At 71.6% G+C, this 57,671-nt stretch carries 48 protein-coding genes and 2 pseudogenes (2 of these 50 only partly in view); 32 read left to right on the plus strand and 18 right to left on the minus strand.

The window, feature by feature from the left end; genetic code table 11:
• Positions 1–665 carry the 5' portion of an HAD family hydrolase gene (locus NLX94_RS06660; protein WP_254381649.1) on the minus strand. 13 nt of this gene lie to the left of the window's left edge, so the window shows 665 of its 678 coding nt (coding positions 1–665); it begins with the start codon at positions 663–665; the stop codon falls past the left edge of the window.
• Between the two features lie 15 nt (positions 666–680).
• Positions 681–839: a hypothetical protein gene (locus NLX94_RS06665; protein WP_254381650.1), complete on the minus strand. Its 159-nt coding sequence runs from the start codon at positions 837–839 to the stop codon at positions 681–683.
• Positions 840–1,294: 455 nt separating this feature from the next.
• Here NLX94_RS06665 and NLX94_RS06670 point away from each other — a divergent pair, with 455 nt between their 5' ends.
• The 3 genes from NLX94_RS06670 to NLX94_RS06680 are packed head-to-tail and all read left to right on the plus strand — an operon-like array spanning position 1,295 to position 2,939.
• On the plus strand, positions 1,295–1,960 hold the full coding sequence (locus NLX94_RS06670; protein ID WP_254381651.1) for a nucleotidyltransferase family protein: 666 nt from the start codon (positions 1,295–1,297) through the stop codon (positions 1,958–1,960).
• A complete protein-coding gene (locus NLX94_RS06675; RefSeq protein ID WP_254381652.1) occupies positions 1,957–2,211 on the plus strand; it encodes a hypothetical protein in 255 nt (84 codons plus the stop codon). Before NLX94_RS06670 ends, NLX94_RS06675 begins: the two co-directional genes overlap by 4 nt.
• On the plus strand, positions 2,208–2,939 hold the full coding sequence (locus NLX94_RS06680; RefSeq protein WP_254381653.1) for a metallophosphoesterase: 732 nt from the start codon (positions 2,208–2,210) through the stop codon (positions 2,937–2,939). Before NLX94_RS06675 ends, NLX94_RS06680 begins: the two co-directional genes overlap by 4 nt.
• Positions 2,940–2,996: 57 nt before the next feature.
• Here NLX94_RS06680 and katG read toward each other — a convergent pair whose 3' ends face one another.
• Entirely contained in the window at positions 2,997–5,186 is a 2,190-nt protein-coding gene (gene katG, locus NLX94_RS06685; protein WP_254381654.1) for a catalase/peroxidase HPI, read from the minus strand.
• Positions 5,187–5,430: 244 nt separating this feature from the next.
• On the opposite strand from katG, the gene NLX94_RS06690 reads away from it, so the two are divergent.
• The 6 genes and pseudogenes from NLX94_RS06690 to NLX94_RS06720 all read left to right on the plus strand — a co-directional run bounded on the left by NLX94_RS06690 (position 5,431) and on the right by NLX94_RS06720 (position 10,056).
• Positions 5,431–5,880: a Fur family transcriptional regulator gene (locus NLX94_RS06690; RefSeq protein ID WP_254381655.1), complete on the plus strand. Its 450-nt coding sequence runs from the start codon at positions 5,431–5,433 to the stop codon at positions 5,878–5,880.
• Between the two features lie 305 nt (positions 5,881–6,185).
• Positions 6,186–6,413: a DUF6479 family protein gene (locus NLX94_RS06700; protein ID WP_254381656.1), complete on the plus strand. Its 228-nt coding sequence runs from the start codon at positions 6,186–6,188 to the stop codon at positions 6,411–6,413.
• A 14-nt stretch (positions 6,414–6,427) separates the two neighbouring features.
• Positions 6,428–6,783, plus strand: a pseudogene (locus NLX94_RS06705) (methyltransferase); the annotation flags it as partial.
• Positions 6,784–6,834: 51 nt separating this feature from the next.
• Complete coding sequence (locus tag NLX94_RS06710) at positions 6,835–7,863, plus strand: iron-containing redox enzyme family protein (protein WP_254381880.1); 1,029 nt, start codon at positions 6,835–6,837, stop codon at positions 7,861–7,863.
• Positions 7,864–8,028: 165 nt separating this feature from the next.
• Complete coding sequence (locus NLX94_RS06715) at positions 8,029–8,451, plus strand: CBS domain-containing protein (RefSeq protein WP_254381657.1); 423 nt, start codon at positions 8,029–8,031, stop codon at positions 8,449–8,451.
• A gap of 54 nt (positions 8,452–8,505) precedes the next feature.
• Positions 8,506–10,056 carry a CYTH and CHAD domain-containing protein gene (locus tag NLX94_RS06720; RefSeq protein WP_254381658.1) on the plus strand — a complete coding sequence of 517 codons (1,551 nt, stop codon included), beginning with the start codon at positions 8,506–8,508 and terminating at the stop codon, positions 10,054–10,056.
• Positions 10,057–10,099: 43 nt separating this feature from the next.
• Here NLX94_RS06720 and NLX94_RS06725 read toward each other — a convergent pair.
• Positions 10,100–10,233: pseudogene (locus NLX94_RS06725) on the minus strand (polyphosphate kinase 2); the annotation flags it as partial.
• On the opposite strand from NLX94_RS06725, the gene NLX94_RS06730 reads away from it, so the two are divergent.
• The 3 genes from NLX94_RS06730 (at position 10,187) to NLX94_RS06740 (ending at position 11,325) form a co-directional block, all read left to right on the plus strand.
• A complete protein-coding gene (locus NLX94_RS06730; RefSeq protein WP_254381899.1) occupies positions 10,187–10,342 on the plus strand; it encodes a hypothetical protein in 156 nt (51 codons plus the stop codon). The pseudogene NLX94_RS06725 and the gene NLX94_RS06730 sit on opposite strands and share 47 nt — an antisense overlap.
• A 95-nt stretch (positions 10,343–10,437) precedes the next feature.
• Complete coding sequence (locus NLX94_RS06735; RefSeq protein WP_254381659.1) at positions 10,438–10,812, plus strand: PRC-barrel domain-containing protein; 375 nt, start codon at positions 10,438–10,440, stop codon at positions 10,810–10,812.
• Between the two features lie 216 nt (positions 10,813–11,028).
• Positions 11,029–11,325: a WhiB family transcriptional regulator gene (locus tag NLX94_RS06740; protein WP_254381660.1), complete on the plus strand. Its 297-nt coding sequence runs from the start codon at positions 11,029–11,031 to the stop codon at positions 11,323–11,325.
• Between the two features lie 217 nt (positions 11,326–11,542).
• Here NLX94_RS06740 and NLX94_RS06745 read toward each other — a convergent pair whose 3' ends face one another.
• Positions 11,543–13,228: a SpoIIE family protein phosphatase gene (locus NLX94_RS06745; RefSeq protein ID WP_254381661.1), complete on the minus strand. Its 1,686-nt coding sequence runs from the start codon at positions 13,226–13,228 to the stop codon at positions 11,543–11,545.
• A gap of 266 nt (positions 13,229–13,494) precedes the next feature.
• Between NLX94_RS06745 and NLX94_RS06750 the strand changes: the two genes are divergently transcribed.
• From NLX94_RS06750 to NLX94_RS06760, 3 genes are all read left to right on the plus strand, one after another.
• The gene (locus tag NLX94_RS06750; RefSeq protein WP_254381662.1) at positions 13,495–14,595 is read left to right on the plus strand and encodes an LLM class flavin-dependent oxidoreductase; all 1,101 of its coding nucleotides are present in this window, start codon (positions 13,495–13,497) and stop codon (positions 14,593–14,595) included.
• Entirely contained in the window at positions 14,592–15,233 is a 642-nt protein-coding gene (locus tag NLX94_RS06755) for a CE1759 family FMN reductase (RefSeq protein ID WP_254381663.1), read from the plus strand. Before NLX94_RS06750 ends, NLX94_RS06755 begins: the two co-directional genes overlap by 4 nt.
• 145 nt (positions 15,234–15,378) lie before the next feature.
• Positions 15,379–16,407, plus strand: a complete 1,029-nt coding sequence (locus NLX94_RS06760; protein ID WP_254381664.1) for a polyprenyl synthetase family protein — start codon at positions 15,379–15,381, stop codon at positions 16,405–16,407.
• Here the strand turns inward: NLX94_RS06760 and NLX94_RS06765 are convergent, their stop codons facing one another.
• The 3 genes from NLX94_RS06765 to NLX94_RS06775 all read right to left on the minus strand — a co-directional run bounded on the left by NLX94_RS06765 (position 16,408) and on the right by NLX94_RS06775 (position 20,062).
• Positions 16,408–18,159 carry an FAD-dependent oxidoreductase gene (locus NLX94_RS06765; protein ID WP_254381665.1) on the minus strand — a complete coding sequence of 584 codons (1,752 nt, stop codon included), beginning with the start codon at positions 18,157–18,159 and terminating at the stop codon, positions 16,408–16,410.
• A gap of 126 nt (positions 18,160–18,285) precedes the next feature.
• Positions 18,286–19,380, minus strand: a complete 1,095-nt coding sequence (locus NLX94_RS06770) for a glutamate--cysteine ligase (protein ID WP_254381666.1) — start codon at positions 19,378–19,380, stop codon at positions 18,286–18,288.
• A 250-nt stretch (positions 19,381–19,630) separates the two neighbouring features.
• A complete protein-coding gene (locus NLX94_RS06775; protein WP_254381667.1) occupies positions 19,631–20,062 on the minus strand; it encodes a hypothetical protein in 432 nt (143 codons plus the stop codon).
• Positions 20,063–20,500: 438 nt separating this feature from the next.
• Between NLX94_RS06775 and NLX94_RS06780 the strand changes: the two genes are divergently transcribed.
• From NLX94_RS06780 to NLX94_RS06795, 4 genes are all read left to right on the plus strand, one after another.
• The gene (locus NLX94_RS06780) at positions 20,501–21,538 is read left to right on the plus strand and encodes a terpene synthase family protein (RefSeq protein ID WP_254381668.1); all 1,038 of its coding nucleotides are present in this window, start codon (positions 20,501–20,503) and stop codon (positions 21,536–21,538) included.
• 14 nt (positions 21,539–21,552) lie between these two features.
• Positions 21,553–22,956, plus strand: a complete 1,404-nt coding sequence (locus NLX94_RS06785) for a cytochrome P450 (RefSeq protein ID WP_254381669.1) — start codon at positions 21,553–21,555, stop codon at positions 22,954–22,956.
• A gap of 69 nt (positions 22,957–23,025) precedes the next feature.
• Entirely contained in the window at positions 23,026–25,926 is a 2,901-nt protein-coding gene (locus NLX94_RS06790) for an AAA family ATPase (RefSeq protein WP_254381670.1), read from the plus strand.
• Between the two features lie 96 nt (positions 25,927–26,022).
• Positions 26,023–27,408 carry a DUF5685 family protein gene (locus NLX94_RS06795; protein WP_254381671.1) on the plus strand — a complete coding sequence of 462 codons (1,386 nt, stop codon included), beginning with the start codon at positions 26,023–26,025 and terminating at the stop codon, positions 27,406–27,408.
• A gap of 30 nt (positions 27,409–27,438) precedes the next feature.
• On the opposite strand, the gene NLX94_RS06800 is transcribed toward NLX94_RS06795, so the two are convergent.
• From NLX94_RS06800 to NLX94_RS06830, 7 genes are all read right to left on the minus strand, one after another.
• Entirely contained in the window at positions 27,439–27,678 is a 240-nt protein-coding gene (locus NLX94_RS06800; protein WP_254381672.1) for a Trm112 family protein, read from the minus strand.
• Entirely contained in the window at positions 27,662–28,603 is a 942-nt protein-coding gene (locus tag NLX94_RS06805) for a hypothetical protein (RefSeq protein ID WP_254381673.1), read from the minus strand. The genes NLX94_RS06800 and NLX94_RS06805 overlap by 17 nt, the downstream gene beginning before the upstream one ends.
• Positions 28,600–29,946 (minus strand): condensation protein, encoded by a 1,347-nt coding sequence (locus NLX94_RS06810; protein WP_254381674.1) that lies wholly within the window; start codon positions 29,944–29,946, stop codon positions 28,600–28,602. Before NLX94_RS06810 ends, NLX94_RS06805 begins: the two co-directional genes overlap by 4 nt.
• Before the next feature lie 71 nt (positions 29,947–30,017).
• Positions 30,018–34,124 carry an alpha-(1->3)-arabinofuranosyltransferase family protein gene (locus NLX94_RS06815; RefSeq protein ID WP_254381675.1) on the minus strand — a complete coding sequence of 1,369 codons (4,107 nt, stop codon included), beginning with the start codon at positions 34,122–34,124 and terminating at the stop codon, positions 30,018–30,020.
• Positions 34,121–34,852, minus strand: a complete 732-nt coding sequence (locus tag NLX94_RS06820; RefSeq protein ID WP_254381676.1) for a class I SAM-dependent methyltransferase — start codon at positions 34,850–34,852, stop codon at positions 34,121–34,123. Before NLX94_RS06820 ends, NLX94_RS06815 begins: the two co-directional genes overlap by 4 nt.
• The gene (locus tag NLX94_RS06825; protein WP_254381881.1) at positions 34,849–36,078 is read right to left on the minus strand and encodes a glycosyltransferase family 4 protein; all 1,230 of its coding nucleotides are present in this window, start codon (positions 36,076–36,078) and stop codon (positions 34,849–34,851) included. The genes NLX94_RS06820 and NLX94_RS06825 overlap by 4 nt, the downstream gene beginning before the upstream one ends.
• 321 nt (positions 36,079–36,399) lie before the next feature.
• Positions 36,400–37,395, minus strand: a complete 996-nt coding sequence (locus NLX94_RS06830; RefSeq protein ID WP_254381677.1) for a DUF3068 domain-containing protein — start codon at positions 37,393–37,395, stop codon at positions 36,400–36,402.
• 260 nt (positions 37,396–37,655) lie between these two features.
• Between NLX94_RS06830 and NLX94_RS06835 the strand changes: the two genes are divergently transcribed.
• The 3 genes from NLX94_RS06835 (at position 37,656) to NLX94_RS06845 (ending at position 40,322) form a co-directional block, all read left to right on the plus strand.
• Positions 37,656–37,802, plus strand: a complete 147-nt coding sequence (locus NLX94_RS06835) for a hypothetical protein (protein ID WP_254381678.1) — start codon at positions 37,656–37,658, stop codon at positions 37,800–37,802.
• Positions 37,803–37,832: 30 nt separating this feature from the next.
• A complete protein-coding gene (locus NLX94_RS06840) occupies positions 37,833–39,095 on the plus strand; it encodes a helix-turn-helix domain-containing protein (protein WP_254381679.1) in 1,263 nt (420 codons plus the stop codon).
• A 114-nt stretch (positions 39,096–39,209) separates the two neighbouring features.
• Complete coding sequence (locus NLX94_RS06845) at positions 39,210–40,322, plus strand: AI-2E family transporter (RefSeq protein ID WP_254381680.1); 1,113 nt, start codon at positions 39,210–39,212, stop codon at positions 40,320–40,322.
• 44 nt (positions 40,323–40,366) lie between these two features.
• Here the strand turns inward: NLX94_RS06845 and NLX94_RS06850 are convergent, their stop codons facing one another.
• Positions 40,367–41,233, minus strand: coding sequence for a GNAT family N-acetyltransferase (locus NLX94_RS06850; RefSeq protein ID WP_254381681.1), 867 nt, complete (start codon positions 41,231–41,233; stop codon positions 40,367–40,369).
• A gap of 183 nt (positions 41,234–41,416) precedes the next feature.
• Between NLX94_RS06850 and NLX94_RS06855 the strand changes: the two genes are divergently transcribed.
• Positions 41,417–42,274: a (d)CMP kinase gene (locus NLX94_RS06855; protein ID WP_254381682.1), complete on the plus strand. Its 858-nt coding sequence runs from the start codon at positions 41,417–41,419 to the stop codon at positions 42,272–42,274.
• Between the two features lie 139 nt (positions 42,275–42,413).
• Here the strand turns inward: NLX94_RS06855 and NLX94_RS06865 are convergent, their stop codons facing one another.
• Positions 42,414–42,950 (minus strand): histidine phosphatase family protein, encoded by a 537-nt coding sequence (locus tag NLX94_RS06865; protein ID WP_254381683.1) that lies wholly within the window; start codon positions 42,948–42,950, stop codon positions 42,414–42,416.
• A gap of 252 nt (positions 42,951–43,202) precedes the next feature.
• Here NLX94_RS06865 and NLX94_RS06870 point away from each other — a divergent pair, with 252 nt between their 5' ends.
• Positions 43,203–43,967 carry a phytanoyl-CoA dioxygenase family protein gene (locus tag NLX94_RS06870; RefSeq protein WP_254381684.1) on the plus strand — a complete coding sequence of 255 codons (765 nt, stop codon included), beginning with the start codon at positions 43,203–43,205 and terminating at the stop codon, positions 43,965–43,967.
• Positions 43,964–44,869, plus strand: a complete 906-nt coding sequence (locus NLX94_RS06875; RefSeq protein ID WP_254381685.1) for an AraC family transcriptional regulator — start codon at positions 43,964–43,966, stop codon at positions 44,867–44,869. Before NLX94_RS06870 ends, NLX94_RS06875 begins: the two co-directional genes overlap by 4 nt.
• A gap of 35 nt (positions 44,870–44,904) precedes the next feature.
• Here NLX94_RS06875 and NLX94_RS06880 read toward each other — a convergent pair whose 3' ends face one another.
• Entirely contained in the window at positions 44,905–47,022 is a 2,118-nt protein-coding gene (locus NLX94_RS06880; RefSeq protein WP_254381686.1) for an alpha-galactosidase, read from the minus strand.
• 190 nt (positions 47,023–47,212) lie between these two features.
• Between NLX94_RS06880 and NLX94_RS06885 the strand changes: the two genes are divergently transcribed.
• The 7 genes from NLX94_RS06885 to NLX94_RS06915 all read left to right on the plus strand — a co-directional run.
• Positions 47,213–48,346, plus strand: coding sequence for an ROK family transcriptional regulator (locus NLX94_RS06885; protein WP_254381687.1), 1,134 nt, complete (start codon positions 47,213–47,215; stop codon positions 48,344–48,346).
• 180 nt (positions 48,347–48,526) lie between these two features.
• A complete protein-coding gene (locus NLX94_RS06890) occupies positions 48,527–49,798 on the plus strand; it encodes an ABC transporter substrate-binding protein (RefSeq protein ID WP_254381688.1) in 1,272 nt (423 codons plus the stop codon).
• Positions 49,795–50,787 carry a carbohydrate ABC transporter permease gene (locus tag NLX94_RS06895; RefSeq protein ID WP_374683920.1) on the plus strand — a complete coding sequence of 331 codons (993 nt, stop codon included), beginning with the start codon at positions 49,795–49,797 and terminating at the stop codon, positions 50,785–50,787. Before NLX94_RS06890 ends, NLX94_RS06895 begins: the two co-directional genes overlap by 4 nt.
• Before the next feature lie 5 nt (positions 50,788–50,792).
• Positions 50,793–51,638: a carbohydrate ABC transporter permease gene (locus tag NLX94_RS06900; protein WP_254381690.1), complete on the plus strand. Its 846-nt coding sequence runs from the start codon at positions 50,793–50,795 to the stop codon at positions 51,636–51,638.
• A gap of 85 nt (positions 51,639–51,723) precedes the next feature.
• Entirely contained in the window at positions 51,724–53,694 is a 1,971-nt protein-coding gene (locus NLX94_RS06905; protein WP_254381691.1) for a glycoside hydrolase family 5 protein, read from the plus strand.
• 91 nt (positions 53,695–53,785) lie between these two features.
• On the plus strand, positions 53,786–55,543 hold the full coding sequence (locus NLX94_RS06910; protein ID WP_254381692.1) for a beta-galactosidase: 1,758 nt from the start codon (positions 53,786–53,788) through the stop codon (positions 55,541–55,543).
• Positions 55,544–55,601: 58 nt separating this feature from the next.
• A protein-coding gene (locus NLX94_RS06915) for a glycoside hydrolase family 38 C-terminal domain-containing protein (protein ID WP_254381693.1) crosses the window boundary here: on the plus strand, positions 55,602–57,671 show its 5' portion. The gene runs 1,035 nt beyond the window's last position; 2,070 of the gene's 3,105 nt are visible here — the first part of the coding sequence; its start codon is at positions 55,602–55,604; the stop codon falls past the right edge of the window.

Here is a 57,671-nt window from a genome sequence, read left to right on the forward strand (position 1 = left end):
CCGGCCGTGTCGGCGAACGGGCTGTCGCCGAGGTGAGCGAGGAGATCGGCGGGATTCCGGTACACGGCCTGCGCCCCGGCCTCTTCGAGGTCGCCGCGGGGAATGCCACCGCTCAGCACCCCTACGCAGGTGACGTCGGCGCGGCTTCCTGCCCGCATGTCCCAGACCGTGTCCCCGACGAAGACGGACCCGTGCGCGGGTGCGCCGGCGAGGTCGAGGGCGTGGCGGACCGGGTCGGGTGCGGGCTTGCCCTCCTCCACGTCGTCGGCGCTGGCTGTGGCGGTGATGGCGTCGTCGGCGTCGACCGCACGCCGCAGGGCGTCGAGTTCCGCCTGCTGGGCGGAGGTGACGAGGACGACGCGCCAGCCGCGCCGGTCCAGCTCGCGCAGGAGGTCGGCTGCCGCGTCCAGGGACGGCAAGCGGTCGAAGTACGTGCCGTAGAGGGTGTCGTGCGCGGCGGTCAGTGTGTCGTCCTGGTCGGTGTCGCGCTCCTCGCCCAACAGATGCGCGAGGAGATCCTCACCCGGCAGGCCGATGGCGCGGTGGATGTTGTGCATGGCGACGTGGTGGCCACCCTGTCGCAGGGCCTCCCACCAGCACGTGACGTGCAGGTGGTTGGTGTCGGCGAGGGTGCCGTCCACGTCGAACAGCGCGGCCCGGTTCATGCATGCTCCCGGTGTTCAGCGGCCGAGCTCGTGCTCCGGGTCGGCCTGGTTCATGGAGTTCATGGAGTTCATGGAGGAGGGGCCGTGCAGGTTGCGGCGCTTGGCCTCCGCGTGGAGCTGGTCCTTGATGTGCTCGTACTGCCGTTCACGCTTCGGACTGGCTCCTCGGGGCATGACGGACTCCTCTGCTGGATGTGGGCGGCCTGCAGTACGCAACCACCGCTGCCGGCCGCGTCCGGAGGCAACGGATCGGGCCACCGGCTCCTGCTCCGGACCAACGGGATCACATCGTGCGCCTACCCTCCGCCCGCCTTCGCACTCCTCGCGCCCAGACGCCGGGCGGGCGGAGGCTCCGTGTTGCTCCAGGCCGCAAGGGGCGCGGTATCCATGCCCGCCTCCTGCCTCACAGGCCGTCGAGGAACTCCCCGACGGCCTCGAGCGCCGTATGCCGGGGCGCAAGCAGGCCTGGCGGGCGGCGCCCCTCGGAACGTGCGACGGCCTGCCCGATTGGCGCGCGTGGTCGCGGATGCCCCCCTGGAGCGCGAGGCATGAGCGAGCGCTTCATGGGTACCGGCCAAAGTGTGGGCGGATGCACTTGGCGCCCCCGGGCAGAGGAGGAGGTGCCGGCCGTGATCGCCGAGACGTACCGAGGTGACGGACCCACCCTGCCCCTTGCCCCCGACGATGTGGAGCCGCAAGCGGAGTCCCTTCCGCACGACCACACGCAGGCCATCTTGGAAACCACGAAGCGTGTCGCGGGGCTGTTGAAGGCCTCCGGACAGCGGTTCGCGCTCGCCGGGAGCGTGGCGGCGTTCGCCCACGGCCTGCCGGCCAGTTTCCAGCACGACACGGACTTCTGCGTCCGCCGCGAGAATGCCGATGCGGTGATCGAGGCTCTGGAGAGCGGCGGAATATCCATGCGCAGGGCGCCTGAGGACTGGCTGGTCAAAGGTCATTCCGATGGGGAGGAGATCGACTTGATCTTCGAGCTCGCCCGGCGTCCGGTCAGCACGGAACTGCTCGACCGGGCTCAGGTCAGGGCGGTGGATTCGGTCTGGATGCCGGTCCTGGCCCCCACCGACCTGATGGACAGCAGGCTTGCCGCGCTGTGCGAGCACTACTGCGACTTCGGTGATCTGCTGCCGATGGCCCGGATGCTGCGGGAGCAGATCGACTGGGACCGGATGTACCTGGATCACCGGGACGCGCCGCTGTCCGATGCGTTCCTCTACCTCCTGGAACGGCTCCGCGTCGTGGAGCCGCGGGAGCGGGAGCGGGAACGGGAGGAGCCATGACGGCGGGCGGTCACATCGAGTACCGCATCCAGCACCTGAGGGACAGGCTGGCCCGCGAGGACATCGCCGAGCTCGGAGTACGTGTGGAGACCCGCGGGCCCACCGCGCACGTCTGGGGCAGTGTCACCAGCCCGGATTGCCGCGCGGCGGTCCTGCGCATCGCCGAGGAGGAACTCGCGGGCCTTCCCTGGCACGACGACCTCACCGTGAGCTGCCACAACCCGCCGGACCACCCCGAGGAGCTGTCGTGATCCGCGTGGCGGCCGTGGGGGACATCCATCTCGCCCCGGGCGACGAGGGCACCCTGCGCCCCGCCTTCGAGACGCTGGGGGGATGCGCCGATCTCCTGCTGCTGGCGGGCGACCTGACCCGGCACGGCACTCCGCGCGAGGCGCAGGTGGTCGCCGGGGAGGTGGCGGGACTGCCCGTGCCCGTGGTTGCCGTGCTCGGGAACCACGACTACCAGACCGACCAGGAGGCGGCCGTCACCCGGGAACTGCTCCGGTCCGGCGTGCACGTGCTGGAGGGGAACGGCGTACTGCTCGACGTGGACGGTGCACGGGTCGGCGTCGCGGGGACCAAGGGGTTCGGCGGCGGCTTCGCCGGACGCTGCGCCAGCGAGTTCGGCGAGCCCGAGATGAAGTCCTTCGTGCGCTACACGCGGCGGTGCGCGGACAACCTCGGTCGCGCGCTCGGTGAACTCCGGGAAGCGGGAAGCACCGTCCTGATCGCGCTCACGCACTTCTCGCCCGTACCGGACACCCTGGCGGGTGAGCCGCTGGAGATCTATCCGTTCCTCGGGAGCTACCTGCTCGCCGAGGCAATGGACCAGGGCGGCGCCGACTTCGCTGTCCACGGCCATGCGCACATGGGCACCGAGCACGGGATGACGGCCGGCGGGGTGCGGGTGCGCAACGTGGCGATGCCGGTCATCGACCGGGCCTTCGCCGTGTACCACCTCGGGTCAGGCGCCGTGTGAGTGCAGCGGTGTCCCGGTCGCCCGTGGGCGGCCGACCGGGACACCGGGATGCCGGGTTCAGCCGAGGTCGAACCGGTCCAGGTTCATGACCTTGTTCCACGCCGTCACGAAATCGCGTGCGAACTTGTCTCCCGCGTCGTGGGACGCGTAGACCTCCGCGAGGGCTCGGAGCTGGGAGTGCGATCCGAAGACGAGGTCGACGGCGGTGGCGGTCCACTTGACCTCGCCCGTGGCACGGTCCCGGGCCTCGAACACGTTCTCGGCCGAGGTCGAGGCGGCCCACTCCGTCCGCATGTCCAGCAGGTTGACGAAGAAGTCGTTGGTCAGCGTCCCCGGCCGGTCCGTGAAGGCACCGTGCGGAGATCCGTCGAAGCCGGTGCCGAGGGCCCGCATGCCGCCGACCAGGACCGTCATCTCGGGTGCGGTCAGCGTCAGCATGTTGGCGCGGTCCAGGAGGAGCGTCTCCGGCGGCAGCTTCTCCCCGGCCCGGAGGTAGTTGCGAAACCCGTCCGCACCGGGTTCCAGTACGGCGAACGCCTCCACGTCGGTCTGCTCCTGCGAGGCGTCCGTACGCCCCGGCGCGAACGGGACCGAGACGTCGTGCCCGGCGTTCTTCGCGGCCTGCTCGACGGCCGCGCACCCGCCCAGGACGATCAGGTCCGCGAGCGAGATCTTCGTCGCGCCGTTCTGCGCGGCGTTGAAGTCCTGCCGGATCCGGTCCAGGGCAGCCACGGCCTCGGCGACCTCCGGCACGGCGTTGACCTCCCAGTCCTTCTGAGGTGCCAGCCGGATCCGTGCTCCGTTGGCCCCGCCGCGCTTGTCGGTGCCGCGGAAGCTCGCCGCCGACGCCCACGCGGTGGTGACCAGCTGGGAGACGGACAGGCCCGAGGCCAGGATCCGGCCCTTGAGGTCGGCGATCTCCGCCTCCCCGACCAGCGCGTGGTCGACCGCCGGTACGGGGTCCTGCCACAGCTGCGGCTCGGGGATCCACGGGCCGAGGTAACGCGTGAGAGGGCCCATGTCGCGGTGCAACAGCTTGTACCAGGCCTTGGCGAACGCCTCCGCGAGCCTGTCCGGGTTCTCGTGGAAGCCCTTCGCGATCGGCGCGTAGACCGGATCCAGCTTCAGCGAGAGGTCCGTCGTCAGCATCATGGGCGCGTGCCGCTTCGACGGATCATGAGCATCGGGAACGGTGCCCTGGGCCGAGGGGTCCGTGGGCGTCCACTGATGCGCACCGGCCGGGCTCGTCCTCAGTTCCCAGTCGTACGTGAACAGGTTGTCCAGGTATCCGTTGTCCCACTTGGTCGGCTCGGTGGTCCACGCGCCCTCGAGCCCACTGGTGAGCGCGTCGACGCCCGCGCCGCTGCCGTGGGTGTTCTTCCAGCCGATCCCCTGCTGCTCGATCGGGCAGGCCTCGGGTTCCGGACCGATGTACTCGGCACCGACCGCGCCGTGGCATTTGCCGAAGGTGTGGCCGCCGATGATGAGCGCGGCCGTCTCCTCGTCGTTCATCGCCATCCGCGCGAAGGTCTCCCGGATGTCCGCGGCGGCTGCGATGGGGTCCGGGTTGCTGTTGGGCCCCTCGGGATTGACGTAGATCAGTCCCATCTGCACGGCGCCGAGAGGGCCGGAGAGTTCCCGGTCGCCGCTGTAGCGCTCGTCTCCGAGCCAGGTGTCCTCGGGTCCCCAGAAGATTTCCTCGGGCTCCCAGATGTCCTCGCGGCCGAAGCCGAATCCGAAGGTCTTGAACCCCATCGATTCCATGGCGCAGTTTCCGGCGAATACCAGAAGGTCGGCCCATGAGATCTTCCGGCCGTACTTCTGTTTGACCGGCCAGAGCAAGCGGCGCGCCTTGTCGAGGCTCGCATTGTCCGGCCAGCTGTTGAGGGGGGCGAAGCGCTGGGCGCCCGAGCCGCCGCCGCCCCTGCCGTCCGCGATGCGGTACGTGCCTGCGGCGTGCCAGCTCATCCGGATGAAGAGCGGTCCGTAGTGGCCGTAGTCGGCGGGCCACCACTCCTGCGAGGCCGTCATGACCTCGAAGACGTCCCGCTTCAGTGCGTCGAGGTCCAGGGTCCTGAACTCTTCCGCGTAGTCGAAGTCCTCGCCCATCGGGTTGGACCGGGGCGAGTGCTGGTGGAGAACCTGAAGGTCCAGCTGGTTCGGCCACCAGTCCCCGTTCGCCCTCGGGCGCGCCGGTGCGGGGGTCGGGGAGGGGATTGCGGGGTTCTCGCTTTCACTGCCGGACACGTCCGTTCCTCTTTCCGTCTCGGTGCTGCATATCCTCAGGAACGATGCCGATAATCGAGTGCGTTTCGGCGTCCGTATGGTCGCGCACCTCGGGCCATGCCGCCACGAGAACACGCAGGGGTGGTTCGTGCAACAAGCGGTAGAAAGAGAAAGTCTGCAGGTGTGGGAGGTGTTTACATATTCCGACCTGAAAGTATGAAAATGAATTCCAGCCATCGCGATGAGTCTGAACAGGTGAGCCGAAATGAATGACCTGCTGGAGAGACTGAGGCTGCGAGGGCGCGGCTGGCGCATGACCTCCCAGCGACGTGTCGTCGCGGAGACCCTTGCCGGCGAGCACGTGCACCTCACGGCAGACGAGGTGCACGCCCGAGCCGTGCGCAGGCTGCCCGAGATCTCCCGGGCGACCGTCTACAGCACGCTGGGCGAACTGGTCCTGCTCGGTGAGGTGCTGGAAGTGTCCGCCCAGGGGCGCGTGAAGCGCTACGACCCCAACGCGCACGACTCGCACCACCACCTGGTGTGCTCCGGCTGTGGTCTGATCCGTGACGTCCACCCGACCGGCGATCCGATGGCGGAACTCCCGGCGGAGGAGCGATTCGGCTTCACGGTGTCGAGTGCCGAGGTCATCTACCGCGGCCTGTGCCCGTCGTGTGCTGCCGGTCCGCCGCCGGCAGGCACATCCGGTGCCTGAGGTCCGGCAATCCTTCGCCCAGGCCCTGCACAGTGAGCTGCGGGGGACCGGCGTGACGGTCACCGCCCTGATGCCCGGTGCGATCGACACCAGTTTCTTCGTGCGGGCGGGCCTGCTGGACACCCGTGTCGGGCGGTCGACCTGTAGAGCACGGAGTGCTCCCGCCGGCCCGGCGGCATCCCGAGGCGTCTGTCCATCCCCGAGGGGGAGCGTGCAGTCAGAGGGAGGAAGGACCGCGTCGGCTTCCTTGGAGCGGTGATTGCGTACGGATCCGTAGATCCGCCGATCGCGGGTAGGCGCCACCCATGATTCCTACTGAAAGTCTTGCTGCCGAAGGCCAGGGAGCGCTCTTCCTCGTGATCGCCGGCGTGGTGGTGGTCGTGCTTCTGATCGGCGCGTTCTGGTACGGCAGCCGACGGAGCGCACGGCGCCGGGCTCCAGTCCGGCCGGCCGAGCAGAATCCCGCGGCACGGCAGCGTGAGGACTCCTGGCAGACACCGGACGATGACGCCGGCCCCGGTCCCCGGGTTTGAGCACGCCCGGCGTGATCGGTACGGGCACCGGAGCCCTGGCGCTGCAGACCGCGGCCACGGGAGCCCGGGTCACGGCCGTCGATGTCTCCTGGCCCGCCGTGGTCACGGCTCGGTTGAACTCATTGCGCCGGCGCTTGCCCGCCGCACGTTCCCGCCCCGGAGGCTCGGCTCCCGTCGCGCGGTCCGCAGAGGTCCTGGGACGCCGGCCCCGACGGGCGCGCCGTCCTCGACCGGATCTGCGCGAGGGCCCCGGTCCTGCTGCGTCCCGGGGGGCGTCCTGCTCCTGGTGCACTCGGAGATGTGCCGGGCCGCGGAGGTCACGGCGAAGGTCTCCGTGCCATGGGGTCCCGTACGGCGTTCGCGACGGCAGCCACCGACACCGCGAGCGACCCGCCGCGCCACCCGAGGACAGGAACCCCTCATGACCCTTCCCAGCCCGACCACGACGTCGGCCACCGCCGGCCCCCGGCTGGTCGGGGGCCGCGGTGAGCTGTCCCGGGCCGTGACCCAGGCCCTGCGCTACGGCGGCCCGCCGGTCTACGCCCCCAAGGCGATACTGAAAGCCGACCCGGCGGGCGAGGACCTCCAGCTCGCGCTCTACCTGCTCTACGAACTGCACTACCGCGGCTTCGAAGGCGTGGACGACGAGCGGGAATGGGACCCCGACCTGCTCAGGCTGCGCCAAGCCATGGAGACCCGCTTCCTCCACGCCCTGCGCACCGAGCTGTCCGACGCGCCCCGATCGGCCGGGGAAGCCTTCGCGCCGCTCCTCGTAGAGCCCGTAGACCTCTCCGGCAGCCTCAGCCACCGCCTCGAAACCGAGGGCGAGCTCTGGCAGCTACGCGAATACGCGGCCCTCAGATCCCTCTACCACCTCAAGGAAGCGGACCCGCATGCCTGGGCGATCCCCCGGCTCACCGGCCGGGCCAAGGCGGGGATGGCCGCCATCGAGTACGACGAGTTCGGCGCCGGCCGCGCGGACCGCGTCCACGCGCGGCTCTTCGCGGACCTCATGGCGGACCTCGACCTGGATCCCCGTTACGGCCTTTACCTGGACCGTGCGCCCGCGGCGCTGCTCGCGACGGTGAACCTGATGTCCCTCTTCGGCTTGCACCGGGCCCTGCGCGGCGCACTCGTCGGACATTTCGCATGCGTCGAGGTCACCTCCTCGCCCGGGTCCAGACGCCTGGCCAAGGCCATGCGGCGCTGCGGCGCGGGACCCGCCGCCGAGCACTTCTACGCCGAGCACGTCGAGGCCGACGCCGTCCACGAACAAGTCGTACGCCACGAGGTGATCGGCGGACTCCTGGCCGACGAGCCCGAGCTGGAGGCGGACGTCGCCTTCGGCTGTGCGGCGACCGTCCTCCTGGAGGACCGTCTCGCACACCACATCCGCCAGGCCTGGGACCAGGGGCGCAGCGCGTTGCGGTCGCCGCTGCCGGGGATGTGAAGGGGCTGCCCGAACCCGATGCGACACAGCCGACGGCCGTGGCATCGGGTGTGGTCCACGGCGAAGTGCGGGATCCAGGCGACGGGGATCGAGACCTTGGGGGCCTACTGGCCGTGGAGGCGGGTAGCCGCCTGGCAGGAGCCGCTTTCAGCAGCGGGAGGAACCATGACCCGACGCGTCCACGAAGTGATGACCGGGAATCCGGTGACCGTGGAGAAGTTGACGTCCCTGGCCGAGGCAGCACGGGTGATGCGCGACGCCGACATCGGAGATGTCCTGGTTGTCGACGAGGGGCGCCTCCACGGCATCCTGACCGACCGGGACATCGTCATCCGTGCCATCGCAGAGAACAGGGATCCGGCCGATACCACCGTCCACGCCGTCTGCAGTGCCGAACCAGTCACGGTCCGGCCCGACGACGGCGTGGACCAGGCCGTCGCCCTGATACGCCGGCACGCGCTGCGGCGCCTGCCGGTGCAGACCGAGGACGGCGAACTCATCGGTGTCGTCACTCTCGGCGACCTCACCATCGAACAGGACCCGGGATCCGCTCTCGCGGCCGTCACGGCGGCAGAGCCCGATACGTGATCCCCACGTGAGGAGCAGAGGTTTGAAACCGCGGATTTCGTCAAGGCGGTTTGTATGGCCGTTTCGACACTGGAAACAGAGCGTAAGTACGAGTCCGCGTCCGACGACTGTTCGTGGCCGCAGAGCCTCGCCGGCCTCGACGGGGTGGTCTCGCTCGTGGGGCGCGGCACGCAGGACCTGGAAGCCGTCTATTACGACACCGACGACCTACGGCTGACCCGCAGCGGTGGCACCTTGAGGCGACGTACAGGCGGCGAGGATGCCGGGTGGCACCTCAAACTGCCGCTCGCGGACGACAGCCGCGAGGAACTCCGGGCCCCGCTGTCATCAGGGGACGTTCCCGGGGAACTGAGTGATCTCGTGCTCTCCCGCACCCGCGGTGCGGCGCTCCGTCCGGTGATTCTGATCCGCACCACTCGTACCCTGCACCACCTCCTGGATGCAGGAGGAGAAACCCTCGCCGAACTCAGTGTGGACGCCGTCTCGGCGGACGCACTGCTCACCGCCGGTGCCCGTACGGCATGGACGGAGAGGGAAGTGGAACTCGCCGATGGCGGCGACAACGCCCTGCTGGACGGAATCGAAGAGATTCTGCGGCACAACGGCATGGAACGGTCGCGCAGCCCGTCCAAGATGATCCGTGCCTTGGAAGAGACGACGGGCTTCCCTGAAGGGCCGCAGCCGGTGGCGGAGGGGGCGACCGCCTCCGGGGTCGTCCCCGGCTCGGCCGGGGACCACGTGCTGGCCTACCTGCGCCACCAGACCGCCGCCCTCAGGGACCTCGACCCCGCTGCCCGTCGCGGACTGCCCGACGCCGTACACCAGATGCGGACCAGCATTCGTCGTCTGCGCGGATGCGTACGTACGTATCGCTCCGTCCTCGCCCGCGAGGCCACCGATCCCATCCGTCGGGAACTGAAGTGGCTGGCAGGGGAGCTGGGCGTGGAGCGCGACCACGAGGTGCTCCGGGACAGGTTCACCGCAGCGGTGCGCGATCTTCCCGGCGAACTGGTCCTCGGCCCGGTCAATGCCCGCCTCGTGTTGTGGGATGCGCGGGACGGGTCCGAAGGACGCCGACGCACTCTTCAGGCCCTGTCGTCGCGCCGCTACCTTCGCCTGCTGGACGCCTTGCTGCTCCTGGTCGAGGACCCGCCGCTCCGTGCCAAGGCGGCCGGAAATCCGGAGAAGGTCATGGTCAAGGCACTCCGCAAGGACTACGAGCGACTGGCCCGGCGGATGGGCCCCGCACGGGACCTCACCTCCGGACCTGAGCGCGGCACCGCGATTCACGAGGCCCGCAAGACGGCAAAGAGCCTCCGCTATGCGGCGGAGGCTGCCGGACCTTGCCTGGGAAAGCCGGCCAGGCGTCTCGGCAAGCGCGCCAAAGCCGTCCAGAGGCTGGCCGGCGCCCACCATGACGGCGTCGTGGCCTGTGAGGAGCTGCGGAGCCTGGCGGTGTCCGCGCACGCAGCGGGGGAGCCGGGGTTCACCTGGGGCCTGCTCGCCGGTCAGGAGCGGGCCGCCGCAGCCGACTGCGAGCGCGGGCTCCCCGAAATCTGGGCGCGCGTACGCCCCGCGGCTCGGCGGAAAGCGCTCTGTCGCTGACCGGCCCGCAGCGTGGGGCAAGGCCGCCTGCAGACGCGACGCGTACGGTCCACGGGGCGTGCTCGGTGTCGGTGGCCCGGAACATGTCGACCTTGGCGGTCGTGTACGCGTCCCACAGCCCAACGACGCGATGTCCGTGGCCGAGAGCTTCCACTGCCGCACCGGGTCGACCCGGCGGTGCGGCTGGACCTTGGCTGGGGGCGGAGCTCCGGCTGCGCCGCCCGTGGAGGACGCGGCCAACGTCGCCGTACGGGCCGCCCAGTCCGCCACCCGTGCCGAACTCTGACACAGACGCATGAAAGACCGCGGGCGTGGCAGGCGTGTCAGGGAGGGGGCGCTGACGCCGCCGCGTACGACACCAGACAGAAGGAGTTGTTTCGCGTGACTGAGCATGTGTGGAGCTACAAGTCGACGGCCGGCCACCTGGCGGGCACCGATCTGACCGGCTACACGGTCGAGGCCACCGACGGCCACATCGGCAAGATCGACAAGCATTCCGACGAGGCCGGTGACGCCTATCTGGTGGTGGACACCGGGGTCTGGATCTTCGGCAAGGAGGTCCTGCTCCCGGCGAGCACCGTGACCCGGATCGACCCGGCCGAGCGGAGGGTCCACGTCGACCAAACCAAGGAACAGGTCAAGAACTCCCCGGAGTTCCACCGCGAGAAGCACCTCGGCGACCCCGAATACCGTGCGGAACTCGGTACTTACTACTCCACCGGCGCCGGAGGCCCCTTCGGCGGCCGCATTGTCTGACCGGACGTCACTTTCTGATCTGACCTCTGAGGGCCCCGACGTGCCGAGTCGTGGCCCACGCCCATCGTGGCCGCCGAGCGAGCAACTGGCCGTGGGCGCAAGGATGTTGCATCACACTTCCAGCTCGCTGTTTGAGCTCCGTCGGACGGGCCAGACGGGCAGGGAACGTGCATCCGAACGCGGTGCGCATCCGATGGAGGTTCAGAGGTGGGAAACGTGTCGCGTCTGCCCGGTCGAGCCGAGCACCACTGGTTGTGGCAGGAGGAGGCCGCTTGCCGTGAACTGGGCTCGCGCCTGTTCTTCCACCCCAGGGGCGAGCGGGGGCCGGACCGCGAACGGCGGGACGAGGCGGCGAAAGAGGTGTGCGCGCTGTGCCCGGTGCAGCGCGACTGCCTGCGGCACGCGCTGAAGGTCGCCGAGCCGTTCGGGATCTGGGGCGGTCTCAGCGAGCCCGAGAGGCGTCGGCTGCGGACCGGGGAAGCGGAGCGGCCGGCGTTGCCTTCCACGGCTTGACCTTCGCCGACCGCGGGGACGTGCGGCGAGCGTCTTCACGGTGGCCGCGGTCGGCGAATGCGCCGCACAGTCCTCCTCGGTCGAGCCGCGACGCGACCGGGGCCGGTCCAGCCGCGGAGTGCTCCCCTGCGAAGTGATCCGACACCTGACCGGGTGTCCGTATCCCGCCGGGAAGGACCCGGGGCGGTTGGTCGTCAGGTTGGTCGTGCGGTCCGGGTCAGGGGGCGGGGACGCGCACCGCGAACAGGACGGTGTCGTCCTGGGCCTCCTGAGGTCCGATGGTGTCCAGGAGCGAGCGCAGCAAGGCGTGCAGCCGGATCCCTGGAGGGGCCGTGGCGAGCTCTCGGACGAGCCGCTCGACGTTCTCGTCGATGTCAGTGCCGCGTTCCTCGACCAGCCCGTCGGTGTACAGCAGCAGCGTGCTGCCCGGGGGGAGTGAACGGGTTCCGCAGGTGCGGGGCCCGGGCGGCAGGGCGTGGTGCAGCAGGACGTCGTGTGCGGTGAGGTTCTCCACCCTGCCGTCCGGGGTGAGCAGGAGCGGGGCGGGATGGCCGGCGTTGCTCCACTTCAGGTGCCAGTGACCGTCTGCCGCCGGATGGATGTGTGCGTGGACGGCGGTGCCGCTGGCCGGCAGGTTCAGGCGCCGGCAGGCCCGCTCGAGGGCGCTGAGGGCCTGTTCCGGTCCCTGACCGGGGTGGTCGTGGTCCGCTTGGCGCAGCATGCTGCGGACCTGACCCATGAGGGCGGCGGCCCGCATGTCGTGTCCGGTGATGTCGCCGACCGTGAGGGCCAGCGCCCCTGCGACGCCGGCCGGTGCTCGGGGCAATGGGTAGGCGTCGTACCAGTCTCCGCCGACCATGTCGTCCCGTGCGGCGGGCCGGTACAAGGCGGCCAGTTCCAGACCGGGCGTATCGGGGAGGTCGGTGAGCATGGCCCGCTGGAGCTGGCTGGCCGCCGTGACGCGGTCGTCGAGGTGGAGTGCGCGTTCGACCGCCTGGGCGGTGTAGCCGGCGAGCGTGGTCAGCACCGCCCGTTCGTCCAAGCCGATCTCGTGTGGGGTGTCCCACCCCAGGACGAGGGCGCCGAGCACGCTGTGCGTGCCGCGCAGGGGCAGGCAGGCGGCGGTGTGCAGGTTCAGGGCGTCGAATCCCGGGCCCGCCACGGTGCCGCCGGGGGCGTCGGGGTCCGCATGCGCGTCCACGACCACGACCATCCGGTTCTCGCGCACCGCACGCGAGACCGGCCAGTGCGAGGCGAGGGCGAACTGCCCGGGAACACCTCCGAGGGGCGCGTCACCGTCGACGGGACTCGGTACGCGGTGGAGCGTCCCCTGCCGGACCAGGATCAGGTCGACCCGGGCGGGCTTGAGGTCCCCGCTGACCAGGTCTCCGACCCGTTGTCGTACGTCGTCCAGGCCGCGGGTGTCGGCGAGATCCTCGGAGGCCCGCAGGAGCAGCTCCGAGCGGTTGAGCAGCTCGTGCACCCGGGAGGACTCTTCCTCGGCTGCTTCGCGGGCCTGACGCCCGATCTCGGTGCGCGCCCGCATCCGGGCCTGGGCACTGTACGCGGCGGCCAGGTCCGAGAGGTCCTGTACTTCGTCCTCGGTCCAGAGACGGAGGCCGGGGTCCATGACGGCGAGGACGCCGAGGAGCTCGCCGGAACTTCCGACCAGGGGGACACCGGCGAACGAAAAGGCCGCGGTACCGTCACCGGCCCTCGACAGGAACAGGGGGCGACCGTCCTCCGCGACGCGGCGGCAGCACTCCAGTACTGCCTGGTCGGGTCTCGTTGCGGGCGGCCAGCACTCGGGGAGCGCGCCGGCGGCTTCGCCGGCCGGCTCCAGGCATACGAGGCCCAGCGGGACCGCGAGCACGCGGGTGGCGAGCCGGGCGAACCGATTCAACCGATTTCCTTCCCAGGCGTACCCGGGGCCGGACCGCCCCCTGGCCTGCACCGCGCAGGTCAGGGCACCATCCTAGGCCCGTGCGGCCGAGGCGGCGGCGTGCCGTTCAGGCCGTTCCCGGCGGGGGCCCGGCGGATCTCGCACCCGCTGTGCGGACGTGCGCAGCGCGTCGTGGCGGAGCCGCGCTGCACGCGGGAATACCTCGGGAGTGCCCCCGGTTGCGGGGTATAGTTGAAACGTAAACAAACCTGGGAAGGGGACGAGCCATGCAGTTCGGGATCTTCAGCGTCGGTGACGTCACGGCCGATCCGACGACCGGACGCACGCCCGGCGAGCACGAGCGCATCAAGGCGATGCTCGCCATCGCGCAGAAGGCCGAGGAGGTCGGCCTCGATGTCTTCGCCACCGGCGAGCACCACAACCCGCCCTTCGTCCCCTCCTCGCCGACGACGATGCTCGGCTACATCGCCGCGCGCACGGAGAACCTGATCCTCTCCACGTCGACGACGCTGATCACCACGAACGACCCGGTGAAGATCGCCGAGGACTTTGCGATGCTCCAGCACGTCGCGGACGGCCGCGTCGACGTGATGATGGGCCGCGGCAACACCGGCCCGGTCTACCCCTGGTTCGGGAAGGACATCCGCGACGGCATCGACCTCGCCATCGAGAATTACGCGCTGCTGCGCCGGCTGTGGGACGAGGACGTCGTCACCTGGAAGGGCAAGTTCCGTACCACGCTGCAGTCCTTCACCTCCACCCCCCGCCCCCTCGACGGCGTCGCGCCCTTCGTCTGGCACGGCTCCATCCGCTCGCCCGAGATCGCCGAGCAGGCCGCCTACTACGGCGACGGCTTCTTCCACAACAACATCTTCTGGCCCGCCTCCCACACCAAGCAGATGGTGAACCTGTACCGGCAGCGCTACGCCCACTACGGGCACGGCACCCCCGAACAGGCCATCGTCGGCCTCGGTGGCCAGGTCTTCATGCGCAAGAACTCCCAGGACGCGGTCCGCGAGTTCCGCCCGTACTTCGACAACGCACCCGTTTACGGCCACGGTCCGTCCTTGGAGGAGTTCACCTCCCAGACCCCCCTGACCGTCGGCTCGCCCCAGCAGGTCATCGAGCGAACCCTGTCCTTCCGGGAGTACGCCGGCGACTACCAGCGCCAGCTCTTCCTGATGGACCACGCGGGCCTGCCGCTGAAGACCGTCCTGGAGCAGCTCGACCTCCTCGGCGAGGAGGTCGTACCGGTCCTCCGCAAGGAGTTCGCGAACCTCCGCCCGGCCGGCGTACCGGACGCGCCGACGCACTCCGCCCGCGTGGCGGCGGCCCAGGACGCCACGGAGCAGGAGGCAGGGGCATGAAGCTCGTCGTCGTCTCAGCCGGACTGAGCGTGCCCTCCTCCACGCGCCTGCTCGCCGACCGCCTGACGGCCGCGGCACTCGGCCACGTGGACGCCGAGCCGGAAGTGATCGAACTGAGGGAGCTGGCGACGGAGATCGCCCAGCACCTCGTCACCGGTTTCCCGCCCGCCCGGCTCGCCGCCGCACTCGACGCGGTGGCCGCCGCGGACGGCCTCATCGCCGTGACGCCGGTTTTCGCGGCGTCGTACAGCGGCCTGTTCAAGTCGTTCTTCGACCTCATCGACAAGGACGCACTCACCGGAAAGCCGGTCCTCATCGGAGCGACCGGCGGCACGGCCCGGCACTCCCTGGTCACCGAACACGCCCTGCGCCCGCTCTTCACCTACCTGCGCGCGATCGTCGTGCCGACCGCCGTGTACGCGGCCTCGGAAGACTGGGGCGACGAGGGCCTGGCGCAGCGCATCACCCGCGCGAGCACGGAGCTGGCGCGCTTCATGGCACCCGCTGCCCCGAACCTCGACACCACCCCTGCGATCGCACCCCGCTCGCTGACAGGGGCGATCACGTCGGTGGATCAGACGGACGGCCTCCCTGTGGTGCCGTTCGAACAACGGCTGGCTGCACTGCGGGTCCAGTAGCCTCAGGCGCGTTGGGTGCCCTGCTCGCGCCGCCCCGCCGATCCGGTCGGCCGACCCGTCCGGAGGATTCGTGCCGGTTGCCTCCCGTCGTCCCCCGTCCAGGGTTCATGGCCTCCTCGTCGAGGCTCGGAGGCGTACGGACGCGGTGATCGCCCCGTTGCTGGAGCGGGTGGACCCTCCCGCGGCGGAGGTGCTCGCCTATCAATGGGGATGGCGGGACGCCGAGGGCCGGCCCGTGGCCGAGGGCGGGCGGGGGAAGGCGGTACGGGCGGCGCTCGTCTTCGCGGCCGCCCGCGCCGCCGGCGGTGGTCCCGGCACTGAAGGGGACTCCCTGGTCCGGGCGGGGGCTGCGGCCGTGGAGATGCTCCATGCGGTCTCCCTCCTCCACGACGACGTCATGGACAAGGACGAGGTGCGGCGGGGCAGGCCCGCGGCGTGGCGGGTGTTCGGAGCCGCCGCCGTCGAGTCGGCCGTGGGCGCCCTCATCCCGCACGCCCTCGAACTGGTCTTCCTCGGCGTTCCCGGGGCACCCGGCCCGGTGGGCGGCCCCGGGGACCTGCGGAGGCTGCGCGCGTCCGCGCGGGCCGCCGGCCTGCTCGGTGACGCGCTCGTACGCCTGGCCCAGGGGCAGGCCCTCGATCTTGCTCTGGAGGAGGAAGCGTGCCCCGGCGCCGGTGCCACGCTCCGCGTGCACGCGGACAAGACCGGCTCGCTGTTCGCCTGCGCGTGCGCTCTGGGGGCCGCTCCGGAAGCGGCCGGCGAGCTGGCCGCCTTCGGCGAGCACCTCGGCATCGCCTTCCAGATCGTCGACGACGTCCTCGGCGTCTGGGGCGACCCGGCCGTCACCGGTAAGCCGGCCGGCGCCGACCTGACGGCCCGCAAGAAGTCCCACCCGGTGGCCGTGGCCCTGGCCGCGGACGTGACGGGGACCGAAGGGTCCGTCTCCCGTCGGCTGCACGAGCTCTATGCGATGCCCGGGCAGTGGAACCCGGCGCAGACCGGCGAGGTACGCCGGCTTCTGGACCGCACTGGTGCCCGAGCCGTGTCGGAGGCGGCGGCGCGGGCCCACGAACGGCTGGCTCTGGACGCTCTCGACCGGGTCTGCCCGCCGTCCCAGCAGGCGGCAGGGGACCTGCGGGCCCTCGCTGCTTTCGTCGTCGGGCGCGCCCATTGATCACCGGGGCTTCAGCCAAGGAGCCGGCCGGTCGAAGGCGTTGGGCAGGCCCGCTGCGTGCAGCTCGTCGTCCAGGATCCGCAGCCGGGCGAGTTCGGGAGCTTCCGGCCGGCGGTGCACGACGCAGTCGGCAGCCCGCGAACCGGCCGTCGCGAGGAGGGCGTTGACGGCCGCCTTGGCGCTCTGGTCGGCGGCTTCCATCGTCGCGAGGTTGAGGTCGACGTCCACGTGGTCCCCGGCCTGGAAGAGGTTGGGTATCTTGCCCGCGGGCCGGGGGCGCCACCGGCGCGACCCCGCCGTGCTGATCAGCAGCGGATCCGAGTTGCGGGCGAGGGCGCCCGGCTCGGTGGGCCACGTGATCGCGGGGTCGGTGAAGCAGGACCGCACCAGTTCCGGGGACAGCAGGTCCCGTCCGTCGAGCCGCAACGAGTCCGCCAACTGGTGCCACACCTCCCTGAGCGCCTCCTCGCGGGTGCACGCGCGAGCAGGTTTCCCGGTCAGCGGGCCGGGCACGTCCCACGCCGACACGTCCACGGACAGGCAGTCGCGCACCGTGCCGTCGCCGTACCGGTCCGAGAAGACGAAGCCCGACCAGAACTGGGCCTGGGCGATGGACGTCAGCGCCCAGGGAGAGTCCACATGGATCACGTGTCCCCGGACGAGCGGCGTCGGCTCGCGCAGGAAGAACTGCACACCGGTCATCCAGTCCGTCTCCAGCCGGTCGATGCCCGCGAGCGAGTCGTCCAGCTCGCACACCTCCGGGCCGAGGGTCCGCACCGCCGCCTCGGCCGGGACGGCGCAGACGAACCAGTCGGCCTCGATCTCCCGCAGGACTCCGGACGGGGTCCGGACGACGGCTGCCCGCACCACGCCGCGTGCCGTCCGCAGCCGGGTGACCCGGTGCCCCACCAGGAACCGGACCCCCAGACCCACGAGGTGCGCCGCCCACGGCCCGATCCACGCCTCCGTCGTCGGCGCGTCGAGGACCCGGTCCGCCTCCGCGTGGCCGGCCCTGCCGAGCAGCCCCGACCAGAACTCCACCTGGGTGCGGCCGATGGACGCCACGCTGGCCACCTCGGCCTTCGCCGCGACAAGGCTGCGGGTCGGGCCGATCACGCAGAGCCGCCGGTACTCCTCCGAGGCGGTGGCCCCGGCCGTGAAATCCCACCATGAGGTGTTCTCGAACTCGTCGTCGTGCCGCGCGCGGCCGCTGGTGGCGTAGACGAGCAGCCGGTTGGCGAAGTGGGCGCTCTCCTGAGGGGACAGGCCGGGGGTACGGGACAACAGCCGGCCCACGGCGCGCAGGGTCGCCTCGACGGTCCGCGTCGCGGCGGTGCCGGAAATGTCCACGACCACCCCGTCCCGGCCCCGGTCCCGCGCGTACAGCACCTCCGACGTGGCCACCAGCCGATCGGCCACGGTACGGCCGACGGCGCCGCCCGCGGGGGAGGGAATCCGGGCCATGGTCCCGGTGACGTTCCGGTAGAACCCGGGAAAGAAGCGGAAGCCGTGCTCTCCGGGGAGGTCGCGGCGCCCGTCCCGGCCCGTGCCCGGCACCGGGATGCTACGGGCCTTGCCGCCCAGAGCGCGGGCCTCGACCACCGTCACGGTGAATCCCCGCTCGGCCAGTTCCAGCGCCGCGGTCAGTCCGGCGGGGCCTCCGCCGATCACGACCACCCGGCGACCGGCCCGCACCCCGGCCCGAGGGCCCTTCGCCTTGCCGCTCCCGACCACCTCTGCCCGCGCTTGCACGCATGACCCCCGATCCGTCCCCTCGCGGCACAGAAGGTCTGGGCGCGCCGGGCAACATCACCACATCGACGCGGGCACCGCGCCGGACTTTGCGGTCGTAGGGGTGGTTCTCCCGCGCTCCGGGGATCAGGCCGTGGGCGTCGCACCGGTGAGCAGCGACAGCAGTCCCGGCAGTCCGCCCTCGGCCAAGGCGCGGCGCTGGCGGTCGGCCGGGGTGCCTTCCTGCAGGAGCCGGTGGACGAGGCCGCTGACCTCTCTGAGGTCGCCCGCATCGTCCAGGGCAGGGGTGATGTGGCGCAGCAGTGAGCAGAGCACGTCTCCGCTGCTGTGAGGGTGACCGTACGGGTCCACCAGGGTTCGGTTCAGGCCGTACCGGGCCGCGTGCCAGTTTCCGGCCTGCACGAGCTCCGGGTCGCTCACGGGCAGTGGTGCGCCCGCCTTCTCCTCCGTGATCGCCGTGGCGACCAGGGCCCGTACGATGCCGGCGAGCATGACGGCGTCGTCGGCACGGAGCTGGACGTCCGGGCAGCGCACCTCGATGGTCGGGTAACGGTCGGAGAGCCGGGCCTGCCAGTACACCTGGCCCCGGTCGGCGATGACCCCGGACCCCACCAGGGCCTCCAAGCGCCGCTCGTAGTCGGCGAAGCCGTCGAATGCCGGCGGCGGGCCGCTCACCGGCCAGCGGCTGAAGACGATGGTGCGCCAGCTCGCGAAGCCCGTGTCACGGCCCTCCCACAACGGAGAGTTGCCGGACATGGCCAGCAGTGTCGGCAGCCAGCCGCGGATCCGGTTCAGCACCGCGACCCCCGTGTCGGGGTCGGGGACCGCCACGTGGACGTGCGTGCCGCAGATCAGGTGCTCATCGACCAGTTGCCGGGCAGCGCCCTCCATCCGCAGGTAGCGCTGGGTCGGGGTCACGGGCACCGGGAGGGGGCCGCGGACCGGCGCTGCCCCCGTGGCGGCGATGCGGCAGCCGTTGGCCTCCGCGGCGGAGGCCACGGCGTGGCGCAGGCGCAGCAGGTGGCCTCCCACCTCGTCCAGGGTCGAGCACACGGGGGTGGCCACCTCGATCTGCGCCTGGAGCAGCTCGTCCTGCACCTCGCCCCGTTCGGCGAGCGATCCGAGCCCGGCCGTGCGGCTCACGTCCTCCACCCTGGGCGTCGGCAGCCCGCTCACCGGGTCCACCAGCAAGTACTCTTCCTCGACGCCGACCGTGATCACGTCCTGCGGCTACCCCGCCGCGCCTTGATCACGCGCCCGGACCTCAGGCCCGACCGGTGCGGTACCGCAGGGTTGCGGCGTGGGTACGGTGAGCTGCGGCGCCGACCCCGGATCCGGCACGGAGCTCGACGGGCCGGCCGCCGCCGCGAATCCCTCGTAACGCCCGACACGTCTCGCGCGGCAGGTTCGCGAGCCGGCGGCGGAGGCATGCGCGACGGCCCGGCGCGGGCTGTTGGTTCCGGCGCTTCGGTCAGGGAGCTGGGGAGTCGGTCGTGCGGGTGATGTCGTCGAGGCGGCCGTCGATCCGTGCGTGTTGCGTCGCGTCGCGTGTGGGCGGGGGTGCGCCGGGGGGTTGGGTGGGGGCGTTCTCCACGACCGCCCAGCCCTTGGCGCCCTTCAAGGTGCTGAACTCGACCAGGTGGTGATCGAGGTGGCCGGTGATCATCACTGCCAAGAGGGACAGGTACTCCCCCCGGAGGTCGGGGGAGAGGTTGCCCTCCTGCGGACCTCCCAGGAGGACCTGCTGTTCCTCGGCCAGGAGTGTGCACGTTGCCTGGACGGCTCGGACGAGTACCTCGAACTGCTCCCCGCCCAACCGCTTCCGTAAGAACTCCAGATGGGAGCCGAGGACGTCGGCCTCCGCTGCAGTGCCTCCAGGGTCCGGCGGATGGTTCTCGGCCATGCTTCCGCCCTTCCCCCGACGTCCGTCGCCCTGCCGCAGTGTAGGCAGGGGCCCGCGCTCCGACGGCGCTCTTCGGCCACCCGGCCGGCCCCGGCTGTCTTTGCCGACGCACCCCCAACCTCAGGCGCCCCGAATGCAATCGACTATGCCAGTTGCACATTCAAAAGGAATGCGATTTCGGCAATTCCGGGATGGATTACCCGCGTTCACTCTCCCAACGTTGACAGCGTGCTGCGTCTTGAGGGTAAATGAGTTCACAGGTGGCCTGATGTCGTCGTAGCTAGGCTGGATCAGGCCAGTCCGTGACCGGTTCGTTCCTCCCACCACCTGGTGGGGCCGTGGTGATGGCGCAGTAGAGGTGCCTATGGGGTCGCGGGTGTACGGCGTGGTTGTGTAATGAGCGGGTATTGACGCATCCGATGCTTCCGTGGGGGATCAATGGCCCAGCTCAGTTCTTTTTCCGTGCCCGACTTCCACCTTCCGTTCGGAAACTCCAAGCACCCCGACGCCGCCCGGGCGAACGCCGAGGCGACTTTGTGGGTGGTGCAGCACGAGCTCGTGACCGCCGCGGCCGAGGAGTTCTCCGGCATCGGGGTGGGCCACCTGGCCGGCCGGGTGAGCGGTGACGTCCCCTACGAGCGGGTTCTCCTCCTCGCCGAGTGGATGGCCTGGTCGTTCGTCCTGGACGACCAGCACGACCACCTCATCAGGGCGGGAAAGGTCGCGGCCTGGCGGCCCGTCACCGATGCGATCACCGGCTATCTGCGAACGGGGCGGATCGAGAAGTCGGCAGCGGGCCGAAATCCGTTGGTGACGGGATTCGTCGACCTGTGCGACCGGATCCTGGCAGGCATGTCCGAGGGGACCGCGGCCCGCTACCGCACCCATGTCCCCCTCATGCTCCACTCCTTGGACCAGGAGGCGGGCAACCGCGCCGCCGCGACGGCCCCGAGTGTCCGGGAATACGTCCTCATGCGCCGCCACAGCTCCCAGATCCTTCCGATGATGGACATGGTGGAGGCCGGGCTCGGGATCGACCTCCCGCAGAGCGTCCACGACCTCCCCGAGTTCCAGGCTCTCGTCGCGAGCGTGCTCGACGTCATCTCATGGGGCAACGACGTGTTCTCCCTGCCGAAGGAGCACGCCTGCGGGGACACCAACAACCTCGTCTCCCTCATCTCCTTCTGGGAGAGGTGCTCCCTCCCCGACGCCGTCCAGGCGGTCGAGGGGCGCATCCAGGAGCGCATCGACCAGTACCTGACCGAGGAGAAGCGTCTGATTCAGGCCGTGAAGGCGCTCCCCGGAACGGAACCGTCGCTGGTCGACGCGGTCACCCGCTGCGTGCGCAGTTACGAGGACTGGATGATCGGCGCCGACCTGTGGCAGCGTTATGAATGCACGCGGTACAGCGACGAACGGTTCGCGGCCGGACTGGAGTCTGCGTACACCCGCCCGGATCTTGTCTCCGCGGCGTGACGGAAAGTCAGTCCATGGCATCTGAAGCGCATTCCGGTCCCGAGGTCCATGCTCCGGTCGCCCCGGGACGGTTACCGCTCCTGGGACACGCGCTGCAACTGTGGCGTCGGCCGATCGCGTTCCTGGAGTCGCTCCGGGAATACGGCGACATCGTACGGATAGACATCGGCACCTGGCCCGTCCACGTGCTGACGAGCCCGGAGCACGTCCACTCCGTACTGGTCCAGCAGGCACAGCAGTTCGGCCGGGGAAGGATCTTCGACAGGCTCCGCCCGGTGTTCGGCAACGGGATCGTGACCACCGACGGCGAGTTCCACCGCAAGCAGCGCCGGATGATGCAACCCGCCTTCCACCGCAACCACATCGCCGAGTACGCCGAGGTGATGTGCCGGCAGGCGGAGGTGATGTCCGCCTCGTGGACGGCCGGCCGTGAGGTCTCCATGGTCACGGAGGCGCGCGGGTACGCGATGTCCTCGGTTGCCGAGATGATCTTCTCGGGGGACCTGAGCCGGCCCGCCGTCGACGAGGTCCACCGCTCGCTGCCCATCGTCCTGGAGGGCATGCTCGTACGTGCGGTCATGCCCAAGTCGCTGGACCGGCTGCCCATTCCGTACAACCGGCGGTTCGACGGCGCGGCCGCCCGGCTGCGCCGGACCATCGACGAGGTGATCGAGCAGTACCGCGCCGAGGAGCCGGCGGAGCGGGGCGACCGCCACGACCTGCTCTCCATGCTGCTGGCGGGCGTGGACTCCGAGACGGGCTCGGCGATGGATGCCGGGCAGGTGCGGGACGAGGTCATCGCCATCATGCTCGCCGGCACCGAGACCTCTGCGACCACCTTGTCCTGGATCTTCCACGAGATCGGCCGGCACCCCGAGGTGGAGGCGCGCGTCCACGCCGAAGTCGACAAGGTGGTGGGGTCCCGGCCCGTGCGTCCCGAAGACATACCCGCGCTGACCTACACGCACGACGTCTTCCAGGAGGCCCTGCGCCTGCATTCCCCCCTGCTCTTCACCCGCAGGGCCCTGGCTCCCCTCACCCTCGGCGGAATCTCGATCCCGGCCGGCGCGGAACTGGCCTACAGCCCCTACGCGCTGCACCGGGACCCCGCGCTCTTCCCCGAACCCGGCGTCTTCGATCCGGACCGCTGGCAGAAGGGCGCGAAGGAGCGTTCCCGTACGCACAGTTACGTCCCGTTCGGGGCCGGCCAGCACAAGTGCATCGGCGACTCCTTCGCCGTAGCGGAGATCCTGACCGCGGTGGCCACCGTCGCCTCGCGATGGCACCTGAAGCCCGCCCCGGGCATCATCGTGCGCGAACTTCCCGCAGGGATCCCGCAGCCCAGTGCACTGCCGATGATTCCCGTGGCGCGGAAGGTACAGCACTCTGCCCGAACGAGTGATGAGATACCGCAATAGTGTGCTGAAACAACATCAACTCCCGCTCGGGCCCGTACACTCTGCCGCACGTGCTGGAGGGGGCAAGGGATGTCACAGGTCACGGAACCGAGAAGCTGGAACACTCCGCCCCTGCTGGAGCGGGAGGCGGAAGTCCTCGCGATCCGACGTGCGGTGGACGTGCTCTGCGGCATCTCGGGCAACGGCGCGGCCCATCGCGGCGGGGGTCTCCTGACCTTCGCCGGATCGGCCGGCATAGGAAAGACCACCCTGCTGAGCGAGGCCCGCCGCCACGCCACCAGCCGCTCCTGCACCGTGCTCTTCGCGCGCGGCGGCGAGCAGGAGCGGCAGGTTCCGTTCCACGTGATGCGCCAGCTCATCCAGCCGGCCCTCGCCGCCATGAGCGAGGACGAACGGCGCGACGCGCTCGGCAGCTGGTACGGCATCATCGCCCCCGCGCTCGGGCTGACCGCCGCCCCGAAGGGTCCTACGGGGCCCGACCCGCAGGGCGTGCGCGACGGACTCGACTGGGTGGTCACGCACCTGGCGGTACGCAACGCCCCCGTCGTGCTGATCGTCGACGACGCGCACTGGGCGGACGCGGAGTCCCTGAGCTGGCTCACCTCCTTCGCGGCGCGCGCCGAAGAACTGGCCGTGCTGATCATGGTGGCCTGCCGGCCCGACGAGATCCCCGCCGACGCCGGCGCGCTGCGCGCCCTCATGGGACGCCAGGGGACGCGACCGCACGAGCTGGCTCCCCTGACCACGAGCGCCGTCGCGCGGATCGTGCGCGACGCCCTCGGCGAGAACGCGGACAACGTGTTCTGCCGTGAATGCTGGGCGATCACCGGCGGAAACCCCTTCGAGGTGGTCGAGCTGGTCATGAAGGGCCGCGACCGGGGGCTGAAGCCGTACCAGGGCAGCATCCCCGAACTGCGCGACCTGGCCTCCGCGGTCAAGGGCAGCGGCCTGATCGACCGGCTCGAACAGCTCGGCCCGTCCACCGTCCGGCTTGCATGGGCCGCCGCCGTGCTCGGCACCGCGGTCCCCCTCGGCATCGTCGGTGGTGTGGCCGCCCTCGGTGAGGCGCAGGCCGCCGAGGCCATCGACCGGCTGCGGGCCGCACGCATCCTGACCGTCCTCACGGGCGTACGGCGCAAGGAAGTCGTCGAGTTCTTCCACCCGCTCATCGCCACCGCCGTGTACCGCTCGATTCCGCCCGGTGTACGCGTAGCCATGCACGGGATGGCCGCCCAGGCCGTCATCGACGACGGGCAGGGTTCCGCGGCCGCCGCCCGCCACCTGCTGGAGATGCACCCCGAGGGCGACCCGTGGGTCGTCCAGCAGCTGCGCCAGGCCGCGCGCGAGAGCTTCTCCGCGGGCGCTCCCGATGCCGCGCGCCGCTACCTGGCACGTGCCCTGCGCGAGCCCCCGGAGGTGGAGGACCGCGCTGCGGTCCTGTTCGAACTGGGCTCCGCCAACCTCCTGCACGAGCCCGCTACGACGATCAACCAGCTCAGGGCCGCGCTGGAGGAGCCCAAGACCGATCAGGCCCTGCGCGAGGCGATCACGTACCGGCTCGCCCAGGCGCTCGGCCACACGGGTCAGCTGGGTCTGGCGGCAGGACTCCTCGCGGACGAGGCGCGGCGCGCCACGAGCTCCCGTACACGGCTGCGCATGCAGGCCGAGCAGTTCAAATGGAACGCCGTCCGCTTCGACGAGGAGAACTCGCCCGCCCGCTCCCGGCTCCTCGCCCAGTTCGCCAAGCGGCTCACGGGCCGGGGTCTGCCCGAGCGGCACATCCTCGGCCTGCGGGCCTGGGACGCCGCGATGCGCGGCGAGCCGGCCTCCACCGCCCTGGAGTACGCGGAACAGGCGCTCGACGGGGGCATGAGCTGGACCGACCAGGACTTCGGCTTCGAGGTACCCGCCGTCCTCGCGGTCACGCTCATGTACTGCGACCAGCCCGGCCGGGCCGAGGACCTCTTCAACACCGCGATCATCGAGTTCGAGGGGAAGGGCTGGCGCGGCGCCCACCTGTCCTTCGTCTGCACCCTGCTCGGCTACGTCCGCTACCGGCGCGGGAAGCTCGCCGAGGCCGAGGACTTCGTACGCAACGGCCTGCAGATCGCCGACCGCGTCGGTACCGGGATCCCGGCGCAGTGGTACGCGATCGGCACCCTCATCGAGACGCTGCTCGCCCGGGGAAACACCGCCGAGGCCCAGCGCATCGCCAAGGCCTACAAGCTGGCGGACGGCTTCCCCCAGGCCGTGGTCTATCCCGATCCGCAGGCCGTGTGGGGCAAACTGCTCCTGGCCCAGGGCAGGATCGAGGAGGCGGAGCACCACCTCACCGCAGCCGGGCGGCGCCTGGATCTGCGCGGGACGCGCAATCCCTCGTGGAGCCCCTGGCAGCTGGACCTGGCGCTCGCACAGGCCACGCACGCGCCCGGGCAGGCATGGGCCACGGCGGCCGAAGCGGTCGCACGGGCCCGCGCGTTCGGGACGTCCAGCGTGATCGGACACGCCCTGCGCGTCGCGGCCGCGGCCGGGGACCCGTCCCAGGCGGCGGGCCTGCTGCAGGAGGCGGTGGAGTACCTCGAACAGTCTCCGGCCGCCTACGAGCTCGCGCACGCGCTCATCGACCACGGCCTGGCCCTGCACGCCATCGGCGACCCGCACCAGGCGGCGCAGCAGACGTACCGGGGCATGGAGGTGGCCGCCGACTGCGGCGCGGAGGGGCTCGTGAGCCGGGCCAGGACGCAGCTGGCCTCGGCAGGTCTGCGGCCCCGGCGCCTGCACACCTCCGAGCAGGACACCCTGACCGTCGCCGAGCTCGAGGCTGCCCGCCACGCCTCGGAGGGGATGGACAACAGGGCGATCGCCGCGGCGATGCACACCAACGCCCAAGCGGTGTCAGAGCTGTTGTCCGCGGTCTTCACGAAGCTGGGCACCGACCGGCTCGGCTTGCACCGGGCGCTCGGAGCCTGATCGCACACCGTCGTACCCGTCTCCGCTGACAGCCCCCGTAGGGAACCATTTAGGATGTCGGCCGCGTGTTGATGTCATGTACGGGGGAGAAATTCGGTGTTCGGAATCATCAGGCCGTGCCGTCATCGTCTGGGCGAGGGCTTGCGTACCGAGTGGATGGCGCACCTGTGCGGGCTGTGCCTCGCTCTGCGCAGCGAGTACGGACAGTTCGCGAGGGTGGCCACGAACTACGACGGGCTGATCGTCTCGGTGCTGACCGAGGCGCAGTCGGAGCGTACCGGGGACTGGCGGCGGGGTGCCGGTCCGTGCCCGCTGCGCGGGATGCGGTCGGCGGACGTGGCGCAGGGCGAGGGTGCGCGGCTGGCGGCGACGGTGTCGCTGGTGCTGGCCGCGGCGAAGATACGTGACCATGTGGCCGACGGGGACGGCCTGGTGGGGCGGCGCCCGGTGGCGCTGGCGGCCCGCCGGATCGCCCACGGCTGGGACCGGGCGGGCGCCGCGGGTGGCGAACGGCTCGGTTTCGACACCGCTGTGCTGATCGGGGCGGTCGAGCGCCAGCCGGAGGTCGAGCGGTCGACCGGCCCCGGGGGCTCGCTGCTGACGGTCACGGAGCCCACGGAGACGGCGACCGCAGCCGCCTTCGCGTACACCGCGGTGCTCACGGATCGCCCCGGCAACGCCGAGCCGCTGGCGGAAGCCGGCCGTCTGTTCGGTCGGCTGGCGCATCTGCTGGACGCGGTGGAGGACCGGGCCGCGGACGAGGCGGCCGGTGCGTGGAACCCCATCGCCGTGACCGGCGCGGACCTCACCGAGGTGCGCCGGCTCTGCGACGACGCCGTCCGTGGAGTCCGACTCGCCCTGTCCGATGCGGCGTTCGTCGACGACCGGCTTGTGCGGGCACTTCTGGGCGGAGAGTTGGAGCGTGCCGTCGACCGGGTCTTCGCCCCCGGGCATCGTCACCATCAGCACCGCCCCCAGGCGCGGGGCCTTCGCATGCTGCCCTGGCTGGGACGCCGTCCGGCGACGGAAGCGCCCTCGGGGACCGGTGCCGGCGCGGCCTGCGGCGTCGGTGCGCTTGCGGGCGCGGCTCCTGAGGGTGGGCCGATGGCTTCGGGCCGGCCGTCGGAGGGGCAGTGTCAGCGGTGTCGCGAGTGGCGCCAGTTGTGCGCCGATTGCAGGTTGTGCTTCAGCTGCTGCCGCTGCAGCGCCGATGAGGGAGAACCCTGGGAGTTCGGCGAAGGCAACCCCTACAACGGTTCGAGCCGCGACGGTTCCGGCAGGGATGGTTCCGGCAGGGAGGGTTCCGGGGGTGACGGCTGGTTCGGCGGCCATGGGGGAGGAGCCAACTCGGGTGGCAGCTCCGGTGGTTCCGGCGGCGGACATGGCTCCGGTGGCTCCGGTGGTGGCTCTGGTGACGGCTGCGGCGGTGGTGGCGGCGGCTGCTGCAACCCGTGCAAGTGCTGCTGCGACTGCTGCGACTGAGCGGACATCGTCACCCCCGCCGGGTGCCCCTCACGAGGCGGGAGGCATGCGCTTCTCGATCCTGGAGAGGAGCTCCTGGTGCCGGACGCCGTCGAGGGTGAGGGCGTCGAGCGGGCGCAGGTAGGGGAGATTGTCGCGGATCGGGTAGCCGCGCCGCAGACGGGGGTTGTAGAGGAGCTCGTCCTCGGGGACGTGGACGAGCGGGCCCTTGTCCACGGGGCAGGCGAGGAGGGGGAGGAGGCGGGGGTCGGGCTCAGTGGGCTGCCGCATGGCGGGGCTCTCCTTGGCGGGTCGGTGCGGGTGACGGTTCGTCGTGGCGCGGGAGGGCGAGCAGGACGAGGACGGCGAGCGCGGTGCCGCCGAGGCGCAGCGCCAGCCGGAGCGGGTCGGAGGGGAGGTGTTCACCGAAGACCACGGTGCCGGCGACGACGGTGAAGATGCTGGACACGGTGGTGGTGACCGGGACGATGACGGAGGCGCGGTGGCGTTGGAGCGCGGTCTGGGACAGGGCGAGACCGGCTGCTCCGGTGGCGACGAGCAGCCAGGGGTGGGGTCCTCGCACGAGCTCGGGCAGGGCTGCCGTCACCGATCGGTCGGCCAGCACGGCCGAGGTGCCCTTGATGGCGAGTGAGCTCACCCCGTAGAGGAGCCCGAGGGCGACGCCGTACGGTACGCCGGAGCTGCTGCGGCGGTGCCGACGGCCGGCTCGGCGCAGCGAGGCGAGGAACAGCAGGAGCCCGAAGCCGAGGCAGGGGAGGCAGACGGCGAGCAGGGGCAGGACGGGTGCTGCCGCTCCGACCCGGTCGCCGTCGTCGTTGGCGCCGCCGTCGCCGAGCGAGCCGATGACGGCGAGCAGGGCGAGCAGGATGACGCCGGTGGCGAGCAGTTCCCGGCGGCCCGGGCGCTCGCCCAGTGCGACGGCAGAGAGGGCGATCAGGAGCACCGTCCCCGAGAGGAACACCCCCTGGGCGGCGGCGATCGGGAGCAGCTGGTAGACCTTCAGCTGGGCGCCGAAGCCCAGGCCCAGCACGGCGAAGCCGAGCAGCCAGCCGGGACTGGAGGCCAGCGCCCGGACCAGGTGGAGCGGGCGGCGGGGGTCCAGCGCCGGGAGGGCGGCCAGTGCGCGCTTCTCGAGGACGAAGCCCGCGCTGTAGAGGGCGTTGGCGAGCAGGGCGACCGCGACGCCGAGGATCATCGGCGTCGTCCTTCCTGTGCCAGCGCGTCGAGGTGCTCGGCGCAGCTTCGGGCGAGGTCGGCGGCGGCGGGTCCGGAAAGCAGCTGGTGGCAGTGGCGGACGGCGAGGTGGAGGCGGCCGTCGAGGGTGAGGGCGCTGACGGAGAGCCCTCGGGGCATCCGGACGGGCGCCGAGAACCACAGCGCTTCGGCCGGGCCGGCGGGGCCGAAGTCGAGGGGGTGGGTGACCCGGCCGAGGTTGCTGACCAGGGCGGTGGACGTCCAGGGTGCGGCGACGCGGCGCAGCGCCCGGGTCAGCGGGGCCTTGGCGCCGACGGGCAGCCAGGGGGCGCTGACCAGCCGGGCGACGGGGCCGCCACCGGTGACCGGGGCGGCCTTGGCGGCGCGGGTCTGCGTGCTGATCCGGCCCAGCAGCGTGGCGGCGGTACCGGCACCGGCATCCGGGGCGGGTGCCTCGGCGCGGATGGTGGCCAGGTGGTTGTGGTTGCCCATCGGGGCGCCCGGGGCGAGCGGCCCGTACGGGCGGTCGTCGATCGGCATCGACAGGTGGATCGGGCCGGCGGGGTGGTCGTGCCGGTGGTTCCACTCGGCCAGGGTCAGCTGGACCGCGGTCAGGAGCAGGTCGTTGACGGTCGGACGCGACGGGCCGGAGGGATTGCCGCTGGTCAGGGCGAGCGGGAGCACGCTCAGGTGGACACCGACGCCGGCACCGGGCGAGGGGTCGGCGGCGGGCGCGATGCGGGCCGGGCGGCCACCCCCGGCGGCGGCAGCGGCCGTACCCGCAGCCGTGCCGGTACGCGCAGCCGTGCCCGCGCGCGTGACCGTGTCCGTACGAGCGACCGTTCCCGTACGAGCATCCGTGCCCGCGCCCCCAGCCGCCGCGCGGGCGCCGCCCGAACCACCGGTGCCCCGGCCGGCCGGGGCACCGGCGTACTCGTCGGCGGTGTCGCAGAGCAGCCGCAGGCAGGTGCCGGCGTCCGCGAGGGTGTGCGCTGCCGTCAGCAGGAGGGCGGTGCCGCCACCGGGTGCGGGGGCGGCCTCCAGCCGCAGCGGCGGGCCGGCCGCCAGTGGGGGCGGTTCGGTGAGGGCGCGGCGGCGGGTGGGGTCGAGGGCGGCGGTGGCCGCCACCGCGGTGGGGCCGAGCGGTGCCGGCTCCCAGTGGTAACGGCGGTGCCACCAGCGGGAGTCGGCCTGCCGTACCCGGAGCGTCGGGTGGGCGGCCAGGGCCCGGGTGAAGGCGGCCCGCAGCCGCTCGACGTCGACGGTGCCCGGGAGGTGGGCCTCCAGGTGGACGGTGTCCGCGTCGAGGTTCTCCTGGAGCAGGTGGCGCGCGTACTCGTCCATCGGGGGAAAGGGGAAGCGCCCCTGCCGCCCGGACGGGATCCGGGCGGCAGGGGCGGCGGGGGACGGGCGGGTCACGGGGCCTCGGCCCGGTGTCGGGGCCCGGTGGCGTGGCGGTCCGCCGTGATCAGCACGGCGGCCAGTGCCAGCAGGGCGAGCACCTCGGCGGTCGGGCCGACCGCCCCGCTCGGGGGCGACAGGGCCGCCAGCAGACCGGCGCCGGCCATGGCAGCCCCGGCGACGTACGGCAGCAGGCTCGGCCACTTGAACGCGACCAGGATCAGCGGCAGCGCCAGCAGGGCGAGCGGACCGCCGACGAAGCCGAGGACCAGCAGCGGGAAGACCACGCCCAGCAGCCACCGGGGAGCGTCGGCCGCATCCCAGTCCTGCGGGTCGGGAAGGTCCGGCCGGCCGCCCCGGCGCCGCAGCGCCGGCACCAGGACCAGCCCGGCGAGCACCAGGAGGGCGAGTCCGCCGAGGACGAGGCCGACGTCGTAGGTGGTGGCGGGGGCGTAGGAGAGCAGTACGGTTCCGCCCGCGCCCTCCGGGACCACGTAGCCCTGCTGCCAGCCGTCGAGCCGGACGGACTTCAGCGGTTTGCCGTTCAGGGTCGCGCGCCAGCCGGAGTTGGCGTTCTCGTGCACCTGGAGGTAGGAGGCGGCGCCCTCGCCGATCCGCACGCGGCGCTCGTCCCCGGACCAGGACAGGACTTGCGCGGTCCTGCGCGCACCGGGACCGGCGGCCGGGCTCGCGGTGCGGGCCGAGAGGGTGAGGTCGGTGACGGCCAGTGCGCCGTCGTCGGAGGAGGACACCCGGTGCTCGCCCCGGCCGAGCGTCAGGGTGGGCTCGCCGTCCGGGCACAGGGTCACGGTGACGGGGTGCCGGTTCTGCAGGGACGCGACCGTACCGGACACGGAGGTCTGGTGGGCGACCCCGTCCACGGTGACGACCGGGCCCTTGCCGCAGGGCAGGGTGAAACCGGTGTCCTCGGTGTCCGGGGACTCCTGGCGGATCATCAGGTCGGCCAGGGCCGGGACGTGCACCTCGCTCAGACCCGCCGGCAGCTGGAGGCTCTGCCCGGCGAGCGGGTTGTGGACGAGGACGGGGGCGGTCGCGGTGACCGTGATCGTCAGCCGGTCGGTGGTCAGCGGGGCGAACCGGACCAGGCCGTTGGCGTCCACCCCCGCGCTGACGGCATCGGTCGGAGTGCTGAGCTGTACTTGGGTCGGCCGGGAGGAGAGGCCGCCGGCGGCACCGAGCACCAGCTGGTCGATGCTGCGGCTGCCCTGCCAGGCGAGGCGGACGGTGGGCTTGCTGCCCGCGATCCAGGCGGTGGTGAGGTCGCCGTCGAGCAGATTGCGCGGGCTGCCGGAGGTGGTGGAGTCGGCCTCGGCGCCGACCCGCTGGGTGGCCCGGTGGGGGGCGACCTGGTCCAACAGGGCGTCCAGAGCCGGGCCGGGGAGGGCGACGGCGTTTCCGGTGACCGTGAAAGCCCCTGCTTCGGTGGTGAGTTGACGGTTGAGACCGGTCTCGACGCTGCCCGACCGGGAGCCGCCGAGGTCGAGGGTGCGATGCAGCGAGTAGGTGTCGGCCGCAGCAGCCGGGAGGGACAGCACACGGGTCGCCTTGACGCCGGGGATCGAGATCTCCGAGAACCCGGCCCCGCCCACGCCGGTGTGGGCGGTGACGGCGCCCTCGATGGTGATCCTGACCCATGCGGCGGGCCCCGCCGGGGCGTTGACGGTCTGCGCGACGGCCTGCGGCTGCAGCACGCTCACCCGCGAGCCGCGGTCCGTGGTGATCCGCACCTTGGTGATGGTGGGCCGCAGGGAACCCCCGGCCAGCGGGGTGACCTCGAGGGTGGCGGGGAGGTCCACCGACCCGTTGAAGTCGATCCGCAGCCACTGGCCCACCGGATCCGCACTGCTGCCCTCCGCCCAGGCCGTGCCGGAGATTCCGTCGAAGGCCCCGACCGGGTCGTACTGCGGCAGGGCGAACAGCCAGGATCCGTAGGAGGAGGCGGTGACCGACTTGGCGCCTTCGATCACCGAGGTGGTCTGCCGGGCGGGGGAGCCGGCCGGGCCCGAGGGCAGGATCTGCCTCGGTGCGCCTCCGGGGTCCTGGCCGGCGTCCTCCGGGTTGGTCTCCGTGGCGGTGTAGGTGTACGAGTTGTTGCCGTCGACCAGGCCGAAGAGCGTGTCGCCCCGGCGCTGACCGTCGGCGGTGGCCCGCAGCGCGGCCCCGGCACCGGCCGGCAGGGGGTCGCCGGCGAGGATCACCGGACGGTCCGTCACCGTTCCGCTCGCGGAGAGCTGGAGCAGCGACTCGGGGCCGCCGCTGACCACCGCGGTGTCGGCGACCGGTCGGGCGGTGACCCGGCCGGGTGCGGCGCCACCACCGGTGGGGGCGAAGATCTCCACCGCGTCGTACTGCCGGTACAGGCCCTGGACCTGGACCGGAGTGTCGGGCGGGAGCTGTCCGGAGGTCATGGGCGGGCCGAAGCCGGTCACCCGCTCGTAGCCGGAGGCCAGCAGGGTGGCGCGTACCGTCTGCGGCGGGATGTAGCCGGCCTGCGCGGGGTCGAGGTCGTTGCGGACCACCAGGTGGTGGACGCCGGACCGTTCCAGGAAGGCCCCGAGCCCCGGCACCCGGGTGCCGGTCGCCAGCGCCTCCTGGATCGCCTCCAGGTAGCGTCGCTCGCCGGCCTGGCCGAAGGGCACGAAGTTGTACTGCGCCCATGGCGAGTCCGCCAGCACGTCGAGCGGCTCGTCGATGGTCGAGCCCCAGGTGTAGAGGCCGTGCGCGTCGGCGGGGACCACCAGGGCCCGGCTGTCGGACGCCTTGGCGCTCAGGTACGCCGCGGTCTGCTTCCACTGCGAGGGCAGCGCCCTGAAGGAGCCCGGCTGGACGACGTTGCCGTTCAGGTAGGGCAGCGCGAGGCCGGGCAGGACCGCGAGCGCGACCAGGGCCGGGACCAGGCGCGGCCGGGCGGCGGTCCGGGCCATGGGGCGGCCGCACAGGTGCGCCAGGCCCAGGGCCAGCGCCAGTGCCAGGCCGGTCTGGAACTTGTAGATGTTGCGCAGCGGCGCCAGCGCACCGTCGAGCAGCTGCTGGACGGCGCCGTGGAAGGGCGCGCCGAGGGAGCCGCCGTACCCGGCGAGGGTGATCAGCGCGACCGTGCCGACGACCAGCAGCAGCCAGCGCCGCTCGGGCAGGTCCCGGCGGGCGAGCCCGGCCAGGCCGAGCGCCGCGGCGAGCGCGGAGCAGGCGATCACCAGGACGTTCGCCGCGACGTCCCAGCCGGCGGGCAGCCAGGCCGAGCCGAAGTGCAGGTAGGCCACCCAGTTCCCGGCCCCGCGCAGCAGCTCGGTGGCGGACATGGTGGCCGTGGTGGTGGACGCCTGCTCGATGTAGCGCAGGAAGTCGGCGCCGTAGGAGTTGAGCAGCACCAGCGGCACGGCCCACCAGGCCGTGGCGAGCAGCACGCCGGGCACCCACCAGGCGATCAGGCGCCACTTGCGGCTGCCCCCGGGCCGGCTGAGCAGGTAGAGCCCGACCGGAAGCAGCGAGGCCGCCACCGAGGTCGCGTTGACGCCGCCCATAAGCGGGATGACCAGTGCGGAGCGCAGTGCGGCGGCGCGCGCGGAGACGAAGCGGGTGAGCGGCAGCAGGACCCAGGGCAGGACGGCGCCGGGCAGCGCGGCGGCCGAGGTGGAGCCCACCACGATCGTGAACACGGGCCACAGCGCGTAGCAGGCCGCGCCGAGCAGCCGGCTCGGCCGGGATCCGTACCCGAGGCGTTCGGCGAGCCGCAGAGCGCCCCAGAAAGCAGCGGTCACCACCAGCGACAGCCACAGCCGCTCCGCCAGCCAGACCGGCAGCTGGAGCAGATCGGCGATCAGGTAGTACGGCAGCATCGGGAAGGCGTAGCCGACGTACTGGTTGGACAGACCGCCGAAGCTGCCCTCGCTCTGCCAGAGCGTTCCGAGCGAGCCGAGGAAGCCCACAGGGTCGAGCGCGACGGCGAGCTTGGTGTCAAAGGCGATCCGTCCGGGCGCGGCGGCCAGGAAGGCGGACAGGACCAGCAGCCAGAAGACGGCGAGCCAGCGGCGGCCGGTACGCGGCTCGGGGCGCGGCCTCGAGGGCGGCGCGGCGTGGAGCTGCACAGTGGGGGCGCTCATTCGGAGGTTCTCCGCATCACCAGGAGAAGGTTCCAGGACGCGATCTCGCGCAGGCCTGGAATACGGACGAGGGTCTCGGCCAGGAACGGCCAGTAGCGCGATCGTGCGGAAAGGATCTCGACGTCGCCGCGCCCGCGCACGTGGCGCAGCACGGGGCCGATGTGCACCCGGTAGAGGTTCTCGCCGAGGGTGTGCTTGGCACTGTGCCCGGTGCGCCGCTGGTAGCGGCGCCGGGCCCGGGCGGCGCCGAGCAGGTGCCAGGGCGAGGTCTCGTGGCCGCCCCAGGGGGAGAACCAGTTGGTGTACGAGACGTACACCAGGCCGCCGGGGCGGGTGACCCGCACCATCTCGCTGATGAAGGTCTCCGGGTCCGGCACGTGCTCCAGCACGTTGGAGGAGAAGCAGACGTCGGCGGCGCCGTCGCTGAGCGGCAGCCAGTACCCGTCCGCGACGACCGCGTGGCCGGGTGTGGCTCCGCCGCGCGAGTGCAGCTCGGCAAGGTCCGGCTCGAAGAGGAAGGCGTGCGCGCCGCGGGCCCGGAACGCCTCGGTGAAATGGCCGGCGGCGCCGCCGACGTCGGCCACCACCGCCCCGGCCAGGGGCGCGTACCGCTCGACCTGGTCGGCGGCGTCCTCGGCCAGCAACGAGTAGAACGTCTCCGGGTCGCTCTGCTCGCTGCGGAAGGCGCGGAACAGCGCGAGGGAGCGCCGCAGGGAGGGGTCTTTCACGAGCGCTCCGCCGTGGACGGGGCCGGGGGCTCGGCCATGGTGCGTACGAGGCCGGCCATGGTGGGCCCGGCGCCGGCCGTGGTGCGCCCGGCCCCGGTCCGCCCGGAGGAATGCAGGGCCACGGCCTCGGCGGCAGCGGCCTGGAAGCGGTCGACGCTGTGCTCCCAGGTGAACTGCTCCGCGCGGTGGCGCGCCGCCGCACCCATCGCGGAGCGGCGTTCGGCGGACAGGGCCAGCGCGCACCAGGCCGCGGCGAACCCGCTCTCGGCCCGGGCGAGCAGGCCGGTGCGACCGTGGACGACGGAGTCCCGCAGGCCCGGGATCTCGAAGCCCACCGCGGGCGTCCCGCGGATGGCGGCCTCGGTGACCACCAGGCCCCACCCCTCCAGTGAGGAGGGGTGCAGCAGCAGCCAGCTCCGGCAGAGCAGCCGGTGCTTCTCGGCTTCGTCGACCCGCCCGGCGAAGATCACGTCGGGCCCGGCCTGCGCCTCCAGACGGTCCCGCTCCGGGCCGTCGCCCACGATGACCAGCTTGCCTCCGGTGATCGGGCGGACCCGCTCCCACAGGCGCAGCAGCAGGTCGATCCGCTTGTACTCCACCAACCTGCCCACGGCGGTGAACAGCGGCTCGTCGGATTCGGGGAGCAGCGGCCCGGGGGCCTCGACTCCGTTGGGAACGAGATGGATGCGGTCGGCCGGTACGCCGATCCGCGCCATCGCCTCGGCGGTGGACGGGGACACCGCGACCATGAGGCTGCGGCGGTGGGTCCGGGTCAGCGCCCGGTGTTCCAGCATCCGGCCGGCCCGGGCGACCGGTCCGGGCAGGCGCTGGTCCCAGAGGTCGGTGTGCACGTGGTTGACCAGGCACATCACCGGTCCCCGGTGCCACAGCGGCGCCAGGTACGGGACGCCGTTGCAGACCTCGACCAGCAGGTCGGTCTCGCCGACGCTGCGGCCGAACGCGCCCGGGGTACGGAGGAAATGGTCGTACGTGCCGCCGGAGGAGACCACGCGGTAATTGCGGTCGACGGACGGTTCAGGGCCTCCGCAGAGCAGGGTGACTTCGTGCCCGCGATCGGCCAGTCCGGAGGACAGCCGGTCGACGAGCAGTTCCGAACCGCCGGCGGCGGGGTTGGCCAGGTCTCGCCAAGCGAGGACGGTGATCCGGCGGGGGACCTCCTGCGACGGTCGCACGGCCGTGACGGCCGGAGGCTGGAGTGGGGACATCTGATGTGCCATGGGAGCTCCTGGGAGGGGCGGTGCTCAAGGCAGTGAGGGGAGGGAGGGCAGGGAGGGGCAAGGAGGGGTTCGGCTCAGGGGACCGGGGGGTGACCGGTGGGGGAGTCGCACGGGAGGGACCGGGGGATGTGCGGCTGGCGGCGCGCGGGTGGCGCGCGCCGCCAGTGTGGGCTGTTGCTACCGCCCGGTACTACTCACCAGATTGATAAATTCCGGTCGGGTCCGGACGGCGTGCATCTTCCGTCTGTCACTCCGGTGTCACTCCGGTGTCACTCCGGCACTCCGGTGTCACTCCGGCGGGCGACGGTGTCACCGTGAGGCGCGACGGCGCAGCAGGCCGCCTGCCGCCAGCAGGCACACGAGGCCCGCGGTGGTGGCGGCGACGGGGGCGGTGGTGCCCACCAGCCCGAGCTTGCGGCCGGCAGCCTGCGCGGTCCGCACCTGGCCGTCCCGGCTCTCCGCCGTCATGGTGAGGTCCGCCCGCAGCAGGGCCAGCAGGTCAGGGCCGTCCGCCGAGGTCCGCAGGGTCACCAGCGGCTGCGTACGGGCATCCATCACCGTGCCGGTGACCGGGTCCACGGTCACGCTGAACCCGCCGTTCGCGTAGTACCGGTCGGCGACGACCTGACTGCGGTCGGCGAGTCCGAGCAGTTTGCCGGGAACCTGCTGGGTCCCGACCTTGGTCGCGCCGAGCACGGCGCCGTAGCGGTAGCCGGTCCGGCCGTTCACGGTCGCGGTGCCCTGGAAGTCGAGGGTGACGGTGCCCCCCAGCGTGGAGTCCCAGTAGGCGTACGGGCGCTTGGCCAGGCCGAACGGGAACTTCAGGTACGCCTCGCCGGAGAAGACGGGGCTCTCGCCGTGCGAGTGCAGCGGCAGGTTGGTGCTGCGGTCGGTCACCCAGCGTTCCACCGTCCACTGGACGGACTTCCGCGGGTCGTGGAGCCCGCGCGTGGCGGCGGTGTCGATCTGGGTGGAAATGTCCATCACCGCGCGGGTCGGTCCGCTCAGTGCGACGTTGCCCACCACCCGCCGGGTGAGCGTCAGGTCCTGGACCGGGCTCACGGCGACGGCCTTGGTGTCGAAGACGGTGCCGCTGCCGGTGAAGACGGTGGTGGTGTTGGTGTCGATCGGCGTCTTGCGCAGGTTCGGCAGGGCGTACCAGTGCAGGAGCGGCGCCAGCACCAGGAGGAAGGCCGCGACGGCGGTCAGCGCCAGGCCGGTGCGGGACAGGCGGCGGGGCGCCGGGGCGGGTCCGGGGAGTTCCCCGGCGGGGTGGTCGAGGATCTGATCTGTGGGCACGGGCATGATGACGCTCCGTAAGGGGATTGGGTGGACGCAGACCGTGTGGCGGTGAAGACGGTGGTGCGACGAAAGATCCCCAACGGCTGCCGATGGTGAGGCAGGCCCCGTGTACATCCCCTGAGCGCGGAACCGTAGGTCCCCCCTTGACGGATTGTCAACGTCGGGGCAAAACTGTGCGGGCACGGGACCGGGCCGGTGCGAATGGTGTCGCCTGTCGTTTCGCCCCGCTCGTTCGGGGCCTACGGAAGGGACAATCCGCAGCCATGCGTACCCGACGCCCCGTTCTCGCCGTCGTCCTCACTGCCGCGACGGGGGCTCTCCTCGCCGTCGCGGCCGTACTCGGCCTGGTCGCCCTCGCGACCGCCCCTCCCGCCCAGCCCGACGTGCCGCTCGTCTCCTTCGCCGGCTGATCCCGGCGCACCCTCACGGAGGCTGCCCGCATGAGCGTACGAACCGAATTTGCTCCGGCTGCCGCCCCGCTGCGGTCGGCCTCCCTGTGGAGCACCGTCAGCGCCGCCGACACCGAGCGGTTCATCAGCCTCGCCTCCAAGGAGATCCCCACCCTTTCGGTCGAGGTGATGCAGCAGATCCACGCCCAGTTCCCGCAGGTCGTGGAGATCTTCGACGACGACGGCGTCTCGGGGGTCCTCACCCGGATCAGACTGGCCCTCGGCCCCTTCATCGAGAGCGTCCGGGCGCCAGGCGGCCCGAAGATATCGGGGGACGGCGCCGTACGCTTCCGCGAAGTAGCCGCCTCCCTCGACCGGTGCGAGACCCTCCCCGGGCCGGCGCTCGACTTCATGCGCGCGGTCTACCGCTTCGGCGCCCGGGTGTCCTGGCGCCGGCTCACCGAGATCGCGGACGGAGTGGGGATCCCGTCCGCCGCGATGTACGAGCTGGCCGAGGCCGGCTTCGATTACATCGAAGCCCTGGTCGGTGAGGCGGCCCGGGACCAGCTCAGCAACGAGTCCCTGGCCGCCGGCGAACGGCTCCGCCGCCAGTGCCGCCTGATCGGGCTGCTGCTGGCGGACCAGCCCGCCGACCCCGAGGCGACGTCCCAGTACGCCGCCAACATCGGCTGGCGGCTCCCGGAAACGGTCGCGATCGCAGTTCTCAGCCGCAACGAGAACGTACTCCTGCCGCCGGCCCTCGGCGCCGGCATCCTGCTCGACTGGGAGAGCGAGCAGCCCCGGCTGGTCGTCCCGGGCTCCGCCCAGGCCGGCCGGGCCGACGCGCTGCGCCAGGCGCTCCCGGGGTGGAGCGGCGCGCTGGGGCCGACCGTACCCCTGGCCCAGGCGGCCCGCTCGTTGCACTGGGCGCAGACGGCGGTCGGCCTCATGAAGGCCGGGGCCCTGCCGTCCCGTGGTGTGCTCGACTGCACCGAGCACACCACGGCACTGCTCCTGCTGCCTCCCGCCGAACTGATCGACGACCTGGCCGCCGGCTGCCTCGCACCACTGGCTGCCTGCAGACCGGGCCAGGCGGACCGGCTCGCGGAAACACTGCTGGCCTGGCTCCAGACCCGGGGCGGTGCGGCGGAGGTGGCGGCGCGGATCGGCGTCCACCCCCAGACGGTCCGCTACCGGATGCGTCAGCTCAGGGAACTGTGGGGAGACGCGCTGGACGACCACGATCAGCGCTTCGCCCTGGAGCTGGTGCTCCGCGCCCGGAAGCTGCAGTCGCCGCGGCCGTGCGCGGCGTGACGGCGTGCGCCGCCAACTTGGTCTTACCGGTGGTGCTTTGGCTCGTCTCCGTGAGGCGGCTCAGGCGAGCAGGCGGGGTCGGGGTGCGGGTGGAACGACCCATAGGCTGGCCCTATGTCTGACACGTTGAGTTCCGATAAGACCGCGTCCGCGCTGCGGACATCTGCGCGGGTCTCTGCTGAGTTGCTGCTGGTCCTGGTGGGGGCTGCGGTGGCGTTGTGGCTCCTGGGCCGGATGTGGTCGGTGATCTGGCCGCTGATAGTGGCCCTGTTCCTCACCACTCTGACGTGGCCCCTGGCCGCCTTCCTCCGGCGGCACGGATGGCGCCCGGCCCTGGCCGCGTCATCGGTGACCGTCCTGTTCCTCGTAGCCGCAACGGGAGTCGTGGCGCTGATCGCCGTGCCCGTGGCGTCACAGTCCGGCGAGCTGGGCGACGGCGTGGTCAAGGGTGTCCAGCAGCTGCGCGAGTGGGCTGCAGGGCCGCCGCTGAACATCGGTGACGCTCAGATCGCAGGGGCGTTCGACGCAGCGGTCGAGCGGGTCCAGAACAGCGTCGGCAGCGCGGTCTCCACCGTCGTCACGGGGGTGAGCACCGTCTTCAGCGGCCTGGTCACCGCGATCCTGGCGCTCTTCCTGATGTTCTTCTTCCTCAAGGACGGCCCGCGGTTCCTTCCGTGGCTCGCCCGGCAGCTCCCCGGTCGGCTCGCCACCGACGTTCCCGTCGTCGCCGCGCGCAGCTGGGAGACCCTCGGTTCGTTCGTGCGCTCCCAGGCCTTCGTCGGACTGCTCGACGCCGTCTTCATCGGGCTGGGGCTGTGGATCGTCGGTGTTCCGCTGGTGCTGCCGCTGGCGGTGCTGACCTTCGTCTCCGCGTTCGTGCCGATCGTGGGTGCCTTGTTCGCCGGCCTCGTCGCGGTGCTCATCGCGCTGGTCTCGAACGGTCTGACGGACGCGCTGATCGTGCTGGCGATCATCATCGTGGTGCAGCAGTTGGAGGGCAACGTGTTCCAGCCCATGATCCAGAGCCGCGGTCTCGGGCTTCACGCCGCGGTGATCCTGCTGGCGGTGACGCTGGGCGCGAGCCTGGCCGGAGTGGTCGGCAGCCTGCTGGCAGTGCCGGCGGCGGCACTGATCGCGGTGGTCTGGAACTACCTGCGCGAGCAGCTCGCCGAGCCCTCGCCCGGCACGGAGCCCGATACGCCGACCACCGGAGTGGCTCCCTCGTAGCCCCCGGCAACCGTCGCGTCGGGGTCCGGCGGACAGCCCCGGCGTCAGGTCCTCCAGGTCCGGTCCCGCACCTCCGGCCGTACCTCGAACCCGGCCGCCTTGTACGTGGCGACGGCACCGGCGTTGGAACTCGGCGTGCATACACGGACGCTCGACGAGCCCATATCCCGCAGCGCGGCCGCCCCGGCCACGGTGATCGCCCGGCCGTATCCGCGACCACGGTGGTCCTCGTGGACGCCCATCGGCTCGATCACCCCCGGCTTCCCCGGGCCGGCCGACCACACCGTCACCACCGCCGCCACGCTGCCCTGATCGTCGTAGGCGCCCAGGCAGCGGGCGTCGGCAAAGAACGGTCCCGCCGACATCGCGTGCCAGAACTCGCGCGTAGGCCGCGAGGTGTTGAACGCCGACCGCAGAACGTCGGCGTAGTCCTGCGCCTGCTCCGGGCCGATCGACTCGATCCGGACACCGGGGTCCTCCACCGGCTCGGTGAGGTCGCGGAAGAGCGGCGTCCACGGCTCGTCGACGCCCCAGCCCTCCTTGCTCAGCAGGTCGTGGAGCAGCAGGCCCAGCGGCGCCTCGACGGACACCGCTCCTTCCGGCAGCACGCCGCGCTCGGGCAGCGAGAAGTCCTCGACGAGCCGCCGCGCCAAGTCCTCGTCCTGGAAAGCGTCCGGAGCAACCGTCATCCGCACCAGCGACGGCGAGTCGAGCATCCCGACCGCGAGAATCCGCCCGTCCCGACTCCAGGTCCGGACCGCTGCGGCCGTCTCGGCCGTTCCGAACCGGTAGTTCCAGCCGATGTCCCCGGAATGCAACTGCATCGGCGCTTCGTCGTACTGCCACTCCCGCAGCACGGCCATGGCCCCGCTCACCCCGTCGGCCGCCGGCGTACCCAGCACAATCGTCATGGCCGGGATCAGACACACAATCCCGAAGTTCCACAACCGATTAACCGAACGGCAGGTCGCCATAGGCGCCGGCGCGGTTCACCGAGGGCGTTGACTTCATCGTTGTCGCCGGATACACCGAACCGTCGGACAAGGGCCTGCGGAATCGCCGATGGCACCGCCGCGAGAGAGGGACATGCCGAAGTGAGCGAACCGGAGTACGCGGCGGCGGGGGTCCATGACATCGAGCAGTTCGCCGCCGCCGTGCGGCAGGCGTCTTCCAGCGATGCGCCGAGAATCCTGATCGGCATCGACGGGCCCGGCGCGTCGGGCAAGAGCACCCTGGCAACGCTGCTGGCCACCGCACTGGGCGGCGCCGAGGTGGTCCACGGTGACGACTTCTACCGTCCGTCCGCCACCCGCCCCGAGGACGACGCCGAGGTCGGCGGTCAGTTCGATCTGGAGAGGCTGCTGCACCAGGTGGTGGCCCCCGCGGCCGCCGGAAAGGAGGTCACGTACCAGATCTACGACTGGGACCGTGACGAGCTGGGTCCGTGGGTATCGGTCCCGGAGGGTTCACCGCTGATCGTGGAGGGCGTCTACACCACGGAACTGCGCCTGCGCGACCACTACACCTACCGGATCTTCTGCCTCGCCGACCGGGACGTGCGGCTGAACCGCGGGCTGGCCCGGGACGGCGAGTCGGCCCGCTCCCAATGGGTGGACGAGTGGATGCCGGCCGAGGACCGTTACGTGGCCCGGCAGCGCCCGGACCTGGTGGCCGACATCGTCCTCATCGGCAACGGGGCGGACGTCGACGGCCCCGTCTTCCACCGGCCGACGAGGCCGAGATTGATCACGACCGGCGATGCGGAAACCATGCGCGTGTCGAGCGCGCCAGCGTGGTGGCCCTGCTGTGCGCCCCCAGGGACACGCGCGGCCCCGTGGAGTGCCTCGCCGCGGCCGGCCTCGAACTGCCGCCGACCGCCGCACCCTTGGCCGTGCACGTACCGGCGGTCCGCGGCGGCAACCTCGTCCACACGTCCCGCCAACTGCCGATGACCGACGGCCGTTTGCCCGTCTTGGGCAAGGTCGGCGAAGGGGCGGAACCCGGACGGGCGAAGCAACTGGCGCAGCAGTGCGCGCTCAACGCACTTGCGGCGGTCACCTGGCTGGCCGGTGTCCTGACTTCGCGTGTGCGTCAGTGGGCGGCGCCCCGGGGGACGGCGAAGTCGGTGAGTCGGGCAGAGCCCGGCGTGAGCTCCTGCCAGGAACCAGGGAAGGTGAGTACCGCGATCGCGGACGTCGGGAACTTCCGGGACAGGCGTTCGAGCGCTTCGGCTTCCGCGGCGGCCACGGCCTTCCGGGCGAGGCTGACGGCCAGATCCTCCAGGCCCGGGTTGTGGCCGACGAGCAGCAGCGTCCTCACCTGCTCCGGTACCTCGGCCACCACCTCCAGCAGGTCCTCCGGCTCGGCGGCGTACACCCGCTCGTCGAAACGCACCGGAACCTCGGCGCCCAGTTGCCCGGCCGCCAAGGCCCAGGTCTCGCGGGCCCGCCGGGCGGTGGAGCAGATCACCAGTGCGGGCAAGCAGTCGGCGTCGCGCAGCCAGCGACCCGCCGCGGGTGCGTCCCGCAGACCGCGCGGGCCCAGCGGCCGCTCGTGGTCCGCGACGTCCGGCCAGGCGGATTTGGCGTGGCGCAGCAGCAGCAGGCGTCCGGCGGATCCCGCGGTCATGACTTCAGCCTCATGACCTCAGCCTCGCACGTCCACGGGGGACGGGCGGGCCGACGAGGCTGCGGGGGAGTGGCAGCTGCGCCCGGCTGGATTCGTCCTCGTACGGAAGGCGGCTTCGTTCTGCGTGCTTGTCCGTCTCGCGAACACCGCCGTCCGTCGCGGGTCTACAGCGGGCACCGGCCCGATCCCTAGTGTCGTTCCCGAAACCGGCCGCGCTGCGACCGGTCGGGACGAAGGAGGGAGAGAGTGACGATGACTACGGGAACGGCCGAGCTCACGGCCCTGGCCGGCCATTACAGCGAGAACGGGTACGTGCTCGTGAAGGGGTTGCTGAGCAGGGAGGAGGCGGCTTCCTACCGCCAGTGTGCCCACGACGTGCTGGCCGCGCTGGACGACGACGAGAACGCGACATGGGACTCCGCGGCCGGGATCGCGGCCGGAACACCGACCCGGCTGCGGCACCTGCACGACGTGCAGTTCCACTCCGCGGCGTTCTCCCGGCTGCTGACGGACGAGCGCTTCACGCGCGTCGCCGCAGCGGTGCTGGGCGGGCCGAACGTGCAGTTGCATCACACCAAGCTGTTCGTGAAGCCGCCGGAGAACGGGTCGCCGTTCCCTCCGCACCAGGACCACCCGTTCTTCCCGCACACCCACCACCGCGTCGGTGCCGCGATCTTTCACCTGGACGACGCTCCGGAGGAGAAGGGCTGCGTGCGGATCGTGCCGGGCAGTCACCGGCAGGGGCCTCTGGAACACGTGGAGGACGGCGGCCACCACCTTCCCGACGTGCCGTTCGACACGACCGTGCCGCTTCCCGCCGAGGCCGGCGACGTGCTCTTCTTCTCGTACTTGACCGTCCATGCCTCCGGCGTCAACCGCGGCGACGAGGCGCGCACCACCTGGCTGGTGCAGTTCCGGGACCCGGCGGATCCGCCGGCGGTCCGGGCGCACGACCACTCGCGGGGACAGGGCATGATGCTGGCCGGCGTCGACCCCACGGACTGGAGGGCCGGTTGAACCTGGAGAACGTGGCACGGGCCGGCGCGTTCACCGAGCTGAGCGGTGTGCTCCAGACCTGCCAGGCCGGGGCCTTCCAGGTCGACTTCTTCAGCTGGGGCTTCTATCCCACGTCGCCGTGGCGCAACTACTGGCACCGGCACTCCTTCTACGAGGTCTGCCTCGCCTACGGCGGCGCCGGGCGGTTCAGCACCGGCGCGGAGCACCACGACGTCGGCGCCGGTGACGTCTTCCTCGCACGGCCCGGTGACGTGCACGAGATCGAGTCGAGTCGCGCGGAGCCCCTGGGCATCGCCTTCTGGAGCTTCGCCCTCCGGGCCGGGCAGCACGGCCCGGGTCCCGGAGAACGGGGCTGGTGGTCGGGGCTCACCGACACCACGAGGCCGGCGGTGTCACGGCGCACCGGTTCGCTGGCGTCCCTGGTCACCGCGCTCGCCGAGCACGCGGCGCCGGTGCGGTCGGGGTACGAGTCCGTGCTCTCCGGCCTCGGGGCCGCACTCGTCGTGGACACCGCGCGGGCCTTCGCGGCCGAGGAAGACCTGTGCACCCGATCACCTGCGGCGACCCGGCTGTCGCCCGCGGTGGCGGCGATGCAGCGCTACCTGGCCGACAACCTGTCCCGGCCCATGACGGTCCGGGAGGTCGCGGCCGCCGTCCACCTTTCGCCGCGCCATGCCGAAAGGCTGTTCCGCAGCGAAACCGGTGGCTCGTTGATGGCGACCCTGCGCCGGATGCGGCTCGACCTGGGCGCGGCCCTGCTCCTCGACTCCGGAACCTCGGTGACGGAGGTGGCCCACGCATGCGGTTACGCCGATGTCCGGGCTTTCAGCACCGCGTTCCGAAGCGTGTACGGCCACTCACCACTTGCCCACCGTGAGCTCGAGGGCACGCTGCACCTGTGATGCTCAGGCACTCAGGCACTCAGGCACTCAGGCACTCAGGCGCTCCGCCGAAGCCGGATCAGCCGGCTGGCGCAGTCGCCGGAGGGCAGGGCCAGGTCGATGCCGTGCCGTACCAGGGCGGCGCCGCTGAGGGACCTGCCCGAGTCCAGGTCCAGGTACCGGGCCGCGGGATCCAGGGCCGGCAGGGTGAGCGCGGTGGGCGGGTGGCCGAAGCGGGTCGTGGGACGCCAGGCGAGAACGGCGTGGTCGGCGCCGTCCCCGGAGGCGTAGTGCACGGCCGTCACGCCGCCGGGGCCGCTCAGACGGTACTGCCGGCCGTGCTGGACGAGGGGGCGGATCTCCTTGTAGCGGGCGACGAGCGCCGCCGCCTCGTCGAGTTCCTCCTCGGACCAGCGGGTGAGGTCTCCGCCGAGGCCGAGTGCCCCGGCCATCGCCACGTGGAAGCGGAAGCGCAGGGGCGTGGTGCGGCCGGTGGTGACGTTGGGGCTGTCGGTCACCCAGGCGGCCATGGCCCGTGCGGGGAAGAGCTGGCTGAAGCCGTGCTGGATGCCGATGCGGTCGACGGGGTCGGTGTTGTCGGAGGTCCAGGCCTGGTCGGTACGGGCGAGGATGCCGAGGTCGACCCGGCCGCCGCCGCCCGCGCAGGCCTCGATCCGCAGGCCGGGGTGGTCGGCGCGGAGGCGGTCCATGACGCGGTACACGGCGCGGGTGTGGTCGATCCACAGCCGGTCGGGGTCGGGATGTCCCGGCCAACCCGCCTCGGTGACGACCCGGTTGGCGTCCCACTTGAGCCAGTCGACGGCATGGTCGCGAACCAGCCGGTCCAGGGTGCGCAGCGCCCACGCCTCGACCTCGGGGCGGGCGAAGTTCAGCATCAGCTGGTTGCGGAGCTCGGTGGCGTCCCGGGTGGGGGCGTGGACGACCCAGTCGGGGTGGGCGCGGTAGAGGTCGCTGTCGCGGTTGACCATCTCCGGCTCGACCCACAGGCCGAAGTCCATGCCCAGGCGGTGCACCTCGTCGGCGAGCGGCCGCAGGCCGTCGGGGAAGGCGGAGGGCCGGGGCGTCCAGTCGCCGAGGCCCGCCCGGTCGCTGGTGCGCGCGCCGAACCAGCCGTCGTCCACGACGAAGAGCTCCGCTCCCAGGCGGGCGGCGAGGCCGGCCAGGCGCAGCTGTCCGGGGTGGTCGATGCCGAATCCGGTGGCTTCCCACGAGTTGTAGAGGACGGGCCGGTCCCGGTCGGGGGCGGGGAGCACGTGCGTACGGAGGTACGTGTGCCAGGCGCGGCTGGCGGCGCCGAAGCCGCCCTCGGTGTACAGGCCCGCGAAGACCGGGGTGCGCAGGGTCTCGCCCGGGCCGAGCGTCCAGCCGACGCCCTCGTGCCCGAAGCCTCCGGTCCAGGTGGTGCGGCCGACCGGATCCCGGTGCACGGTGACGCGCCAGCTTCCGCTCCAGGCCAGGGCGGTGCTCCAGACCTGGCCGTCCCCCTCGCCGGCGGTGCCGTCGTCGAGGGCGAGCCAGGGGTTGGCGTGGTGGCTGGTGAGGCCGCGGCGGCTGGTGAGGACGGTCTCGGCGACCGGGAGCCGGTCGCGCTGCAGCTGGAACTCGCTGTTCCAGCCCCCGGCGAGGTGGCTGAGCCGGTATTCGGGGAGGGCGGGGGCCGTCCATTGGGCGGAGTCGCACCGGTCGACCGAGATCGGGCCGGAGCCCTCGGTCCCGGTGTGGGTGATTTCCGTCCAGCGTTCGATGACGTCGCTGTCGGGCCGGACCCGGTAGCAGAGCTCGGCGGCCAGCGGGTAGTGACGGTCGGTCAGGCGAAGGCGCAGCTCGCCGCCCTCGGCGTGGTGGCCGGTGAAGTGCCACTGGGCGCCTCGCGTGCCGTCGGCGAAGCGGACCTGGAGGCCCGCGGGGCCGAAGCGCGCTCCGGTCTGGGGCGCCAGTTCGTCGGGCGCGGCGTCGGCCTCGAAACTGCTGGCCGCGGGGGAGGCGGCGCCGGGCAGCGCCCGGAGTCCGTCGGCGTCCAGGGCGGGTCCCCAGTACAGATGCCGGGGGCTGCCGTCGGTGCCGACGCGTACGGCGTACGTGCTGTGGGGGGTCCGGAGGACCGCCAGCCCCAGGGTGCGGTCGAACGAGACGGTCGAGGACGTACGAGGCACGAGTGGTCCCAGGAGAGGTCGGGCGAACGTGTGGGTCCGGCGCTCCGCGGAGGGGCGGTTGCCGCCGAAGCCTCCGGAAGGGCACGGAAGTGACCCGAGAGTAGGGCGGCAGGTTCGCGAAAATCAATACTGGACGAACTTATTTATTTACCGGTACGTTGCCGCCGTGTTTCCAAACCAGACAAGGCCGTTGGTCACCGCCCCGGCCGAAACCGCCATCCTGAGCCTGCTGTTGGCCGAGAGCCCGTTGAGCCGGGTCGAACTGGCCCGCCGCACCGGGCTGTCGTCGACCGCGGTGACCAAGGCCGCCCGGCCGCTGATCGACGACGGCTACCTGCACGAACTTCCACCGGAGCGCACCGCTCCCGGGGCCGGACGCCCGGTGAACCCGCTGTCCGTCACCCCCGACCGGGAGTTCTTCGTCGGAGTGAAGATCAGCGCCGACCATCTGTACGGCACGGTCTGCGACCTGCGATCCCGGCCCCGCTTCCACGCGAGCCGACCGCTGGCCGACCGGGGCCCGGCCGCCGTGTGCGCCCTGATCGCCGAGCTCGTCGAGGAACTCCTCGATGCACAGCCCGAGTTCAAGGCCCGTACCCGGCAGATGGGCATCGCCGTCTCCGGCGACGTCGACCGGCCCGGCGGGCGCGTGCGCTACTCGGTGCTCCCCGGCTGGCGCGACGTGCCGCTGGCCGAGACCGTGGCCCGCGCCACCGGGCTGAGCGTCACCATCGCCAACGACGTCAAGGCCCTGACCGTCGCGGAGCACTGGTTCGGCGACGGCATCGGGACCGAGTACTTCGCCCTGGTCACCATCGGCGCGGGCATCGGCTCCGGGATCGTCGTCAACGGCCAACTCGTGGACGGCGCCTACGGGGTGGCCGGGGAGATGGGCCACATCAGCGTCGATCCGGCGGGACCGCGCTGCCACTGCGGCTCGATCGGCTGCGTCGAGGCGATCGCCTCCAGCGACGCCATCCTCACCACCGTGCGCCGGGCAACCGGCCGTGCGGACCTCGACTTCGACGGGACGGTCCGCCTCGCCCGGGAAGGAGACCCTGCCGCACGGGACGCCTTCGCCCGGGCCGGCCAGGCCATCGGCACCGGCATCGCCAGCCTCGTGAGCCTCCTGGGGCCCGAACGGGTCGTCGTCACCGGAGAGGGACTCGACACCTACGACCTCTTCGGCGTGCACATCAAGGAGGCGTACGCCGCGCACTGCTTCAAGGCGGCCGCGAAGTGCCCGCTGACCCTCCGCCCCCTGCCCTGGGAGGAATGGGCCCGAGCGGCGGCCGTCGTCAGCATCCAGGCGCTCTTCCCCTGAGGGCGCCACGGCCCGCTGCGAAGGGTCACCCCATGAACGCCGTGCGACCGGGAGCCCCATCACCGGCCCACGTCACCGGCGCGACCGATGTCCGTCACCGCCTGGCAGCTGTGAACGTCGGACACCGGCCCCGCCGGACAACATCACCCGCACGCCCACATCACCACGCAAGGAAGCGACATGAGCGGACAGAGAGCCCAGCTTAGCCGTAGAGGATTCCTCGGTGGATCCCTCCTCTTCGTCGCCGGCACGGCGGTCGGCTGTACCACCAGCCCGTCCGGCGGCTCCTCGAACGGAGCGAAGACCACCCTGAACGTCTGGTCCCACGCCTACGGCGAGGCCGGCACCCAGCAGGCCCTGACCCGGTACGCCACCGAGTTCACCAAGGCGAACCCGGACATCGCGGTCAAGGTCACCTGGGTGCCCGGCGACTACACGGCCAAGCTCAACGCCTCGCTGCTCACCGAAGCGGCGCCCGATGTCTTCGAACACGGCGACTTCACCCAGGGGCTCGCCCGGCGCGGCCAGGTCGCCGCCCTCGACGCGGAGTACGGCAGCGCCAAGGACGACTTCAACCAGGGCGCCCGCGATCTCGTGACCGTCGACGGGAAGCTCCACGGCGTCAAGATGATCGACGACGTCCAGATGCTCTACTACCGCAAGAGCGTCCTCGCCCAGGCCGGCATCACCCCGCCCACCACCTTCGATGCGCTCGTCGCCGCCGCCAAGGCGCTGACCACCAAGAAGACCAAGGGCCTGTTCGTGGGCAACGACGGAATCGGCGAGACCCCGGCCCTCTCGGTGTTCTCCAACGGCGGCGAGCTCGTCGCCGACGGCAAGATCGGCTTCGCCTCGCCCCAGGGCGTCGAGGCCGTCACGGGCCTGAAGCGCCTGCACGACGACAAGTCCCTGCTGCTCGGCTTCACCACCGACTGGTGGGACCCCTCGGCCTTCGTCCAGGGCGTCGTGCCGATGCAGTGGTGCGGGCTCTGGGCCATGCCCGCCATCGAGAGCGCGCTCGGCGACGACTACGGCATCCTGCCGTGGCCCGCGTTCAAGGCCGGCGGCGCTCCGGTCCTGCGGGTCGGCGGCTGGACGAGCTGCGTCAACGCCAAGGGCAAGAACGTGGAAGCGGCCAAGAAGTTCGTCAAGTGGCTCTGGATCGACCGGAAGGAGCTCCAGCAGGACTGGTCCGAGGGCTACGGCTTCCACGTCCCGCCGCGCACGTCCGTCGCCGCCACGGCGAGCAAGCTCAGCAAGGGCACCGCCAAGGAGGCCGTCGAGCTGGCCGCGAAGTACGGCCGGAGCAACCCGAACACCTGGGACTCCGCCTCCGGCGCTCCGTTCGGCGCGGCGGTCTCGAAGGTCGTCACCGGTCAGGGAGACGCCGCCACGCTGCTCGCCGAGGCGGCAGGGCAGGCCCAGGGCGCCGTGGACAAGCAGCTGTCCTGATGAACGCCACCACGCACTCCGTGCCACGCTCCGGGAGTGCCGGGCGCCCCGCGGACCTACCGCGGGGCTCCGCCCGCACCCGCACAAGCCGTGTCGACTGGCGGTCCTGGGGCGCGTTCGCCCTGCTCACGGCGCCGATGCTGATCGGCCTCGGCCTGTTCAAGTACATCGCCATCGGCTGGAGCCTCCTGCTCAGCCTCAGCGATGCCCAGGGCACCATCGCGCTCGGCGACTGGGTCGGGCTCGACAACTACCGGCAGTTGCTCGGCGACTCCGCCTTCCGGGGCTCGCTGGTCAAGATCCTGCTGTTCACCCTGATCATCGTGCCGATCACGTTCGCGGCCTCGCTCGGCCTCGCACTCCTCGTGCACCGGATCCGACGGGGCCGGGCCGTCCTGCGGACCGCGTTCCTGATCCCCGCCGCCGTCTCGTACGTCGCGGCCTCGCTGCTGTGGAAGATGTCCCTGTTCAGCGGCATGCCGGCGGGCATCGCCAATATGATCGGCGGCTGGTTCGGGATGGAGGCGACCCCCTGGCTCCAGGCCGGCTCGCCCCCGCTGTACTGGATCGCGCTGGTGACCCTGCGCCTGTGGCTCCAGGTCGGCTTCTACATGGTGCTCTTCCTCGCCGGACTCCAGGCGATCCCGAAGGAGCTCTACGAGGCTGCCGCCCTGGACGGAGCCACCGGGCTGCGCCTGCTGCGCCGGATCACCCTGCCGATGCTGCGCAACACCTCGGTCGCCGTCCTGATGCTGCTGTTCATCGCGGCCTTCCAGGCGTTCGACGAGTTCTACAACCTGTTCGGCGGCGGCCTGTCCGGTACGAGCACCGCGCCGGTGAAGACCCCGCTGATGTACCTCTACGACACCGCGATGGGCGTCCAGAACTACGGTCTCGGATCGGCCGGCGCCTTCGTCCTCACGGCCCTGATCGTCGGAGTGACCCTGGTCCAGGGACGGATCACCGGCTTCGGAAAGAGCGAGGAGTGAGCCCGGTGACGACCGTACGGGACGGGGCGCGTGCCCTGCGGCGCCCCGCGCGCGGCCTGCTGGCCGGAGTCCTGATGGTGGCGTTCCTCGCCCCCTTCTACCTCATGCTGCGCAACTCGCTCATGGACACGCGGACCCTGACGGCGCCGGAGTGGACGTGGTGGCCCTCCACGATGCACTGGGAGAACTTCACCTCCCTGTTCAGCGACCCCATGGTGAACATGGGCCGGTCCCTGTCCAACTCCCTGCTGATCGCCGCGATCACGGCCCCGGTGTCCACGCTGCTCGCCTCGGCAGCCGGGTTCGCGCTCGCGCGCATCCCCGTGCCCGGCCGCGGCGTCGTGCTCGGCCTCGTCCTGGCCACGCTCATGATCCCCGGCTCGGCGACCTTCGTACCCACCTTCGTCGTCGTGGGCTCGCTCGGAGGCATCAACACCCTCTGGGGCATCATCGCCCCGGGACTCTTCAACCCCTTCGCGGTCCTGCTGTTCCGCAACTTCTACCTTCAGTTCCCCCGCGAGATCGAGGAAGCCGGCCGACTGGACGGCCTCGGCTGGCTCGGCCTCTACCGCCGGATCGCCCTGCCGTCGTCCGGAGCCATGCTCGCCTCCCTCGGCGCCCTCGCCTTCATCGACAGCTGGAACTCCTTCCTGTGGCCCCTGGTGATCGGCCAGGACCCGACCGCCTGGACGGCGCAGATCGCCCTGTCCACCTTCCTCACGGCGCAGACCGTCAACCTGCCCGGCCTGTTCGCGGGCGCCGTCGTGACCATCACCCCTCTGGTGGTCATGTTCCTGGTCGCCCAGCGCCACATCGTCGAAGGCATCGCCCACACCGGCCTCAAGGGCTGACGGCGCCTTCGGCTTCCCCTGAACACCGGACCACCGGTCCGGAGCGCGGTACCTCCTTCACTCCCTCACCCTGGAGGACAGCACCATGAGATCACGCATGCCCCACGGCGGCCTCGCGAGGACCGCCACCCGGGCCCTGACCACCGCGCTGGCCACCGGCGCCCTCCTCATCGGCGCGCTCCCCGCCACGGCGGCCCCCCTCGCACCCGCCTCCGCGGCCGACGCCCCCGTCGCGCTGACCGGCGAGCAGCTGGCCGCGTCCTGGACCGGCCCGCTGAGCACCCGGGGCCGGTACATCGTCGACGCCGACGGCGACCGCTTCAAGCTGAAGGCGAGCAACTGGGCCGGCGCCCAGGGCACCTGGGAGGGCAGCGGCAGCCAGAGCGACGTCGCGAACCACCAGGCGGACCAGATGTCGAACAACATCCCGCTCGGCCTGGACCGGACCCCGATCAGCCGGATCCTCGCCGACTTCCACGCGCTGGGCCTGAACAGCATCCGGCTTCCCTACGCCGACGCCATGATCGACGACCGCACCCCGGTGCCGGACCACGCCGTCGCGGCCAACCCGCAGCTGGAGGACAAGACCCCGCTCGAGGTCTTCGACGCGGTGGTCAAGGCCCTCACCGACGACGGCTTCGCCGTCATCCTCAACAACCACACCACCACCTACCGCTTCTGCTGCTCCCTCGACGGCAACGAACGCTGGAACACCAGCCAGACCACCGGGAAGTGGATCGACAACTGGCTGTTCCTGGTGAACCGCTACAAGTCGAACAAGCGGGTCGTCGGCGCGGATCTGCGCAACGAGGTCCGCAGGGACTTCAACAACGACCCGAACTGGGGCTGGGGCAACGATCACGACCTGTACAACGCCTACCAGCTGGCCGGCAACAGGATCCTCGAAGCCGACCCGGACATGCTCGTCATCATGGAGGGCATCAACTGGCAGGGCATCCCGCAGGGCATGTTCCCCCACGGCCGGCCGACGCTCACCCCGGTCCGCAACCTGTCCAACACCCTGATCAACTCCGGCAAGCTGGTCTACGCGGCCCACTTCTACGGCTTCACGGGCCCCAACCACACCGGTTCGAGTGGTGGTTGGCAGAACGGTGAGACCAACGACCCGCGCTACCGCGACCTCTCGCCCGAGGCCCTCATCCGGGTCGTCGACGACCAGGCCCTGTTCGTCACCGAAGCGGGCCAGCACTTCACCGCTCCCGTGTGGATCAGCGAGTTCGGCACCGGCGGACGCGGCCAGACGGACCAGAAGGAGAACGACTGGTTTGCCCGCTTCACCGACATCCTGGTGGCGAACGACACCGACTTCGCCCAGTGGCCGCTGGTCGGCTGGAGCACCAACGGCAAGATCAACGACAACTGGGCGCTGATCTCCTACGACGCCGCCGGCAACCGGCAGGCGGTCAACGACCCGGGCGACTGGCGCGCCGCCCACTGGAACAAGCTGGTCAACGCCCCCGGCAAGACAGGCCCGGTCGCCCAGGTCGACCACTGGAACATGGTCGACCTCGACTTCGCCGACCAGAACCTTTCCGCCACCATGCGCCAGCAGGCGGACTGGAGCGCCGGCAACCGGAAGGGCAACTGCCCCGACAGCCAGCGGCTCGTCGCCCTCGCCCGGAGCAACAACCGCGGCCTGTGCACCGACGCGGGCGGCGCCCTCGCCAAGGCCGACAGCATGTGGACCACCGTCATCGACGAGCGCTACGTCAAGAGCGGCGACTGGGCGAGCGGCTACAACAAGCTCGAATGCCCCAAGAACACCTTCGCCGTCGGCTACAGCGTCAACGGCAACGCGATGGCAGCCCTGCTCTGCGCACCCTCCGCCGCGCCGCTGCCCACCACGAACCGGCTGCTCTGGTTCGACCGCGGAGACAACCGCCCCGCCACCGGCGGTTCCACCGCCAGCGACTGGGCGCCCGGCGCCTACAAGGGCCAGTGCCGGGACGACGAGTACCTCGCCGGGGTCGCCTTCACCTGGAAGTGGCAGCACGGCGGAGCTCCCGACGCCCTCCTCTGCCGCCCCCGGAGCTGACCGACGGCCTCGGGCACCACAGCACGACACGTCAGGTGCCGGCACCCCGCGTGCCGGCACCCCCGCACCGATACCTAGGAGCACCACAGCCATGCCTCGACTGGAGATCGCCGCAGACGGCTTCCGACTCGACGACCGGCCGTTCCGCATCATCTCCGGCGGACTGCACTACTTCCGCGTCCACCCGGAGCAGTGGGCCGACCGGCTCCGCAAGGCGCGGCTGCTGGGGCTCAACACGGTCGAGACCTACGTCCCGTGGAACCTGCACTCCCCCCGGCGCGGCGAGTTCCGCGCCGACGGAGGTCTCGACCTGCCCCGCTTCCTCGACCTGGCCGCCGCCGAGGGACTGCACGTCCTGCTGCGGCCCGGCCCGTACATCTGCGCCGAATGGGAGGGCGGCGGTCTTCCCTCGTGGCTGCTCGCGGACGAGGACATCGCCCTGCGCAGCCGCGACCCCCGCTATCTGAAGGCGGTGGACGACTACCTCGCCGCCCTGATGGAGGCCGTGGGCCCGTACCTCGCCACCCGCGGCGGCCCCGTCATCGCCGTACAGCTGGAGAACGAGTACGGCGCCTACGGAGACGACTCCGCCTACCTCGCCGACCTGGCGGACCTGCTGCGCAAGCACGGCGTGGACGTCCCGCTCTTCACCTGCGACCAGCCCTCCGACCTGGAGCGCGGCGGCCTCGACGGAGTCCTGCGCACGGTCAACTTCGGCAGCCGCGTGGACGCCGGACTCGCCGAACTGCGCACCCAGCAGCCCGAAGGCCCGCTGATGTGCTCCGAGTTCTGGATCGGCTGGTTCGACCGCTGGGGCGGCACCCACGTCACCCGCAGTGCGGACGACGCGGCGGCCGACCTCGACCGGCTGCTCGCGGCCGGTGCCTCGGTCAACCTGTACATGTTCCACGGCGGCACCAACTTCGGCTTCACCAACGGCGCCAACGACAAGGGGACCTACCGGCCCATCGTCACCTCCTACGACTACGACGCTCCGCTGGACGAGGCCGGCGACCCCGGACCCAAGTACGCCGCCTTCCGTGAGGTCATCTCCCGCTACGCCCCCGTGCCCGACGAGCCGGTCCCCGCGCCCGCGCCCAAGCTCACCGGCACCGTCGCCGAACTCACCTCCTGCGCAGGCCTCCTGGACCAGAGCGAGCTGCTGGGCGGCCCCGCCGTCCACGCCGACCACCCGGTCACCATGGAACAGCTCGGCCAGTCCTTCGGATTCGTCCTGTACGAGACGACACTCCCGGACGCCGGACGCACCGTGCTCCGTGCCGAGGAGGTGCACGACCGGGCCCAGGTCTTCGTCGACGGGCAGCCGGTCGGCGTCCTGGAGCGGGAGAACCACGAGCACGCGCTGACCTTCCTCACCTCCCGGCGGGGCGCCCACCTGGCCGTGCTCGTCGAGAACCAGGGCCGGGTGAACTACGGGCGGGCGATGCACGACCGCAAGGGACTGCTCGGCTCCGTCACCGCCAACGGCCTGCCCCTCGTGGACTGGTACAGCCGCTCGCTGCCGATGGACGACCCGGACGCACCCTCCTACACGCCCCTCGACACCTCCGCGCCCCCGGTCGGACCGGCCTTCCACCGCGGACACGTGGACATCACCCACCCGGCCGACGGCTTCGTCGCCCTGGACGGCTGGACCAAGGGCCTGGTGTGGGTCAACGGATTCGCCCTCGGCCGCTACTGGTCGCGCGGCCCGCAGACCACGCTCTACGTCCCCGCCCCGGTCCTGAGCGCGGGCCGGAACGAGATCACGGTCCTCGAACTGCACGGCTCCACCACCCGGACGGTGGAGCTGCGCGGCACGCCCGACCTGGGAATCACCGAGGACTGAGACCGCCGCTCCACCTCGACACCTCAGCACCGGCTGCCGTACGACTCCGGAGACCTTCATGCACAGCAAGCAGCACCTCACCGAGCAGCGGCTCGCCCGCGTTCTCGACGAGCGGATCAGGCCCGCCGTCCACGCCCGCACGGTCCCGCTCGACATCGCGATCTGGGACGTCCCGGGCGAACCCGTCCCCGTCGCCGAAGGTCTGGCCGCTCCGTACGAGCCGGTGACGCTCGGCCACCGCTGGGGGCCCGCGTGGACCACGAGCTGGTTCCGGATCAGCGGCAGGGTGCCGGAGGAGTGGGCCGGGCAGCGGGTCGAGGCCGTCGTCGACATCGGCTTCAACTTCACCGGCGCGGGCTTCTCCAGCGAGGGCCTGGTCCACCGGGCGGACGGAACCGTGGTGAAGGCCCTCAACCCCCGCAACGCCTACATCCCGGTCGCCGACCCGGCCGTCGGCGGCGAGGAGTTCACGTACTACGTCGAGGCCGCCGCCAACCCGAACCTGAACGACGACCACCTGCCCAGCCACACCGGCGACCGGCCCGCCTGGCTGGCGGGCGGCGCCGGCAACCGTGACCACAAGGGCAGCAGCGGTGGAGGACCCGCCCTCGCGCACCTCCCCATCTACCAGTTGCTCCGCCTCGACCTGGCGGTCTTCGACCAAGAGGTGTGGGAACTCGCCCAGGACCTGGACGTCCTCGGCGAGCTGATGCGCGAGCTCCCCGAGTACGAGCCGCGCCGCTGGCAGCTCCAGCGGACCATCGAGCGCGCCCTGGACGGCATCGACCTCCAGGACGTGCCCGCCGGCGCCGCCGCCGCCCGCGAGGTGCTCCGCCCCGCCCTCGCGGCCCCCGCCGCCCCCAGCGCCCACCGCATGTCCGCCGTCGGGCACGCCCACATCGACACCGCCTGGCTCTGGCCGCTGCGCGAGACCGTGCGCAAGGTCGCCCGGACGCTCTCCAACGTCACCCACCTCATGGACGACCACGAGGGCTTCCGCTTCGCCATGTCCCAGGCCCAGCAGCTCGCCTGGCTCAAGGAGCGCCGCCCCGAGGTCTACGGCCGGGTCCAGGAGAAGGCGAAGACCGGGCAGTTCCTGCCCGTCGGCAGCCTCTGGGTGGAACCCGACACCAACATCATCGGCGGCGAGGCCCTCGCCCGGCAGCTGATCCACGGCAAGCGCTTCTACCTCGACGAGTTCGGCGTCGAGACGAAGGAGATGTGGCTGCCCGACACCTTCGGCTACAACGCGGCCATGCCCCAGCTGATGAAACTGGCCGGCGTGCGCTGGTTCCTCACCCAGAAGATCTCCTGGAACACCACCAACAAGTTCCCGCACCACACCTTCTGGTGGGAGGGCATCGACGGCACCCGGATCTTCACCCACTTCCCGCCCGTCGACACCTACAACGCCGAGATCACGGGTGCCGAACTCGCCCACGCCGTGCGGAACTTCCAGGACAAGGAGGCCGCCAACAGCTCGCTCCTCCCGTTCGGGTACGGAGACGGCGGCGGCGGTCCCACCCGCGAGATGCTGGCCCGCGCGGCCCGGGTGGAGGACCTGGAGGGCTCGCCGAGGGTCACCGTCGAGAGCCCGTCCGAGTTCTTCGAGCGGGCGCACGCGGAGTATCCCGACGCCCCCGTCTGGGTCGGTGAGCTCTACCTGGAGTTCCACCGCGGCACCCTCACCAGCCAGTTGCGCACCAAGCAGGGCAACCGCCGCGGCGAGCACCTGCTCCGGGAGGCCGAGCTGTGGTCGGCCACCGCGGCCGTACGCTGCGGATTGCCTTACCCGTACGAGGAGTTGGACCGCCTCTGGAAGACGGTCCTGCTCCACCAGTTCCACGACATCCTGCCCGGTTCCTCGATCGGCTGGGTGCACCGGGAGGCCGAGGCGACCTACGCGGCCGTGACCGCCGAGCTGGAGGCGATCGTCACCGCGGCCCAGCGCGCGCTCGCGGGGGAGGGGGACGGGAAGCTGGTCTTCAACGCCTCCCCGTACACCCGCCACGGTGTCCCCGCCCTCGGCGCGTCGCCGTGCGCGGACTCCTCGCCCCGCCCGATCGCGCCCGAACCGGCCGACGGCGGCCACGTCCTCGACAACGGGCTCGTCCGCGTCCGCGTCGAC

The organism is Streptomyces sp. TBY4, assembly GCF_024213195.1.
Classification (GTDB): Bacteria; Actinomycetota; Actinomycetes; order Streptomycetales; family Streptomycetaceae; genus Streptomyces.

Coding starts and splice junctions, on each gene's coding strand:
- NLX94_RS06715 (WP_254381657.1), top strand. CDS start 8,029: ATGACCCGACGCGTCCACGAAGTGATGACCGGGAATCCGGTGACCGTG.
- NLX94_RS06905 (WP_254381691.1), top strand. CDS start 51,724: ATGAGATCACGCATGCCCCACGGCGGCCTCGCGAGGACCGCCACCCGG.
- NLX94_RS06815 (WP_254381675.1), bottom strand. CDS start 34,124: ATGAGCGCCCCCACTGTGCAGCTCCACGCCGCGCCGCCCTCGAGGCCG.
- NLX94_RS06665 (WP_254381650.1), bottom strand. CDS start 839: ATGCCCCGAGGAGCCAGTCCGAAGCGTGAACGGCAGTACGAGCACATC.
- NLX94_RS06850 (WP_254381681.1), bottom strand. CDS start 41,233: ATGACGATTGTGCTGGGTACGCCGGCGGCCGACGGGGTGAGCGGGGCC.
- NLX94_RS06675 (WP_254381652.1), top strand. CDS start 1,957: ATGACGGCGGGCGGTCACATCGAGTACCGCATCCAGCACCTGAGGGAC.
- NLX94_RS06750 (WP_254381662.1), top strand. CDS start 13,495: ATGCAGTTCGGGATCTTCAGCGTCGGTGACGTCACGGCCGATCCGACG.
- NLX94_RS06710 (WP_254381880.1), top strand. CDS start 6,835: ATGACCCTTCCCAGCCCGACCACGACGTCGGCCACCGCCGGCCCCCGG.
- NLX94_RS06845 (WP_254381680.1), top strand. CDS start 39,210: ATGTCTGACACGTTGAGTTCCGATAAGACCGCGTCCGCGCTGCGGACA.
- NLX94_RS06840 (WP_254381679.1), top strand. CDS start 37,833: ATGAGCGTACGAACCGAATTTGCTCCGGCTGCCGCCCCGCTGCGGTCG.
- NLX94_RS06805 (WP_254381673.1), bottom strand. CDS start 28,603: ATGATCCTCGGCGTCGCGGTCGCCCTGCTCGCCAACGCCCTCTACAGC.
- NLX94_RS06775 (WP_254381667.1), bottom strand. CDS start 20,062: ATGGCCGAGAACCATCCGCCGGACCCTGGAGGCACTGCAGCGGAGGCC.
- NLX94_RS06690 (WP_254381655.1), top strand. CDS start 5,431: ATGAATGACCTGCTGGAGAGACTGAGGCTGCGAGGGCGCGGCTGGCGC.
- NLX94_RS06780 (WP_254381668.1), top strand. CDS start 20,501: ATGGCCCAGCTCAGTTCTTTTTCCGTGCCCGACTTCCACCTTCCGTTC.
- NLX94_RS06865 (WP_254381683.1), bottom strand. CDS start 42,950: ATGACCGCGGGATCCGCCGGACGCCTGCTGCTGCTGCGCCACGCCAAA.
- NLX94_RS06800 (WP_254381672.1), bottom strand. CDS start 27,678: ATGCGGCAGCCCACTGAGCCCGACCCCCGCCTCCTCCCCCTCCTCGCC.
- NLX94_RS06790 (WP_254381670.1), top strand. CDS start 23,026: ATGTCACAGGTCACGGAACCGAGAAGCTGGAACACTCCGCCCCTGCTG.
- NLX94_RS06830 (WP_254381677.1), bottom strand. CDS start 37,395: ATGCCCGTGCCCACAGATCAGATCCTCGACCACCCCGCCGGGGAACTC.
- NLX94_RS06825 (WP_254381881.1), bottom strand. CDS start 36,078: ATGTCCCCACTCCAGCCTCCGGCCGTCACGGCCGTGCGACCGTCGCAG.
- NLX94_RS06870 (WP_254381684.1), top strand. CDS start 43,203: ATGACTACGGGAACGGCCGAGCTCACGGCCCTGGCCGGCCATTACAGC.
- NLX94_RS06785 (WP_254381669.1), top strand. CDS start 21,553: ATGGCATCTGAAGCGCATTCCGGTCCCGAGGTCCATGCTCCGGTCGCC.
- NLX94_RS06910 (WP_254381692.1), top strand. CDS start 53,786: ATGCCTCGACTGGAGATCGCCGCAGACGGCTTCCGACTCGACGACCGG.
- NLX94_RS06730 (WP_254381899.1), top strand. CDS start 10,187: ATGTCCGTGGCCGAGAGCTTCCACTGCCGCACCGGGTCGACCCGGCGG.
- NLX94_RS06755 (WP_254381663.1), top strand. CDS start 14,592: ATGAAGCTCGTCGTCGTCTCAGCCGGACTGAGCGTGCCCTCCTCCACG.
- NLX94_RS06890 (WP_254381688.1), top strand. CDS start 48,527: ATGAGCGGACAGAGAGCCCAGCTTAGCCGTAGAGGATTCCTCGGTGGA.
- NLX94_RS06835 (WP_254381678.1), top strand. CDS start 37,656: ATGCGTACCCGACGCCCCGTTCTCGCCGTCGTCCTCACTGCCGCGACG.
- NLX94_RS06700 (WP_254381656.1), top strand. CDS start 6,186: ATGATTCCTACTGAAAGTCTTGCTGCCGAAGGCCAGGGAGCGCTCTTC.
- NLX94_RS06810 (WP_254381674.1), bottom strand. CDS start 29,946: ATGGACGAGTACGCGCGCCACCTGCTCCAGGAGAACCTCGACGCGGAC.
- NLX94_RS06720 (WP_254381658.1), top strand. CDS start 8,506: ATGGCCGTTTCGACACTGGAAACAGAGCGTAAGTACGAGTCCGCGTCC.